Source organism: Archangium violaceum Cb vi76 (assembly GCF_000733295.1).
Taxonomy (GTDB): domain Bacteria; phylum Myxococcota; class Myxococcia; order Myxococcales; family Myxococcaceae; genus Archangium; species Archangium violaceum.
In genome coordinates, this window is sequence record NZ_JPMI01000154.1 from 1 (window position 1) to 56323 (window position 56323).

Annotated in this window: 52 protein-coding genes (1 of these 52 cut by a window edge); 39 read left to right on the plus strand and 13 right to left on the minus strand. The window is 69.3% G+C overall.

What is annotated here, in order from left to right; all coding sequences use genetic code 11:
• On the plus strand, positions 1-644 hold a 644-nt coding region (locus Q664_RS22430; RefSeq protein ID WP_043399187.1), incomplete at its 5' end, for a KUP/HAK/KT family potassium transporter.
• A gap of 97 nt (positions 645-741) precedes the next feature.
• On the opposite strand, the gene Q664_RS22435 is transcribed toward Q664_RS22430, so the two are convergent.
• Positions 742-1593 (minus strand): class I SAM-dependent methyltransferase, encoded by an 852-nt coding sequence (locus Q664_RS22435; RefSeq protein ID WP_200883748.1) that lies wholly within the window; start codon positions 1591-1593, stop codon positions 742-744.
• A gap of 152 nt (positions 1594-1745) precedes the next feature.
• Between Q664_RS22435 and Q664_RS22440 the strand changes: the two genes are divergently transcribed.
• From Q664_RS22440 to Q664_RS22450, 3 genes are all read left to right on the plus strand, one after another.
• Complete coding sequence (locus Q664_RS22440) at positions 1746-3113, plus strand: AAA family ATPase (RefSeq protein ID WP_043399311.1); 1368 nt, start codon at positions 1746-1748, stop codon at positions 3111-3113.
• 95 nt (positions 3114-3208) lie between these two features.
• Positions 3209-3835: an HNH endonuclease family protein gene (locus tag Q664_RS22445; protein WP_052518505.1), complete on the plus strand. Its 627-nt coding sequence runs from the start codon at positions 3209-3211 to the stop codon at positions 3833-3835.
• Positions 3836-4088: 253 nt separating this feature from the next.
• Positions 4089-6284, plus strand: coding sequence for an HYR domain-containing protein (locus Q664_RS22450; protein WP_043399189.1), 2196 nt, complete (start codon positions 4089-4091; stop codon positions 6282-6284).
• Between the two features lie 32 nt (positions 6285-6316).
• Here the strand turns inward: Q664_RS22450 and Q664_RS22455 are convergent, their stop codons facing one another.
• The gene (locus Q664_RS22455) at positions 6317-7051 is read right to left on the minus strand and encodes a metallophosphoesterase (protein WP_043399192.1); all 735 of its coding nucleotides are present in this window, start codon (positions 7049-7051) and stop codon (positions 6317-6319) included.
• Positions 7052-7265: 214 nt separating this feature from the next.
• On the opposite strand from Q664_RS22455, the gene Q664_RS22460 reads away from it, so the two are divergent.
• From Q664_RS22460 to Q664_RS22475, 4 genes are all read left to right on the plus strand, one after another.
• On the plus strand, positions 7266-8876 hold the full coding sequence (locus tag Q664_RS22460; RefSeq protein WP_043399194.1) for a golvesin C-terminal-like domain-containing protein: 1611 nt from the start codon (positions 7266-7268) through the stop codon (positions 8874-8876).
• 13 nt (positions 8877-8889) lie between these two features.
• Positions 8890-10041, plus strand: a complete 1152-nt coding sequence (locus Q664_RS22465; RefSeq protein ID WP_200883750.1) for an LpqB family beta-propeller domain-containing protein — start codon at positions 8890-8892, stop codon at positions 10039-10041.
• A gap of 281 nt (positions 10042-10322) precedes the next feature.
• Complete coding sequence (locus Q664_RS22470; RefSeq protein ID WP_052518506.1) at positions 10323-10838, plus strand: PDDEXK family nuclease; 516 nt, start codon at positions 10323-10325, stop codon at positions 10836-10838.
• Positions 10835-11461 (plus strand): hypothetical protein, encoded by a 627-nt coding sequence (locus tag Q664_RS22475; protein WP_043399197.1) that lies wholly within the window; start codon positions 10835-10837, stop codon positions 11459-11461. The genes Q664_RS22470 and Q664_RS22475 overlap by 4 nt, the downstream gene beginning before the upstream one ends.
• Positions 11462-11521: 60 nt before the next feature.
• Here Q664_RS22475 and Q664_RS22480 read toward each other — a convergent pair whose 3' ends face one another.
• The 4 genes from Q664_RS22480 to Q664_RS22495 form a co-directional block, all read right to left on the minus strand.
• Positions 11522-12379: a carboxypeptidase-like regulatory domain-containing protein gene (locus tag Q664_RS22480; RefSeq protein WP_043399200.1), complete on the minus strand. Its 858-nt coding sequence runs from the start codon at positions 12377-12379 to the stop codon at positions 11522-11524.
• 183 nt (positions 12380-12562) lie between these two features.
• A complete protein-coding gene (locus tag Q664_RS22485) occupies positions 12563-13816 on the minus strand; it encodes a hypothetical protein (RefSeq protein WP_043399202.1) in 1254 nt (417 codons plus the stop codon).
• A 131-nt stretch (positions 13817-13947) separates the two neighbouring features.
• Positions 13948-14619, minus strand: a complete 672-nt coding sequence (locus Q664_RS22490) for a DsbA family oxidoreductase (protein WP_043399325.1) — start codon at positions 14617-14619, stop codon at positions 13948-13950.
• Between the two features lie 137 nt (positions 14620-14756).
• On the minus strand, positions 14757-15797 hold the full coding sequence (locus tag Q664_RS22495) for an ATP-grasp domain-containing protein (protein ID WP_043399204.1): 1041 nt from the start codon (positions 15795-15797) through the stop codon (positions 14757-14759).
• A 69-nt stretch (positions 15798-15866) separates the two neighbouring features.
• On the opposite strand from Q664_RS22495, the gene Q664_RS22500 reads away from it, so the two are divergent.
• From Q664_RS22500 to lepB, 8 genes are all read left to right on the plus strand, one after another.
• Positions 15867-17315, plus strand: coding sequence for a sigma 54-interacting transcriptional regulator (locus tag Q664_RS22500; RefSeq protein WP_084610242.1), 1449 nt, complete (start codon positions 15867-15869; stop codon positions 17313-17315).
• Positions 17316-17472: 157 nt separating this feature from the next.
• Positions 17473-18234, plus strand: a complete 762-nt coding sequence (locus Q664_RS22505) for a TadE family protein (protein ID WP_235216828.1) — start codon at positions 17473-17475, stop codon at positions 18232-18234.
• A complete protein-coding gene (locus Q664_RS60060; protein ID WP_043399208.1) occupies positions 18234-19823 on the plus strand; it encodes a pilus assembly protein TadG-related protein in 1590 nt (529 codons plus the stop codon). Before Q664_RS22505 ends, Q664_RS60060 begins: the two co-directional genes overlap by 1 nt.
• A complete protein-coding gene (locus tag Q664_RS22515; protein WP_052518507.1) occupies positions 19817-20773 on the plus strand; it encodes a TadE/TadG family type IV pilus assembly protein in 957 nt (318 codons plus the stop codon). The genes Q664_RS60060 and Q664_RS22515 overlap by 7 nt, the downstream gene beginning before the upstream one ends.
• Positions 20770-21534 (plus strand): hypothetical protein, encoded by a 765-nt coding sequence (locus Q664_RS22520; protein ID WP_152622275.1) that lies wholly within the window; start codon positions 20770-20772, stop codon positions 21532-21534. The genes Q664_RS22515 and Q664_RS22520 overlap by 4 nt, the downstream gene beginning before the upstream one ends.
• Positions 21535-21626: 92 nt before the next feature.
• A complete protein-coding gene (gene ileS / locus Q664_RS22525; RefSeq protein ID WP_043399210.1) occupies positions 21627-24521 on the plus strand; it encodes an isoleucine--tRNA ligase in 2895 nt (964 codons plus the stop codon).
• A gap of 177 nt (positions 24522-24698) precedes the next feature.
• Entirely contained in the window at positions 24699-25487 is a 789-nt protein-coding gene (locus Q664_RS22530; protein WP_043399212.1) for an SDR family NAD(P)-dependent oxidoreductase, read from the plus strand.
• Positions 25488-25532: 45 nt separating this feature from the next.
• A complete protein-coding gene (gene lepB, locus Q664_RS22535; protein ID WP_152622276.1) occupies positions 25533-26480 on the plus strand; it encodes a signal peptidase I in 948 nt (315 codons plus the stop codon).
• 9 nt (positions 26481-26489) lie between these two features.
• On the opposite strand, the gene Q664_RS22540 is transcribed toward lepB, so the two are convergent.
• Both Q664_RS22540 and Q664_RS22545 read right to left on the minus strand, forming a co-directional pair.
• Positions 26490-27242 (minus strand): Mut7-C RNAse domain-containing protein, encoded by a 753-nt coding sequence (locus tag Q664_RS22540; RefSeq protein WP_043399218.1) that lies wholly within the window; start codon positions 27240-27242, stop codon positions 26490-26492.
• On the minus strand, positions 27239-27592 hold the full coding sequence (locus tag Q664_RS22545) for a hypothetical protein (RefSeq protein WP_235216829.1): 354 nt from the start codon (positions 27590-27592) through the stop codon (positions 27239-27241). The genes Q664_RS22540 and Q664_RS22545 overlap by 4 nt, the downstream gene beginning before the upstream one ends.
• A 134-nt stretch (positions 27593-27726) precedes the next feature.
• Here Q664_RS22545 and lspA (Q664_RS22550) point away from each other — a divergent pair, with 134 nt between their 5' ends.
• The 10 genes from lspA (Q664_RS22550) (at position 27727) to Q664_RS22595 (ending at position 34931) form a co-directional block, all read left to right on the plus strand.
• A complete protein-coding gene (gene lspA / locus Q664_RS22550; RefSeq protein WP_043399220.1) occupies positions 27727-28344 on the plus strand; it encodes a signal peptidase II in 618 nt (205 codons plus the stop codon).
• 9 nt (positions 28345-28353) lie between these two features.
• A complete protein-coding gene (lspA, locus tag Q664_RS22555) occupies positions 28354-28983 on the plus strand; it encodes a signal peptidase II (protein ID WP_043399223.1) in 630 nt (209 codons plus the stop codon).
• A gap of 111 nt (positions 28984-29094) precedes the next feature.
• Positions 29095-30411, plus strand: a complete 1317-nt coding sequence (locus Q664_RS22560; protein ID WP_043399226.1) for a prolipoprotein diacylglyceryl transferase — start codon at positions 29095-29097, stop codon at positions 30409-30411.
• A 41-nt stretch (positions 30412-30452) separates the two neighbouring features.
• Complete coding sequence (locus tag Q664_RS22565; protein ID WP_235216830.1) at positions 30453-31577, plus strand: MXAN_5187 C-terminal domain-containing protein; 1125 nt, start codon at positions 30453-30455, stop codon at positions 31575-31577.
• Between the two features lie 11 nt (positions 31578-31588).
• Entirely contained in the window at positions 31589-32098 is a 510-nt protein-coding gene (locus Q664_RS22570) for a KdsC family phosphatase (protein WP_043399229.1), read from the plus strand.
• Positions 32099-32270: 172 nt separating this feature from the next.
• Complete coding sequence (locus Q664_RS22575) at positions 32271-32639, plus strand: hypothetical protein (RefSeq protein ID WP_043399231.1); 369 nt, start codon at positions 32271-32273, stop codon at positions 32637-32639.
• A gap of 92 nt (positions 32640-32731) precedes the next feature.
• Positions 32732-32989 (plus strand): hypothetical protein, encoded by a 258-nt coding sequence (locus Q664_RS22580; RefSeq protein ID WP_235216831.1) that lies wholly within the window; start codon positions 32732-32734, stop codon positions 32987-32989.
• The gene (locus Q664_RS22585) at positions 32989-34032 is read left to right on the plus strand and encodes a tetratricopeptide repeat protein (RefSeq protein WP_235216832.1); all 1044 of its coding nucleotides are present in this window, start codon (positions 32989-32991) and stop codon (positions 34030-34032) included. Before Q664_RS22580 ends, Q664_RS22585 begins: the two co-directional genes overlap by 1 nt.
• Positions 34033-34044: 12 nt before the next feature.
• Positions 34045-34554, plus strand: a complete 510-nt coding sequence (locus Q664_RS22590) for a MarR family winged helix-turn-helix transcriptional regulator (protein ID WP_043399233.1) — start codon at positions 34045-34047, stop codon at positions 34552-34554.
• Between the two features lie 38 nt (positions 34555-34592).
• Complete coding sequence (locus tag Q664_RS22595; RefSeq protein WP_052518512.1) at positions 34593-34931, plus strand: antibiotic biosynthesis monooxygenase family protein; 339 nt, start codon at positions 34593-34595, stop codon at positions 34929-34931.
• Here Q664_RS22595 and Q664_RS22600 read toward each other — a convergent pair.
• The 3 genes from Q664_RS22600 to Q664_RS22610 all read right to left on the minus strand — a co-directional run bounded on the left by Q664_RS22600 (position 34928) and on the right by Q664_RS22610 (position 38126).
• Positions 34928-35857, minus strand: coding sequence for a DUF6929 family protein (locus Q664_RS22600; RefSeq protein ID WP_043399235.1), 930 nt, complete (start codon positions 35855-35857; stop codon positions 34928-34930). The two genes, Q664_RS22595 and Q664_RS22600, sit on opposite strands and share 4 nt — an antisense overlap.
• Positions 35858-36005: 148 nt before the next feature.
• Positions 36006-37079 (minus strand): HEAT repeat domain-containing protein, encoded by a 1074-nt coding sequence (locus tag Q664_RS22605; protein WP_052518513.1) that lies wholly within the window; start codon positions 37077-37079, stop codon positions 36006-36008.
• 3 nt (positions 37080-37082) lie between these two features.
• The gene (locus tag Q664_RS22610; protein ID WP_052518514.1) at positions 37083-38126 is read right to left on the minus strand and encodes a HEAT repeat domain-containing protein; all 1044 of its coding nucleotides are present in this window, start codon (positions 38124-38126) and stop codon (positions 37083-37085) included.
• 221 nt (positions 38127-38347) lie between these two features.
• Between Q664_RS22610 and hemL the strand changes: the two genes are divergently transcribed.
• From hemL to Q664_RS22660, 10 genes are all read left to right on the plus strand, one after another.
• On the plus strand, positions 38348-39643 hold the full coding sequence (gene hemL, locus Q664_RS22615) for a glutamate-1-semialdehyde 2,1-aminomutase (protein ID WP_043399238.1): 1296 nt from the start codon (positions 38348-38350) through the stop codon (positions 39641-39643).
• Positions 39627-41021 carry a serine/threonine protein kinase gene (locus tag Q664_RS22620; protein ID WP_235216833.1) on the plus strand — a complete coding sequence of 465 codons (1395 nt, stop codon included), beginning with the start codon at positions 39627-39629 and terminating at the stop codon, positions 41019-41021. The genes hemL and Q664_RS22620 overlap by 17 nt, the downstream gene beginning before the upstream one ends.
• Positions 41022-41215: 194 nt before the next feature.
• A complete protein-coding gene (locus Q664_RS22625) occupies positions 41216-42088 on the plus strand; it encodes an STAS domain-containing protein (RefSeq protein ID WP_043399241.1) in 873 nt (290 codons plus the stop codon).
• A gap of 13 nt (positions 42089-42101) precedes the next feature.
• A complete protein-coding gene (locus Q664_RS22630; protein WP_043399244.1) occupies positions 42102-42503 on the plus strand; it encodes an STAS domain-containing protein in 402 nt (133 codons plus the stop codon).
• Between the two features lie 4 nt (positions 42504-42507).
• Positions 42508-42888, plus strand: a complete 381-nt coding sequence (locus tag Q664_RS22635) for an anti-sigma regulatory factor (protein WP_200883749.1) — start codon at positions 42508-42510, stop codon at positions 42886-42888.
• On the plus strand, positions 42879-43892 hold the full coding sequence (locus Q664_RS22640) for an ATP-binding SpoIIE family protein phosphatase (RefSeq protein ID WP_043399250.1): 1014 nt from the start codon (positions 42879-42881) through the stop codon (positions 43890-43892). The genes Q664_RS22635 and Q664_RS22640 overlap by 10 nt, the downstream gene beginning before the upstream one ends.
• Positions 43889-45673: an ATP-binding protein gene (locus Q664_RS22645; protein WP_052518515.1), complete on the plus strand. Its 1785-nt coding sequence runs from the start codon at positions 43889-43891 to the stop codon at positions 45671-45673. The genes Q664_RS22640 and Q664_RS22645 overlap by 4 nt, the downstream gene beginning before the upstream one ends.
• A 36-nt stretch (positions 45674-45709) precedes the next feature.
• Positions 45710-47617, plus strand: coding sequence for a response regulator (locus Q664_RS22650; RefSeq protein WP_043399253.1), 1908 nt, complete (start codon positions 45710-45712; stop codon positions 47615-47617).
• A 91-nt stretch (positions 47618-47708) separates the two neighbouring features.
• Positions 47709-48845: a peptidoglycan recognition protein family protein gene (locus Q664_RS22655; RefSeq protein ID WP_075207483.1), complete on the plus strand. Its 1137-nt coding sequence runs from the start codon at positions 47709-47711 to the stop codon at positions 48843-48845.
• A 255-nt stretch (positions 48846-49100) separates the two neighbouring features.
• A complete protein-coding gene (locus Q664_RS22660; protein WP_043399256.1) occupies positions 49101-49988 on the plus strand; it encodes an aldo/keto reductase in 888 nt (295 codons plus the stop codon).
• 68 nt (positions 49989-50056) lie between these two features.
• On the opposite strand, the gene Q664_RS22665 is transcribed toward Q664_RS22660, so the two are convergent.
• The gene (locus tag Q664_RS22665; protein ID WP_043399258.1) at positions 50057-51649 is read right to left on the minus strand and encodes a Kelch repeat-containing protein; all 1593 of its coding nucleotides are present in this window, start codon (positions 51647-51649) and stop codon (positions 50057-50059) included.
• A gap of 156 nt (positions 51650-51805) precedes the next feature.
• On the opposite strand from Q664_RS22665, the gene Q664_RS22670 reads away from it, so the two are divergent.
• Entirely contained in the window at positions 51806-52198 is a 393-nt protein-coding gene (locus Q664_RS22670; RefSeq protein ID WP_043399261.1) for a hypothetical protein, read from the plus strand.
• A 7-nt stretch (positions 52199-52205) separates the two neighbouring features.
• On the opposite strand, the gene Q664_RS22675 is transcribed toward Q664_RS22670, so the two are convergent.
• Complete coding sequence (locus Q664_RS22675; protein WP_043399265.1) at positions 52206-53837, minus strand: fumarate hydratase; 1632 nt, start codon at positions 53835-53837, stop codon at positions 52206-52208.
• Positions 53838-54051: 214 nt separating this feature from the next.
• On the opposite strand from Q664_RS22675, the gene Q664_RS22680 reads away from it, so the two are divergent.
• Both Q664_RS22680 and Q664_RS22685 read left to right on the plus strand, forming a co-directional pair.
• Positions 54052-54513: a hypothetical protein gene (locus Q664_RS22680; RefSeq protein WP_043399267.1), complete on the plus strand. Its 462-nt coding sequence runs from the start codon at positions 54052-54054 to the stop codon at positions 54511-54513.
• A 195-nt stretch (positions 54514-54708) separates the two neighbouring features.
• Positions 54709-56323, plus strand: the 5' portion of a protein-coding gene (locus Q664_RS22685) for a dipeptidase (protein WP_043399270.1). It continues 83 nt past the right edge of the window; the window shows 1615 of its 1698 coding nt (coding positions 1-1615); the start codon lies at positions 54709-54711; the stop codon falls past the right edge of the window.

Here is a 56323-nt window from a genome sequence, read left to right on the forward strand (position 1 = left end):
TGTCCTTCTGGGGGGCCAACGCGGTGAAGATCGCCGCGGGAGGGTGGTTCCCGCTCACCATGGCGCTGTGCGTGTTCACGCTGATGACGACGTGGAAGAAGGGGAGGGACATCCTGGCCAGCCGGCTGCGGGGCAGCAGCCTCCCGTTGAAGCAGTTGCTGGACAGCTTCGGGGACCATCCGCCGGTGCGGGTGCCTGGGACGGCCATCTTCATGACGGGCAATCCGGAGGGCACGCCGCCGGCGCTGCTGCACAACCTCAAGCACAACAAGGTGCTGCACGAGCAGGTGATGCTGCTGACCATCGCGTCGGAGGAGGTGCCGCACGTGCCGCCGGAGGACCGGGTGGAGGTCATCAAGCTGGAGGAGGGCTTCGTGCGGGTGATTGCCCGGTACGGCTTCATGGAGAACCCGAGCATTCCGGACATCCTGAAGCGGGGGAGGGAGAAGGGGCTGCAGTTCAACCTGATGGGGACGTCGTTCTTCCTGGGCCGGGAGACGTTGATCCCGAGCAAGAAGCGGGGGATGGCGATGTGGAGGGAGGCGTTGTTCTCGTGGATGTCGCGCAACGCGAGGAGCGCGACGGCGTACTTCCGGATTCCGCCCAACCGGGTGGTGGAGCTGGGCGCCCAGGTGGAGCTGTAGCCACGCTCTCCTCTCTCTCCCTCTGGGAGAGGGTCGGGGTGAGGGTCAGGCCCCCGGGTTGAGCCCGTGCGAGAGGACCCGTGCCCCCAAACCGTGCTCACCCCGGCTTGCGGAAGGACAGTCCGAACATGAGGGGCAGCTCGGGGACGCCCTCGGGGAGCAGGAAGCGGTGGCCTGGGGCCTGGCGCATGCCCTCGATCAGCTGGCAGCCGTTGGCGTAGCAGTACTCCTCGAGCCGCTCGAGCAGGAGCCCGTGGCGCAGGAGGGGATTGATGACGTCCCCGAGCCCCCACTGGAAACCGTGGCTGGGGTGGGGATTCTTGAAGTCCTGTACGCCCTCCTCGTAGCCCCAGTGCACGAGTCCCTCGCCGGACTTCGCGACATAGTCCCCCACGCCGACGGCCTCGGGGACGTGGTGGCCGCCGCCGTAGGGGAAGGCGAGGCGGAGCTTCTCGTCGAACATCCAGAGGACGGGATGGAAATCGACGTAGACGAAGCGGCCGCCGGGCTCGAGGACGCGGGAGATGCCCGCGGCCCAGGGGTTCAGGTCGGACAGCCAGCCAATGACGCCGTAGGAGCAGAAGACGAAATCGAAGCGGGCGGGGGGGGAGGAGGCGAGCCAGTCGTAGACGTCGGAGCGCTCGAAGGTGCCGGGGATGCCGGAGTTGGCGGAGAGGGAGCGGGCGAAGTCGATGGCCTCGTCGCTGATGTCCACGCCGGTGACGGTGGCTCCGCGGGCGGCGAGGCTGAGGGTGTCCTGTCCGGAGTTGCACTGGAGGTGGAGGAGCGAGCGGCCGTGCAGCTCGCCGAGCAGCTCGAGCTCCTCGGGGAAGAGGGTGGAGCCGCCCTCGCGGAGGAAGCGGGCCTGGTCACCCTTGTGGCTGTTGTGGGCACGGGTGGCGGCGTTCCAGGAGAGGCGGTTGGCCTCGTGCAGGTCCTTCTTCAGCATGGGAGCGTCTCCGGTTGGAGGGGCGAGATTACGCCGGGAGACGCGGGAGCGCGCGGCGGGCTGACAGGGAGGTGCGAGGAGGCGGGGGACGGGGTATGGAGGGAGCCAGCCTCCTGTAGTCCGCGAGGCACGTGGGAGCGAGGTCGGACGCCATGTACATCAGCAAGATCCACCTGGAGAACATCCGGAACTTTCGCTCCGGGTTACAGACCGTGGATCTGGATCTGCGCAGGCCGGATGGACGCTTCGCGGGCTGGACTGTCCTCGCGGGGCGTAACGGGACTGGGAAGTCCACCTTTCTGAAGGCGATTGCACTCGTCATCGCGGGCCCAGAGAGTGCTCGTGTTTTACAGCAGAGTTTCCGTGGGTGGATTCACGCGGGGCAGGATCGTGGAACTGCCGCCACCGAGCTTGTTTTCGATGAGCGGTTCGACAAGCCCAAAGCAGATGCCTCTCTTGTGGCAGGTTCTTTTTGGAATGCGTTGGGATGGGGGAAGGATGACCCCTCCGCCCTGGAGCCGGTGCTCGCAGGCACCTCATCCCTGGATGAAGTGCTCCTTGCCCATGGCGATGGCCGGTCGCATGAAGGTGACCCGGATGGACCCTGGGCCAACAATCCAAAGGGGTGGTTCATTGCCGGATATGGACCTCACCGGCGGCTGACAGGGCATGCGCTCGATGCGCAACGCTTGATGAGTGGGCCTTCTCAAATCGCTCGGCTCGTCAGTCTCTTCCGTGAAGATGCATCGTTGGTCGGAAGCGTTCAGTGGCTCAGGGAACTGCATCTCCGACGCTTGGAGAAGAGGGAAGGGGCGGGGGAACTCCTTGATGGGGTTCTGAGTCTGCTCAACGATCGCTTGTTGCCGGATGGTGTTCGGATCGACAAGGTTGATTCCGATGGGCTTTGGGTCACTCAGGGTGGGGTGTCACTGCCCTTGTGGGATATGAGTGATGGTTACCGGACGGTGACCGCGCTCATCCTGGATCTCGCCTACCAACTCCATACTGCCTACCAGGAGTTCAAACTGGTCCAACAGGATGGCACATGGGTCGTGCCTTATCCTGGTGTCGTGCTGATCGATGAGGTCGAACTGCACCTGCACCTCTCCTGGCAACGACGTATCGGTTTTTGGCTCAAGGAGCATTTTCCGAACATTCAGTTCATCGTCACCACGCATAGTCCGTTCGTCTGCCAGGCTGCGGACCCGAAGGGACTCATCCGGCTTCCAGCCCCAGGCGAAGATAGGACCGCGGAGCACGTTTCCGACGAGCTGTACAAGACGGTGGTCAACGGCACCGTGGATGAAGCTGCGCTGACTGAGTTGTTCGGTCTGGATCACGTCCATTCCGACCAGTCGGAAGCCCTCCGCGAGCAAGTGGCGCGATTGGAAGCGCGCATCCTCAGGGGGGAGGCCACTCCCGAGGAGCGCGGGCAGCTGGACCAACTTGCCTCGCAACTTCCGGATACGGCGAGCACGCTCATGGAGAGGGCGCTGCGGAAATACGGGCTCGACAAATGAGGAGACTGCGTCGAGAACGGCTCAGCGAGGCAACGCAAACGGTCCTCCAGGATAGGACACGAAGGATTTTGGCTTCTGCTGATCCGAGCGCGGAGATGTATAAGCTGTGGGAGGCGCGGAACAATCAAGCATTCGACGAGATCCGCTCCACGCTGCGATCTATGGCCTCGGGATTGGAGCGCTGCATGTATTGCGAGGACAGCGCGGGCACAGATATCGAGCACTTCTGGCCCAAGTCCCTCTATCCCGAACGGGCGTTCTCCTGGGACAACTACCTGCTGGCGTGCAGTGGATGTAACAGCAACTACAAGCGCGAACAGTTTCCTTTGGATGAGGCAGGCCAGCCGTTGCTCATCGAGCCCACCTCCGAAGATCCTCGAGACCACTTGGTCTTGACCAGCAAGACTGGGAAGTTCGAGGCGAGAACACCGAAGGGCCAGAAGAGCATTGAGGTTTTCGGGTTGTTTCGCGACGCACTGGAGAAAGGCCGAAGGTCGGCTTGGCGCATCATCTCTTTGCTGTTGCTGCACTACGGCGATGCTTGCTCGCGCAGCGACTGGCGGACAGCGATCTCCATCCAGCAGGACCTTTGTCAGTACCCCTTTGCTGGGGTCTTCGTCTGGCTCATCGACACCGCTGCGCGTCCTGATGCGGCCATGTTCATCGACGAACGATGCCTCGCGGTGCTCGACAAGTACCCCGACATCAAGGACTGGCTCTGAGCTCGGCTGCTCGCTCCGTGCCGTGACTCGGATTGTCCACACGTGAGAAACGTTCGCACCTGACAATGCCACGGCCCCACGGGGAGGGGTGGATGTCCGTGGTGAACGGGAGCGCGGAGGTGTCCGTCACGGAGCGGACGTCGGGGGCGTGCTCGCTGGACATTGCACCGCGAGCACGCTCCTCGCGCGGGGCACGCCGTCACTACTGATTTGCCCAGCGTGGGTGCCGCATTGCCCTCGCTGGGGAATCTTCATGCACGATACGTGTCCGCCTGCTCGCTCGCCTGGCGTCTTCTCTGGCCTCGGTCTCTCGCTCCTGACGCTCGTCGGTCTCGTGTCCGGCTGCGGTGGCTACTCCGTGGAGTGGGATTCGGACTCCCTGACCGAGTCCGCGCCGCCCGTGGTGGAGACCCCGCGGGCGCCTCCCGGGATTCCCACCTCGCACGAGCCCCCACCGGGAGTCCCCACCGGCTCGCGGGGCGGCTTCGTCATCGTGACGGGCGATGACGCCGATGACCTGTGGCACTGCGAGGGCAGCCGCTGCGGTGGCCTCTATCCCTCGCTCTTCAAGGCCGCGCTCTCCAAGTCGCGCTCGGGTGGCAGGGGCATCCTCGCCATTGGCGTCAACGGCGGGCAGGCGCGGGACTCCTTCAACAGCTGGAACAGCCCCACCCACGGTGGCCCCAACGCGAGCGTCACCCACGTGCTCTCGGCCGGGGAGATTGCCCGGGTGGACTTCAACCGGTACGCCCTCGTCTACCTGCCCTCGTCGGAGCGGCACACGATCGGTGGCCTCACGGACCAGCAGATCTCCGCGCTCAACGCGCGCCAGCCGGACCTCGCGCGCTTCGTCAACGAGCGGGGGGGCTCGCTCATCGCGCTCACCCAGGCCGAGGTCCCCGGGGGCTGGGGATTCCTCCCCATGCCGCTGCGGACCCATGACATCCCCTTCGATGTCGCCGAGCCCACGCCGGCCCTGCGGGAGTTCTCGCCCTCGCTCACCGCCTTCGAGCTCAGCCACAAGTCCTTCCACAACGTCTTCACGGGGCCGAGCGGCTTCTCGGGTCTGCGCGTGCTCGCCTACAACGACGAGGCCCTCAACCCGTATACGGGCGCGCCCGTGATGCTCGGAGGCTCCTCCGTCATCCTCACCGCCGAGGACTGTGCCGACGGGCATGACAACGATGGAGATGGAGCGGTGGACGGCCAGGACACGGACTGCCACGTGTGTGGCAATGGCACCGTGGACCCCGGCGAGGCGTGTGATGACGGCAACGTGAGGGACGGGGATGGCTGTGGCGCCACGTGCCAGAAGGAGAACCGCGCGCCCGAGGTGACTTGCCGCGATGTCTCGGTGTGCACCGACGCGGGCGTGTGCGTGGCCAACGTGCCCGCCAGCGTGGCCACCGCCACGGACCTGGATGGGGATGCCGTGTCGTGGGACCTGCACCCGCGGGGCCCGTATTCCCCGGGGACGCATGGTGTCTGCGTCACCGCCTCGGATGGGCAGGCGCAGGACTCGTGCTGGTCCCAGGTGACGGTGCGCGACTGCGAGGCCCCCGCGCTCGTCTGCCCCGCGGACTTCCGCGTGGAGTGCTCCGGCCAGGGCGGGGCCGTCGTCTCGCCGCCTCCCGCCACCGCCACGGACAACTGTGGCTCGGCCTCCGTGACGCAGCCGGTGGCCCGCGCGCTGCCGCTGGGCTCGCACACGCTCGAGTACTCGGCGGTGGATGCGTCCGGCAATACCGCCACCTGCGCTCCCACGGTGACGGTGGTGGACACGCTCTCGCCCTACCTCGTGTGCCCCGAGCGCATCGTCGCCGAGTGCACCGGCCGCAACTCCGCCTACGTGGTGCCCGGCGTGGCCACCGCCGTCGATGCCTGCACTCCCGCCCAGGTCTCCGGCCCGGGGGCGGACTGGTATCCGCTCGGCTCCAACGCCGTGCGCTATACCGCCCGGGATGGCTCGGGCAACGAGTCCTCGTGCACCTCGGCCATCGACGTGGTGGACCAGACGCCTCCCGTGGTCACCCTGTCTCCGCCCGCGCCGCTGTGGCCCGTGGATCAGCAGTACCGCACCGTCCGCCTCGAGGACTGCATCGTCGTGCATGACGAGTGCGGCGGCGGGCTCACGCAGACGGGGGCCTCGGCCTCCATCTCCTGCGTCTCCTCCGACGAGCCGCGCACTGGCACCGAGCCGGATGTCGTCTTCGTGGACGCCACCACCGTGAAGGTCCGCGTGGACCGCGCGGCGAGCGGGAATGGCCGCGTGTACTCGCTCCACTTCGAGGTGCGTGACACGGCGGGCAATCTCACCCGCGGCATCTGCCCCGTGGGCGTGCCCCTGGAGCGCGGCGGTGCTCCCGTGGTCGACAGCGGCGAGGTCTGGCGCTCCTGCCGCACGGCGGGCGAGGGGCTCGCCTGGAAGCCGATTCCGGTGGCCGAGTAGGGAACCCTCTCCCGGGAGAGAGGGGCGGTGGGCTACTCGTCGAGCAGCATCGGCGAGAAGCCCGCCGCGTCACACGAGGCCAGCACGTAGCGGATGCCGGCCCGCTCTCCGGTGAAGCCCGCCGGGATGCCTCCCGCGTGCAGGTGCCCGTACACGCACACCTTCGGCTTGAAGGCCTCGATGGGGCCCAGGAACGCCGTCGTCTTCTCGTTGGCGTACAGCGGCGGGAAGTGCACCGCCACCACCCGCGTCAGCGGCTCGGCGCTCTCCTTCTCCTTCTTCTCCGCGTCCGCGATGGACGTCGCCAGCCGCCGCGTCTCCCGCTCCACGTACCCCGCGTCCCCCGACTCGTCCCCCATCTCCCCGCCCGGCATCGGTGGGGCCTCGGGCGCCGTCCACAGCCGCGTGCCGGCGATCACCCACCGCCCGATGACCACCGCGCTGTTCTGCAGGAAGCCCTCCAGCGTCTTGTACGGCTCCAGCAGCTTGCGCAGCTTCGACGCCGAGTCTCCCCACCAGTAGTCGTGGTTGCCGCGCACCAGCACCTTGCGCCCCGGCCGCTCGTCCAGCCACTTCAGGTCGTCCAGCACCTCCGTGGGCCGCGTCGCCCACGAGATGTCGCCCACCACCAGCACCACGTCCTCGGGCCGTACCTTCTCGTCCCAGGCGCGTTGCAGTGGCAGCGGATGCTCCGTCCACCCGAAGCGGTGCATGTCCTTGTTGCGCGTGGACGGCAGATGGGTGTCCCCGATGGCGAAGAGACGCATGCCCTTCTCCTAACCCAGCCCGCCTCCCGCGTCGCCCCTCCTGTCGCTCCGCGCCCGTCTGCTCCCCTGGCGCCCGGAGGCCAACCGCTCAACCTACCTGGGATACTTGGGACATCAAGTGGATTCCTGGAAAAACGTGCTTCCCTTGGGCTTTGAGAAAGTGCATCTTATCGTGCCAGTCCCCCCAGCCTCGTTTTTTCAAGGAGTGCTGTACATGCACCCGTTCCGTAAGCCGTTGGCCACCCTGGCCGCCGCCCTCGCCCTGGCTGCCTGTGGTCCCCAGGAGCCCGCCCCCACCGAGACCCCGGCCGTGACCGAGGACTCCCGCACGCCCGCCCAGCGCGAGGCCGAGCGCACCCCGTACGAGCTGGACGAGGCCTTCGCGAAGGCCGGCAAGGACTTCGGCGTTCCGGCGGACCTGCTCAAGGCCATCTCCTACACCGAGACCCGGTGGGAGATGGTGCGGGGCGAGGTGGAGTTCGAGGGCATGCCCGCGGCGTACGGACTGATGGCGCTGCGCGGTGAGAAGCTCTCCGAGGGCGCGCGCCTGGCCGGCGTGTCCGAGGAGGCGGCGCGCACCTGGCCCGAGGCCAACATCCGGGCCGCCGCGGCGCTGCTGTCCTCGTACGCCAACGAGCTGAAGGTGGACCGTACGGACGTGGGCGCGTGGGCCCCGGCCGCCGCGAAGCTCAGCGGCATCGACAACGCCGAGGCGCAGGCCCAGTACATCCACCAGAACGTCTACGACATCCTGCGCAAGGGCGCGGTGGCCCAGACGCCCGCGGGCGACCTGGCCGTGTCGCTGATGCCCACTCAGGCGCAGGCGAAGTTCCCCTCTCCCGGCGTGGTGCGCTCGATGAGCGCGGACTACGCCCCCGCCATCTGGCGGGCCTCGCCCAACTACAACGCGCGTCCGTCGGGCACGGACGTCTCCATGGTCGTCATCCACACCTGCGAGGGCAGCTACTCGAGCTGCTGGAGCTGGCTGGTCAACTCCGCCTCCGGTGTGAGCGCGCACTACGTGGTGAACGAGAGCGGCTCGGAGATCTCCCAGCTGGTGCTCGAGTCCAACCGCGGCTGGCACGTGGGCGCCACCTACAGCTGCAGCCTCAACGGCAGCGTGATGTGCGGCCTCAACGGCACGTCGGTGAACAACTTCTCGGTGGGCATCGAGCACGGCGGCTTCGCCAGCCAGTCGTCCTTCCCGGCCGGGCAGATCGACGCCTCGGCGAAGCTGACGTGCGACATCACCAAGGGCCAGGGCATCGTCCGCGACAGCTACCACATCGTGGCGCACGGCCGGCTGCAGCCCGCCAGCCGCACGGACCCGGGCCCCAACTGGCCGTGGAGCACGTACATCAGCAAGGTGCAGAGCTACTGCGGCACCTCCACGCCCAGCACCGGCATCATCATCGACAGCAACCAGGCCAACAACGACACCTCCAAGGGCTACGTCGAGGTGACGGGCTCCAGCTGGGCGTCCTCCACGAACGTGGGCGGCTACTACGGCTCGGGCTACTACGCCTCGCCCACCGCGGCGGTGTCGGAGCCGGTGACGTTCTGGTTCTACCTGCCCTCGGCGGCCACCAAGACGATCGACGCCTGGTGGACCTCGGCGACGGACCGCTCCACGACGGCGCCCTTCATCATGTACAACGCGAGCGGCACGAAGCTGGCCACGGTGAACGTGAATCAGCAGGCCAACGGCGGCCGGTGGAACACGCTGGGGACGTACAGCTTCACGGCCGGTTGGAACAAGGTGCAGCTGAGCCGCTGGACCACGTCGGGCTACTACGTCATCGCCGACGCCGTGCAGGTGCGGTAGAAGTCGGGTCGTGATGACTCGGGACTTCGCGAAACAGGTGGGGTGGGGTGGAGCGGCGCGGCGGTTGGCGGTGCTCGCCCTGCTCGGGGCTGGATGCAAGGCGGGCTCGTGTGGCTCGGGCGCATCCGGCTCCGGGCCCCTCTCCGAGCAGGAGCGGAAGGGGCTGCCGGGAGTGATTGCCTTCGTGTCGGAGCGAGCGCCCCAGAAGGATGTCTGGCTGGTGCGGCCCGCCACGGGTGAGCAGACGCAGCTGACGCGAGGTCCCGAGGATGAGTATCCCGGCGCGCCGTCTCCGGATGGCGCGTCGTTGGTGGTGGTGGCGGCGGCGGAGGTGCAGGGGATTCACGTGGAGCAGCTGAGGCTGGCGCCGTTGGACGGTGGAGCGGTGGTGATGTTGGCGCCGCCGCGGGGCCGTGCGCGCAACCCGAGCTGGGCGCCGGACGGCAGCTGGTTCGTGGCCGAGTCGGACGCGGAGAGCTTCAGCGACGTGGTGAAGCAGGCGCCGCGCGAGAACGCGGAGGTGACGCGGCTGACGCAGGCGCCGGAGGGCAACTTCGAGCCGAGCGTGTCACCGGACGGGACGCAGGTGGCGTTCGTGTCGAGCCGGACGGGAGATCCGGAAATCTACGTGATGAAGGCGGACGGGACGGACGTGCGGCGGTTGACGTCGTTCCACAAGGAGGACATGGCGCCGAAGTGGAGCCCGGACGGGAAGTGGATTTCGTTCCTGAGTGACCGGGAGGGGCGGGTGAGGGTGTTCGTGGTGAAGCCGGACGGGACGGGCTTGAGGGCGGTGTCGGGGAGCCAGCAGACGGGGGAGGAGCGGGAGCCGGTGTGGAGTCCGGACGGGAAGAAGCTGGCGTTCGTGGGGAGGGCGAAGGACCAGAAGTCGCGCATCTGGGTGGCGGACATGGGGGGAGGGGAGCCGGTGGCGCTGACGGATGGGAAGAGCACGGATGACCAGCCGGAGTGGAGTCCGGATGGGAAGTACCTGGCGTTCGCGTCGGAGCGCACGGGAGACGTGGAGTTGTTCCTGATGAGGGCGAACGGGAGCGGCCAGACGCAGTTGACGAGCACGAAGGGCGCGGACTGGCTGCCGCGCTGGTTCGTGCCGAAGACGCTTCCGCCCGCGGGGCAGGGAACTGGGCGGGCCGAGGGCACCTGAGCCCGGGCCGCGCCGCACCCGCACCATCACCCCAGCTTCCCCCCATATCCCCTCTCCCCTCGGGAGAGGGACGGGGTGAGGGTATCGGTCCCCCGGGTTCCCACCTGGGAGAAGACCCCCGGGTCCTGAGCTCCGTCCGTGGAGTTCCCCGGGGGCACCTTGCCATTCCCGAGAGCGGAGCGCAGACTGCCTGACCTGAGACGTCAGGGGCCTCCGCTATACTGAGCAGGTTCAGTGAGGGGCAGGCCAGGGGGCCTGTCCTGGAGGGGAGGCGCGTGGGGATGGGACGAGGGAAGGCGGCCCTGAGGAGGGAGTACGAGGCGCTGAAGAAGGGCGGGATGGAGGCACAGGAGCGGGGCCGAAGGCTCGAAGGACTCGTGTACGAGTTGCTCGAGTCCGAGTCCTTGCATCCGCGGCGCAACACCCGGCCACCCGGGGAGGAGATCGACCTGTCCTTCACGGATGGATACCGGCACTTCCTGTTGGAGGCCCGGTGGAGGTCGCGGGTGTCGGTGGGGGATGTGTTCGCCTTTCGGGGAAAGCTCGAGGGCAAGCTGGCGGGGACGCTCGGTGTGTTCCTCTACCTCGGAGCGGAGTTCAGCAAGGGGGCCATCCAGGCGATGACCTGGGGCAAGGGCATCAACACGTTGCTGTTCAGCGAGCATGACCTCGATGACGCCTTGTCCCCCGAGCATTCATTCCGCGAGGTGCTCGAACTGAAGCTCCGGTACGCGGTGAGTTACGGACAGTGCCACGCGACCTATAGGTCAATCAGGGACCTCTGGAGGAAGTCATGAGAAAACCGGTCGAGCACCCGGCGCAGCGGAAGATTGCCTTCCTCGTTGATGGAGACAAAGAGAAGCTGCTCGTGGAAGCACTGGCGCGAAAGGTGATTGAGCGGCATCGCCCTGCCTCACAACCTGGCCTCGTGACCATCCGACTCGCGGGCACTCCGCGCGAAGGCGTCTTTTCCCTGGTCGAGGTGTTGCTGACTCAGGACTACCAGCGCTTTCTCATCCTTTTCAACACGGGCTCCACCAGCCGACGGCGCATCGCCTACATGGCCAGTGAGATTCACGAGCCGCTCGTCCGGGTGAGATTGGAGGACAAGGTGTCCATCATTCCCCTGGTGCCTTCAATCGAGAGCTGGGTGCTCGCGGACGAGGAGGCTCTCGCGCGGGCCGCGGGGAGGCGCTGGACCGGAGACGTGCCGCACGAGCAGGGCCGGCCCGAGGACGTCCTGCGAGAACTGCTGGGAGGGTGGGGACCCAGGGAGCAGAAGCGCGTGGCGCGCTACCTGGACCCCGAGCGGATGCGCGGGAAGGACAAGAGCTTCGACGCCTTCGTCCGGGCGCTCCAACTGGCGCTCGGTGCGCGACACCTGCCCGTGTCCGAGGAGCGGGAACCCGCGGTCACGTGAGGACGCGCGGAGGGCTACCGGGCGGACGAGCCGCTCTCCGGCCGCCTGCCCTCCCTGAAACTACGGAGGGTAGCTCCCCGGATACAGGGTGAGGACGAGCCCCATGCCCGCGGCGGCCCCCGCGTTGCGGGCCTGGTAGTCCCTGGCGCCCTGGATGGCGAGGCCGAAGGTCTCCGCTGCCGCGCCGGAGTGGACGTAGATGAAGAGGCCGGTGGCGCTGGTGCCGTCCTGGGTGGCGCTCTGGAAGTCCGGGGCGGGGTAGTAGATGCGGTGGGCGAGGTCGCCGCGGTCGAGCGCCACGTGGGCGCCGGCGATGGGCGCGCCCGAGGCATCCACGACGCGGCCGAGGATGAAGCCGGCCTCGCGCAGCGTGCGGGCCCGGTCATCGGTATGGGCGCGGATCCACGGCTCGCCGACGGCGCGGGTGAGGGCGTCGTGGAAGGAGGTGGGCAGCGCCCAGACGCGGGCGCCGATGATGTCGGTGCGCGGCCGGGTGCGGGTGAAGACGGTGTCGAAGACGACGGTGGAGCTGCGCACGAACCCTTCGTGCTCGAAGCTGGCGGCGAGGCTCAGGTGGATGTCGCGCACGGGCACATCGGACACGGAGAACGCACCCGTGGAGCCGATGTCACCCCGGCCCAGCACGGAGTTCGCGTCGCTCACGCCCACGCGCAGGGGCTCCTCGATGATGAGGGGGAGTCCCTCGAGCGAGGGCACCGCCTGGCCCTGGGATTCGAGCAGGCGCGCGGCCTCGGGGAAGAGCTCGGCCTGACCGGTGACGCCGATGGTCAGGTGGTCGAGATCCACCATCGAGCTGTCGCCGCGGTCCACACCAGGATCCGGGTCCACGGCGTCGCCACAGGCGGCCGGGGCGAGCCCGAGAAGAGCACAGCAGATGACGAGACTCGGACGCTTCATGACTGGGCGCCAAGATCTCCACGCTCCCGCGTATCGGCAATCCACCCCGGAGCCCCAGACGTCTCGTGGAAGACGGAACACTTCGTTCCCCGTTGCTTACGGGCGGAAAAGGCGGAGGGCCGCCCCTGCCTCGCGAGAGGAAGGGAGCGGCCCTCGAAGTCACGGACTGCGGGAAGTCAGGACCTACCGGTTGCGGCCCCAGCCACCGCTGCTGCCGCCGCTGTTGCCATTCCCGCCGCCGCTGTTACGCGGAGGAGGAGGGGAGCTGTTGCCACCGCCGCTGCTGCCGCCACTGTTGCCCCAGCCGCCGCCGCCGCTGCTGCCGCCATTGTTACGGGGAGGAGGCGGAGAGCTGTTGCCACCGCCGCTGCTGCCGCCACTGTTGCCCCAGCCGCCGCCGCTGCTGCCACCGTTGTCACGGGGAGGAGGCGGGGGAGGGCTGCTGTTGCCGCCACCACGGGGACGGTCATCATTGTCCCGGCCGCCGTTGCTCCAGCCACCGCCGCGAGGAGGAGGCGGCGCGTCGTCATTGCGGCCCTGGCCCGGGCTGTTGCCCCAGCCGCCCTGTCCCGGCGGAGTCCCGCCCTGTCCCGGAGGCGTGCCACCGTGGCCCGGCGGAGTCCCGCCCTGGCCCGGAGGCGTGCCACCGTGGCCCGGGGGCGGGTTGTTGTTGCCGCCGCCCTGCGAGGGCGGATTCGGACCCTGGTTGCCCCAACCCCCGCTGCTCTGGGGCGGGCGCGTGCCGACGCCGGTGCCCGGAGGAGGCGGAGGCTGCTGGCCCCAGCCGCCGCCCTGCGAGGGCGGATTCGGATTCTGGTTGCCCCAGCCACCGCTGCTGGTGGGCGGGCGCGAGCCGACGCCGGTGCCCGGAGGAGGCGGAGGCCGCTGCGAGTTGCCCCAGCCGCCGTTGGAGGGCGGAGGATTCGGGTTGCCCCAGCCGCCGTTGGAGGGAGGAGGCCGGTTGCCGCCGCCATTCACGGGCGAGGCGTCGTGGTGGTTGTCCCAGTCACGCGGCTTCGGAGGCGGGCGGTAGTTGCTGTAGACGTACACCGAGCGGTCGCGGTCCCAGCGGTACGAGCTGCCCGAGTACGTGTACGGGAAGTAGTCGTGGCTGTGGCGGCCGTGCATGTAGCAGTGATGGCCACCCTCGATCGGGTGGTAGTCCATGTACCAGATGACCCGCGGCGCCCGGTAGACGTACACGTCATTCGAGTAGGTGTAGTCGTTGACTTCCGAGGGCGCGTAGCCGTGGACGTGGTTGTACGACTCGGTGCACCAGCCGCCGTACGCGTCGGGGTGGGCTCCCGAGTAGTGGTACTGGTAGACGGTGGCCGGGGGGGTGTTGTCCGAGTAGTAGCCGGGCTGGTGGTAGTGAGCGACACAGCCGGAGCCCATCATCAGGGCAGTGGGGACTGTGAGGAGCAGAAGGCGACGCATGGCGGTTCTCCGGGGCCGGTCGTGGGCCAGCCCGCCCAGTTCATCAACGACAGGGAAGCAGACGGGCGGGCGCCGAGGATATTCAACACCCGTTTTCCGTCATTTCCGAGGGGGGCTGGTGCACCCTCGGGCTAGTGCACCATGCGCTCGGACGAGCCGGAGCGCGGGGCGTGCAGCTTGCCCAGGCAGGTGAGGATGTGCTCGCGGTACTCGGCCACGTCGCGCAGGCCGCACACCATCCACCGGCCGGCGATGACCAGGGTGGGCACGCCGCGCACGCCGCGGCTGGAGGCCAGCTGGTGCTCGTCCAGGATGAGCTTGCGCGTGTTGTCCGAGTGGAACGCCGCCGAGAAGGGGCTCATGTCCAGGCCCACGCGGCTGGCCAGCTCGAAGATGACGTCCGTGCGCGTGACGTTGACGCCCTGCTGCAGCGCCGTCTGCTGCATGGAGCGCGCGAGGTGGTTCCTCGCCGCGGGGCTCTGCAGCCGCGCCGCCTCCAGGGCCGCCAGCGCGGGGATGCTGGTGCGCGGCGCGTCTCCGCCCCGCCACAGCTCCGTGGACAGCAGCTTCGCGGCCGGCTCCGGCTCCTGCTGGGCCCGGCGCACCTCCTCCGTCAACCCGCGCAGTTCCTTCTCCGTGGGCCTCTTGTCGTGGACGCGCAGCGGGTACGGCCTCACGCGCCAGCGAATGAGGTCGCCGAACTCCTGTTTCAGGGTTTCCAGCCGCAGGTCGGCCAGGTAGCACCAGGAGCACAGCACATCCTGGTAGACGGTGATCTGCAGCGGCTTGGGCAGGGGCTTCATGTGCGAGCGCCGCGAGATTACGAAGGTCGCGCTCCCACTGCCAATCCCCTCCGACATTTTGCGGAAGTGCCCATTCCCAGGAGGGCCGAGCAAGAGGCTCGTCCGTCCGCCTGCCCCACGGGCGTCACGGCCGCGCTTCACACTGCCTGTAGCGGCTCTCCCGCCGCCGCGTGCGTCCGCGCCAGGGTGAGCGCATGGTCGACGATCGCCCCGGCGATGTCCTGCTTCGTCGCCCGCTCCAGGCCCTCGAAGCCCGGGCTGGAGTTGAGCTCCATCAACCGCGGCCCCTCCCGGCCCTCGAGCATGTCCACGCCGGCGAGCTCCAGCCCCAGCAGGTGCGCGGCCTTCACCGCCACCTCCACATAGGAGGCGGGCAGCTCCACCGGGTGGCCCTCGCCGCCGCGGTGGATGTTGGAGCGGAACTCGCCCTTCTTGGCGCGCCGCTGCATGGCACCCACCACCTTGTCGCCCACCACCAGGGCGCGCACGTCCCGGCCCTTGCTCTCGGCGACGAACTCCTGGAGCACCACCTCCTGCCCCAGGTCCCAGAAGGTGTTGACGATGGTCTGCACCTCCTGGAGCGAATGGGCGATCATCACCCCCACGCCCTGGGTGCCGCGCAGCAGCTTGATGATGACGGGCAGTCCGCCCACCTCCTCCACGAGCTTGCGCACGTTGCTGCGATCATGCGCCATCACCGTCCGGGGCACGTCCAGCCCGCCCGCGCACAAGAGCTGGAGCGCCCGGAGCTTGTCGCGGCTCTGGGAGATGGCCCCGGCGCCGTTGAGCACGGCTATCCCCATCATCTCGAAGTGCTTCACCACCGCCAGGCCGTAGCCGGTGATGGAGGCGCCGATGCGGGGGATGACGACATCCACGCCCTTGATGTCCACGCCGCGGTAGAGCATTCGCGGCTGACCCGGGGCGAGCACCATGGTGCAGCGCAGGGTGTCCAGCACCAGGGGCCGGTGGCCGTGCTGCTTGACGGCCTCCACCAGCCGCCGGGTGGAGTACAGGGAGCGCTTCCGCGAGAGGATGACCACCGTCTTCTTGGCCCCGGGCTTGCGGGGAGCCGAGGGGGCCGGGGCGTCGGACGGCGATGGCTCGACGGGGCGAGCGGGGGCCTTCGGGCGGGCCCGGGCGGGCGCCTTCTTGGACGAGACCTTCTTGGCGGGCATGGAAGGAGGGCGAGCCTACCACGGGCGGAGGCGGGTGGCGTCGCCCGTGTTTGCTATCATCGAAAAGTGATGAATCCAAAGGAAGCGCACCCGGACGACGTTCTCACCAACCCCGGAGAGAACGGTCTCGACTCCATCATCGCCCCGGCCGATGGGGGCGTGGGCTCCGGCACCGAGGTCCTGGTGCTCGAGTCGCGTGCCACGCTCAAGCTGCGCAAGTGCCGCATCCAGGTGTCCGCCGGGCCGGACGAGGGCAAGTCCCTCGTCTCCGACAAGGAGCGTCTGCGCTGTGGGGCCCACCCCACCAACGACCTGGTGCTCGCCGAGGACCGGACGGCCAGCCGCCATCACTTCGAAATCATCAACACCGAGCGGGGCTGGCTGCTGGTGGACCTCAACTCCACCAACGGCACCTTCCTGGATGGGCGGCGGATTGAGCGCGCCTACCTCTCGGCCGGCGCCCAGATTCGCGCCGGCTCCTCCACCCTCACCTTCGCCCCCATCGACGAGGAGGTGACGGTGGAGCCGGACCGCGAGGGCGAGCTGTGCGGGCTGGTGGGGCAGAGCGTGAAGATGAGGCAGGTGTTCGCGCTCATCAAGAAGATCGCCCCCATGGACGTGTCCGTCATCATCGGAGGCGAGACGGGGACGGGCAAGGAGCTGGTGGCACAGGCCATCCACGAGCTGAGCGGGCGCAAGAAGGGGCCCATGGTGGTGCTGGACTGCGGCGCCATTCCGCCCAACCTCATCGAGAGCGAGCTGTTCGGCCACGAGAAGGGCTCCTTCACGGGGGCCATGGCGGCGCGGCCGGGCGCCTTCGAGCGGGCGCACGGGGGCACCATCTTCCTGGACGAGCTGGGCGAGCTGCGGCTGGACCTGCAGCCCAAGCTGTTGCGCGTGCTGGAGAACCGCGAGGTGCGGCGCGTGGGCGGCAACGACACCCTGGAGGTGGACTGCCGGGTGATCGCCGCCACCAACCGCGACCTGCCCAAGGAGATAGCGGCGGGCAACTTCCGCGAGGACCTCTTCTTCCGCCTGTCCGTCATCAACCTCCAGCTGCCGCCCTTGCGCGAGCGCCGCGAGGACATTCCGCTGATCCTCAAGCGGGGGCTGGCGGACCCGGAGGTGGTGGCGCGGCACGGGCGCAAGCGGATCTCCCCCGAGGCCCTGTCACTGCTGATGGCCTACGGGTGGCCGGGCAACGTGCGCGAGCTGATGAACGTGCTCTCCCACGTGCTGGCCTTCAGCGACGGCGAGGAGGTGTTGCCCGAGCACCTGCCGCCCCGCGTGCGCGGCCAGCAGCGCGAGGGGCCGCTGCCCTTCAACGAGCACCTCACCTTCAAGGACGCCAAGGAGCAGCTGCTGGAGAACTTCGAGCGCGAGTACGTCACCAGCGTCCTCACCCGCTGCGAGGGCAACCTCTCCCGCGCTGCCCGTGAAAGTGGCCTGCACCGCAAGTCCATCGAGCGCCTGGTGAAGAAGTACCAGCTCGACGCCAAGGGCATGAAACCGCGTTGATGCGGTGCGTCAGGACAAATGTCGCAAGCAGGCGTCCGGGCCCTTCCACCGGTCCAGTTGACCGATGGGAAAGTCAGCGGTGGAGTGTGACAAAGGCCCTGATATGAGCACCGTGGAGTCCCGATCCCCCCAGGGACATGAATCCGGTCAGGCGGCTGTGGAAGCCGCGCTGACGCTGCCGCTCGTCATCTTCCTCGTGCTGGGGACGCTGCAGCTCTTCATGATGCTGCAGGGCCGCATCATGGCGGAGTACGCGGCGTTCCAGGCGGTGCGTGCGGGCAGCCGCAACCACGGTGACTGCGTGCCCATGGTGCACGCGGCGCTGGCGGGGTTGCTGCCCAGCGTGACGCCCTACCTGGGTGGCTCGGGGGGTGGCTCGGCGGCGGAGAAGCTGGCCTCGGCGTGGCAGGACCGCATCGGCCCCAGCACCGACAATCCGGACCCCAAGTACCAGCGGGGCCGCGGGAAGGATGGCCGGCACGACGGTCCCATCTTCTGGCTGGTGCGCGAGTCGCCCCGGCCGGCCGACATCGGCGGCGCGGAAGATCCCGACTTCGACCTGCCCAGGGGAGATGGCTCGAACGCCATGCGCCTGGAGGTCCGGCTCATCTATTGGTACCGGCTGCGCATCCCCTTCGCGGACTGGGTCATCAGCCGCATGATGCTGGCCCACCTGGGGTTGAAGAAGTACGACGCCGCCAACCCGCTCAATCCGGCGGACGCCCAGGCGGGCTGGGAGAAGAGCTCCGCGACCGTCATCAACCTGGATCCGCAGATCCGTGACGAGCTGCGCTCCCGGGTCGACTCCAAGCAGTACGTCATCCCCATCCAGGCCACCTACGGCATGCGGATGATGACTCCCGCGCGCGCGGTGCACTTCGAGCAGCAGAACTGCGCTTCCACTCCGGAGGGGCTGTGATGAGACGCCGTGGACAGACGCTGGTGGTCTTCGCGCTCAGCCTGCTGTTGCTGGTGCTGATGGTGACGATGACGCTCTCCATCGGCATGAAGACCAAGGAGAAGATGGAGCTGCAGACGATGGCGGATGCCGCCGCCTACTCCAACGCGGTGGCCACCGCGCGTGCCTTCAACTCCATCTCGCTGATGAACCGGGCGCTGATGGGGCACATGGTGGCCATGACGGGCGTGGAGAGCCTCATCTCCTGGAGCAGCTACTACCGGGGCACCATCCACGCGACCAAGAAGGCCTACGATCTCCCCAAGGCGGAGTACGCGCTCCTCGTCGCGGCCTGTACCTCCAACCCCTCCACGTGCGCGTGCGCCACCAAGGCCGTCCTGGACATCGAACAGACGCAGAACGACCTGGAGCAGGCGGACAAGAAGCTCGACGGCGAGTGGGATGGCCTGGACACGGCCGCGGGCCAGGAGGCGGCTGCCTTGCAGCTCTCCTCCATCTGGGAAGAGCAGAAGGACGTCTACCAAAGGGATCTCACCCAGCGCGTGCTCGAGGCGCGGATCGCCCAGCGCATCGTCGACGAGGCCAAGAAGGGCATGCCTTTCGGGGGCAACGATCTCTCGGTGGTGACGGCGTCCATCAACAGCCGGGAGGTCAATGGCGGCAACGGTTGCGGGGGCAAGGGGGCCGCCTGCCTCCGCCGCGACGCGGGCAGGAAGCTGCACTTCGTGGACGCGGCCATGGGCAGCCGTGGCTTCGCCTTCGTGACCGGACGTGGGGCGGCCGGCCCCATCCGGCGCAAGCTGAAGGATCTCATCCCCAACCGGGACACCCTCGTGAGCGTCACCAACGAGGGCAGCGGCTACTTCCCCAACCAGAGCAAGACCCACTCCGGGCACACCATCGACGCCACCGAGGTCTGGGGGGATGATCACGGCTCGGTGAGCATCATCTTCAACCGGGCCGATTCACCGTGCCCGAACGGGTTGCCCGGCTCGGCCGACGCCATGGCGCACGTGCGCAGCAACCACAGGGGGGATACCAGCGACGAGCACCGGTGGACCGGCGGCGGCGGCGATCCCGACTCCCAGACGCGGCACACCATGGGGACGTGCACGGCGTGCCCGGGCATCTGGCCCTCGCACATGGACTACAACTACAACCTGGTGGCGCAGGCGGGGGACAACTTCGGCCAGCCCAAGAACTACGCCGTCATCCAGCGCGACTACAGGCAGCGCAAGGGCGGGAAGGCGGACCCGTGGAACCTCCTGTTCCGCTTCCGCTTCTCCAAGGCCCGGGGCGGCACCGAGTTCGACAACCGCGGCATCGAGCTGTCCGATGCCAATGGTGGCACGGACATCTCCAAGGCCACGGCGCTCTCCACGGGCATCGCCTACTACCGGCGCGCGGGCCCCTACTGGCGCGAGCCTCCCAACTTCCTCAACCCCTTCTGGCGGGCCACGCTCGTGTCGGCCCACGTGGATGATCAGGGCGTCCAGGACGTGGGCTCGACGCTGAGGGCCGACGCGGATGTGGAGTTCGCCGCCGACGTGTACGAGGCGCTCAGGAAGAAGGGGTACAAGGGATGGTAAGGCTCCGCGGAACCAGGGCGTCGCAGCGCGGCCAGGGCACCACGGAGCTGGCGCTCGGGCTGCTGCTCTTCGTCACCGTGCTCATCTTCGGCATCCACTTCGCCGAGGTGGGCTACCTGTCGCTCAAGGTGCAGGAGGCGGCCACCAGCGCGTTGTGGGACACCACCAGCGCGAAGACGCACGAGCTGCCCAGGGACTTCAGCGATCTCACCGAGCTCATCAGCTCGAACAAGCCGGGCAAGCTCGCCACCGAGCGCTACGCGGACTTCGACGGGCGCGCTTCCAAGCGCGGGCGGTCGAGGGTGGTCCAGGTCTTCACCTCCGCCGAGGGCCTGGAGGTCACCTGCCGCGAGGCCGGGGAAATCAGCTTCCCGACCAGCTCCTCCACCGGCAACGTCTACCAGGACGTGGGAGGCATGAGCTGCACCTCCCGGGCGGTGCTCTCCCCCGTGGCGAAGTTCACCCGCCGCTTCCTGGACCGGGGACGGGGGGGCTTCTTCGACGTGCCCCACTACACCGTGGGGTCCATCCCCGTGTGTGGCCTGGGCCGCGTGAAGGGCGGCACGTGCGCTGGCGGCTTCGGCATCCTCCTGGATGACTGGGGCCTGTCCAGCCGGGCCGAGGCCAGGGAGTGCCGGGTGCTGAATGGCTCGAACTGCGCCAACGAGGCCTATTTCGAGTCCGCGCGGCGGGTCTACAGCGCCCACAACGCGGTGAATGGCGCCTCGGAGAAGCTGGCCAACAACATCGTGGGTGAGGCGCCCATCAGTCCGGGCACGTTCTGGATGAGCTTCCGGGGCATGGACAGCAACTTCCAGGAGCGGGAGAACGGCGGCGACAGCGACCCCAACGACTGGAAGACGACGCCGGGCGCCGGCAGCCGCAGCCCCGAGTACAACACCTCCTACTCCCGGCGGCAGAACTGCTTCCTGGGGAAGCCGTGCCCGTGAGCACCCGGCTGGGGCTGGTGCTGGTGGGAGTGCTGTGGGGCGCGGGAATCGCCTCCGCGCGGCCCAAGGCCTCCGAGCAACCGAAGGCCTCCGAGCAGCCGGTGCCCTTCGCCTGGGACGTGCCCCGGGTGCTGGAGTCGGTGGAGATGCCGGGGTTCATGCGGGCCGATGGCATCCCGGTGCGGCTGCGCTCGGTGAAGAGCGCGGAGAAGCCCCAGGTCATCCTCCAGCACCTGGTGGACCGCTTCGAGGCGGCGGGCTTCTACATTCCGCCGGACCACCACCGCACCCAGTGGTTCCAGGAGCCGCAGCTCACCGCGCTGGATACGGACCGGCTCATCTCCTACACCTTCCTGCTGCAGCCCAACGCGGATGGCTCCACCACGGTGATATTGGGCGAGGCCAACCTGGGCATGGCCCGGCGTGAGCGCGCCGCCTTCGCCCCCGTCTTCCCCGGCGGCAAGGACGTGATGCAGAGCGAGATGGAAGGCGCTCGCACCATGACGTACCTGGCCCAGACCGAGCCGGAGAAGGTGCGGGACTTCTACCAGAAGGAACTGAGCGGGGCGGGGTTCTCCGAGACGTCCACGGGGACGTGGCGCCGCGGCGGCGAGGAGCTGCGGGTGTCGGTGCGCCCCGTCAAGGAGGGCCAGGTGGCGGTCATCGTCCTGCGCCGCAACGCCCTCGAGGCCGCGATGGAGCCGGACGTCCAGGAAGGCCCACAGCCCGGCCGCTCGCAGCCCGAACCGGGCAAGCGCTGAGCCCCAGGCGTTCCGCCCGGCACTGTCGCTGGGAGGCGCCCGGTACGCTTGCGGATTGAAGCGCCTGCGGGCCCGTGTTACGGCCCGAGGTCATGAGCGACACCGGCACCCCCCCGAAGGACTACAAGGACTCGGTCAACCTCCCGAAGACGGACTTCCCCATGAAGGGGAACCTGGCCCAGCTGGAGCCGAAGATGCTCGGCTGGTGGGCGGAGAAGGGGATTTGGGGGAAGATTCTCGAGCGGCGCGCGGCCGCCGAGCCCTTCGTGCTGACGGATGGGCCCCCGTACGCCAACGGCCACATCCACGCGGGCCACGCGCTCAACAAGATCCTCAAGGACATCGTCGTCAAGTACCGCAACCTCGCCGGCCGCCGGTGCGACTACATCCCCGGCTGGGACACCCACGGTCTGCCGATTGAACAGGCGGTGGAGAAGCGGCTGAAGGACAAGAAGATCGACAAGCGCACGCTGGACCGGGAGGCCTTCCTGGAGCAGTGCCGCACGTACGCGATGGAGTTCATCGACATCCAGCGCACCGAGTTCAAGCGCCTGGGCGTGCTCGGGGATTGGGACCATCCGTACCGCACGCTCGACTTCTCCTACGAGGCGCAGGAGATCCGCGAGCTGGCCACGTTCGCGAAGCGGGACATGCTCTACCGGCGCAAGAAGCCGGTGTACTTCTGCGTGACGGACCAGACGGCGCTGGCCGAGGCCGAGGTGGAGTACGAGGACCACGCGAGCCCCTCCGTGTACGTGGCCTTCCCGGCGGGCCCCGAGGTGGCCGAGAAGGTGCCGAAGCTGAGGGGGAAGAACGTCTCCTTCGTCATCTGGACCACCACGCCCTGGACGCTGCCGGCCAACCTCGCCATCGCGATGAACGGCGAGTACGAGTACGTGTTCTACACGCTCGGCGAGCGCGTCATCTGCGTGGCGAAGGATCTGTTGCCCAAGGTGCTGGCCGAGGTGAAGGCGGACGAGCTGGCGGTGAAGAACGCGAAGCTGCCGGGTGGCGAGGAGGTCGCCGCGGCGTCGCTGGTGGACCCCGAGCGGATCGTGGCCTACGCGCGCGGAGACGAGCTGGAGGGCTGCACCTACCAGCACGTCTTCTACGAGCGGCAGGGGAAGATCCTCCTGGGCGAGCACGTGACGCTGGAGGCCGGTACGGGCCTGGTGCACACGGCGCCGGGACACGGCCAGGAGGACTACGAGGTGGGCCTGAAGTACGGGCTCGACATCTACAACCCGGTGCGCCTGGACGGCCGCTACGACGAGAGCGTGGGCGAGCGGCTGACGGGCAAGAAGGTCTTCGAGGCCAACCCCATCGTCATCGACATGCTGGCCGAGAAGGGCGTGCTGCTCAACGACAAGTCGGACAAGGTCGAGCACAGCTACCCGCACTGCTGGCGCTGCCACAACCCGGTCATCCTCAGCGCGACGTACCAGTGGTTCATCCCGCTGGACAAGCCGCTGAAGGGGGACAAGTCGTACCGGCAGCAGGTGCTGGACGAGGTGGACAAGGTGCAGTGGGTGCCCTCGTGGGGGCACAGCCGCATCCGGGGCATGCTGGAGACGCGGCCGGACTGGTGCATCAGCCGCCAGCGCACGTGGGGCGTGCCCATCCCCATCGCCTACTGCGAGGGGTGCGACGAGTCCGTCATCTCCGCGGAGTTGATGGAGAAGGTGGCGGACGCGGTGGAGAAGGAGGGCGCGGGCGTGTGGTACCGCACGCCGGTGAAGGAGTTCCTCCCCGCGGGCTACCCGTGCAAGAAGTGCGGCAAGACGGAGTTCCGCCGCGAGACGGACATCCTGGATGTGTGGTTCGACTCGGCGTGCGCGTTCAGCGCGGTGTCCGAGCGGCGGCAGCGGGTGCCGGCGGACCTGTTCCTCGAGGGCAGCGATCAGCACCGGGGCTGGTTCCACTCGTCCATCCTGGTGGCGGTGGGCACGCGCGACATGTCGCCCTACAAGGCGTGCCTGACGCACGGCTTCGTGGTGGACGGCCAGGGCCAGAAGATGAGCAAGAGCCTCGGCAACACCGTGGCGCCGGAGAAGCTCATCCAGCAGTACGGCGCGGAGGTGCTGCGGCTGTGGGTGGCGAGCAGCGACTACCGCAACGACGTGCGCCTGTCGGATCAGATCATGAAGGGTCTGAGCGAGGGCTACCGGAAGATTCGCAACACCATCCGCTACGCGCTGAGCAACCTGTACGACTTCGAGCCGGAGAAGGACGCGGTGCCCGCGGACAAGCTGTTGCCGCTGGACACGTGGGCGCGGGGCCGGCTGGCGGAGGTGGTGGCGCGGGTGCGCAAGGCGTACGACGCGTACGAGTTCCACCTGGTGTACGCGACGGTGGTGGACTTCTGCGCGAGTGACCTGTCGGCGGTGTACTTCGACATCCTGAAGGACCGGCTGTACACGTCGAAGGCGGCGGGGCCCGCGCGGCGCAGCGCGCAGACGGTGCTGCACGAGGTGGCCACGGTGCTGCTGCAGCTGTTGGCGCCGGTGATGAGCTTCACCTCGGAGGAGGCGTGGCAGTACCTGCCGGGGAAGAAGGCGGAGAGCGTGTACCTGACGGACTTCCCGGAGCCGGCGGTGAAGCCGGACGCGGCGCTGTCCGAGCGGTACGAGAAGCTCTTCGCGGTGCGCGGCGCGGTGCAGGGCCTGCTGGAGGCGGCGCGCCGGGACAAGATGATCGGCGCATCGCTGGAGGCGCGGGTGGTGCTGAGCGCGAGCGGCAAGGCGCTGGAGTTCCTGAAGGCGAACGCGGCGGAGCTGCCGGGGCTGTTCATCGTGAGCCAGGTGGAGCTGGCGGACGCGGCGGGCGAGAAGGCGCAGGCATTGAACGTGGCGCAGGCGCTGGGCGAGGACGTGAAGGCGGAGGTGCTGACGGCGAAGGGCGAGAAGTGCCCGCGCTGCTGGACGTACTCCGAGAAGATGGCCTCGGGAGCGCCCGTCTGCGAGAAGTGCCAGGACGCGCTGAGCTGAGGGAGGCCCGGAGCCGGGTCCTGCGGCCCGGTGCCCTGCTCCGCCCACAACCCCTCTCCCACCGGGAGAGGGACGGGGTGAGGGTGTCGAGCCCCTGTGAGCGCGCTCCCCTGGCGAGCCCTTGACCCGCGGTGGCTTGCGCGGAGTGGTGCCCGGAGTGACAGTGAGACCACCACGATGGGACACGTGGCACTCAAGGGGCAGCACATGCGCTTCGCGGGAAAGTCAGCGGTCATCACGGGTGGGAGTGAGGGAATCGGCTTCGCGATCGCGGCCGGGCTCGTCGAGGAGGGCGCGCGGGTGGTGCTGGTCGCCCGGCGCGAGGACAAGCTCGAGGAGGCCGTGCGGAAGCTGGGGTCCCATGCCTCGTACGTGGTGGGAGACGTCGCGAGCGAGGAGACGGCCGGGCGCGCCGTGGAAGCGGCGGTGAGCCGCCACGGAGGGCTGGACCTGCTCGTGAACAACGCGGGAGTCCTCCGCGCCGGGGTGGTGGGGGCGTTCTCGATGGAGGACGTGGACGCGATGTTCGCGGTGAACGTGCGGGGGACGGTGGTGTTCACCGACGCGGCCGTGAAGGCGATGAGCGGGCGCAAGGGCGCGGCCATCCTGAACATCTCATCGGCGGCGGGCCGTCGCCCCCTGCCGAACATCGCCATCTACGGCGCGACGAAGGCGGCGGTGCAGCACCTGACGCAGACGTGGGCCATCGAGCTCGCCGCGCGTGGGATTCGCGTGAACGCCCTGTGCCCCGGCGCCATCGAGACTCCCGCCTTCCGCTCGGTGGCGAAGGTGATTCCGGGCTTCGAGCAGGCGGCGCTCGACGTGAGCCTCATCAAGCGCATCCTCCCCGCCGAGGAGCTCGCGAGGCATGCGCTGACGCTGCTCGACGAGAAGGAGGGGGGCTACGTGACGGGCGCCATCTGGGACGTGGATGGTGGCTACCAGCTCAACCGCTTCGTGGATTGAGTATCTTCGGGCAGGCCATTGCCCCCCATTGAGTCCAGGAACTCCATGTCGACTTCCTCCCCGAGAGTCTCCCGCTGGCGCCGCTTGTGGGCGGTGGTGCTGAGCATCAGCCCGGGCAGTGGCCACCTGTTGCTGGGGCGGTGGTGGCGGGGCACGGTGTGGATGGGGGCGCTGCTGCTGAGCCAGGCCGCGCTGCCGTTCACGGGCTTCCCGGGGTTCGTGCTCATGCTGGGGTGCTTCGTGGGCGCGGCGGTGGACGTCGCGAGACTCCCGCCGCGGGAGCAGGGCGTACCGAGGGTGGGCTGGGTGCTGCTGGGGCTGATGTGCTTCTGGACGGTGTCGTCCGTCGTGGGGCGCACGACGCGGCGGATGGTGGCCGAGCCTTTCAGGGTGTCCTCCGGCTCGATGCAGCCGACGCTGTACATGGGGGACCAGTTCTACACGGACAAGACCGTGGGGAGTCCGTTGCGGTGGCGGGCGGTGGAGCGGGGCGACGTCATCGTCTTCAAGGCTCCGCCGCAGCCCGAGCAGCATTTCGTCATGCGGGCGGTGGCGTTGGCCGGGGATGTGGTGATGATCCGGGCCGGCAGGCTGCACCTCGGTGGCGGACCGGTGGAGTGGGCGCCGCTCGGCGGCTGTGAGGGACTGGGGCTCGCCTCGGAGGGGATGGCCGCGTCCTGCCGGAGGTACGAGGAGACACTGGGCGAGCGCCCACATGAGGTGCTCCTCAACGAGGAGCCTGGCGGCTGGTCATTCAACTTCCCGTCCAAGAGCGTCAAGTGCCCTCGGGGCATGGAGGAGCGCGAGGACGGGTGCGTGGTGCCGGCGGGGCACGTCTTCGTGCTCGGGGACAATCGTGACAATGCCCTCGACTCGCGCGTCTGGGGACCGCTGCCGCTGGAGAACGTGGTGGCGGCGGCGCGCTTCATCCACTTCTCGTGGATGCCCGGGGGAGGCGTGCGCTGGGAGCGGCTCGGCGCGCGGGTGCGCTGAAGGCCGCGTCTACGGCTGTTGCTCCAGCTCGCGCAGCTTGTCGATGATGACCTGCATGCGGTCGTGGTGCGAGCCCGCCCAGAACACCCGCTTGCACTCGGGGCACTGCTGGAAGCGGGTGAACGTGGCGTGCACGTTCTCGGGCACGCGGCCCCGCACCTCCTCGGGCGAGGCCCCCGAGAGCACGCCATTGCACGGGATGCACCGCGAGAAGGGGCGCATGTGCGCGGTGAGCTGGAAGCGCCGCACCACCTCCACCAACTGCTGCGAGGGGTCCGTCTCGCGGGGGAAGTACCCGTGGATGACCTCGGAGCGCTTGAGCACGCCGAGGTCCCGCGTGAGCAGGATGCGCCGCTCCTCGCGTGACTGCCGGGCGAGCACGTCATCCGCGTAGTCGTTGCGCCACAGCGTGTCGAAGCCGAGCATGCGCAGCAGGCCCGCGAGCCGGCCGAGCCCCACGTCCAGCAGGAAGCGCGGCTCGGGCAGGGCAGGGGGCCCCACGCGCACCAGCGGTGTCACGTCGATGGAGGTGAAGGCGGGGTAGACGGCCAGCCGCTGCCCGTCCCCCACGCGGTGGGAGAAGTCCACCGCCTCTCCATCCACCAGCACCACGTCCACCTCGGGGTGGGGCGGGCCGAGCGACTCGATCAGGTCCTTCACCGCGGGCGTGCCCTGCACGGTGTGGACGAACTCCACCCCGCGCCGCTCGGGTGCGAGGAAATCGTTGAGCGCGCCGTGGAAGCGGACCTGGAGCCGCGTCATGGGCCGGCGGGCGGGTCGGCCGGGTTGGGACCCTTGTTGCGCAGGCGCCGGATGAGCCTGTCGAGCAGCGGCGTGAGCGCGAACGTGGCGGCGAAGCGCGGAATCTTGATGACCTGGCAGGCGAGGTACGCCCCGGTGAAGGTGCTCGCGGCGCCCACGGCGCCCTTCACCTGGAAGCCCGCGTCGATGAGCAGCATGAAGCCCGCCAGGCACAGGCCGAAGATGGCGTAGTGCACCACCAGGGCCAGCGGACCGTAGCGGACGATGAAGGCCTGCAGGCGCTCCATCAGCTTCGGCTTCGCCGGGGCCACGGCCGGGGCGTTGGGAGTCTCGTTCGGATTCGGCGTCACGGGTGGCTGAACAGTCTCCATCATCCCCACCATGCCCCACTTCGAGGCTTCCAGCGAGTCAACCCGACGCCTGCCCGGCTGCTTTCCCACTCCGGTTGTCAGGCCCCCAGCACCAGGGTAGACCTGAGGGTCTCATGATGCAGCGCTTTCGTGTCCTCATCCTCGTGGGCCTCGCCACCCTCGCCGCCGACCAGGTGACCAAATACCTGGCCGTGGCCCACCTCACGGAGGCGCTCGATGGGCGCACCGGCTTCTCCCGGGTGACGGGCTTCGTCTCCGAGCAGAACCTGGACAACAGCCCGCCGGTGGAGGGCAAGTACCGGCGCCTGACGCCCTACCGCTTCATCGAGAACTACTGGCACTTCCGCTACGTGGAGAACCCGGGTGCCGCCTGGGGCCTCTTCGGCAACCTGCCCGACTCCGTGCGCCGGCCCTTCTTCCACCTCGTCAGCCTGGTGGCGCTCGGCTTCATCGGCTTCATGTACGTGCGGCTCACCCCGGACCAGCGGCGGGTGCGCTGGGCGCTCGCGCTCGTGGCGGGTGGCGCGCTGGGCAACTTCGTGGACCGGCTCCTGCGCGGCTACGTCATCGACTTCATCGACTGGCACTGGCGCAACCAGCCGGGCATGCGCTGGCCCACCTTCAACGTGGCCGATGCCGCCATCTGCGTCGGTGTGGGTCTGCTCCTGCTGGACTCCTTCCTGGAGCGCAAGCCCGTGGAAACCGTGACGCCCGGGGGGCAGGTGGTATAAACACCTCTCGTGCCTCGCAAATACATCCTCCTGCTGGCGGTGGCGCTCGGCGTCATCGTCCTCGACCAGTGGACGAAGTACCTCGTCGTCCGCGAGCTGACCACGCGCTTCGATGACCGGCCCACGCTGGGCGAGCGGCTGTCGGCGATGTACGGCGAGCCCCCTCCCCAGGGCTTCGATGGGCTGCACTACCGCTCCAAGCGGTACATCGAGGTCTCCGATTCCTTCTTCCGCCTGCGCTACGCGGAGAACCCGGGCGCGGCCTGGGGCCTGTTCCGCACCCTTCCGCCCGCCACGCGCGGCCTGCTCTTCCACGTGGTGAGCATCGGCGCGGTGGTGCTCATCACCTGGTACTTCAGCAAGCTGAGCGGGAAGGACCCCCAGGAGCGCTGGGCCCTGTGGGGCCTGCCCCTGGTGCTGGGCGGCGCCATCGGCAACTACATCGACCGCATCGCCCGGGCCTTCGTCATCGATTTCCTCGAGGCCCATTGGTACGACAAGGCCGCCTGGCCGTCCTTCAACGTGGCGGACTCGGCCATCGTCGTGGGCGTGGGGCTGCTCATGGTGGACGCCTTCGTGCGCAAGGAGACGCCCGACGACAAGGAAACGCCCAAGCAGGACAAGTCGGCCACCGCCTGACGGCGGGCCGCTCCCCCTGCGGGCGGTCCCGAGCGAGGGCCGCCACTTCCCACCTCCGCGGCGCCGTGAACGGGTAACCTGCGCGGCCTCGCGTCTCCGAGGCTCCTGCCCATGCTTCCCGTTCTCGTCCACTTCACCTTCACCTCCCTCTGGTCCCAGCTCGTCCTGTACGCCCTGGCGCTCGGCGTCGTGGGCTACATCGCCTACAACGGCTGGAGCGGCGCCGTGGGCACTCCCAAGGCCCCCGGGGCGAAGCCCGAGGCCCCCACCTCCAGCGACCGGATGCAGCGCGCGCTCGGTTACGGGGCCTTCGCCGCGCTCCTGGCGTGGTTCGGCCTGCGCTATGCGCTGCCCGCGTCCGCCATCCCCGGTGGCAAGGGCGAGGGCATCCCCATCCACACCTATGGCGTGCTGCTGGCCACGGGCTTCATGACGGCCCTGACGGTGGCGGCGCGGCTGGCGCGCGAGGAGTGGCGCAAGCCCACGTGGGTGCCGGACGCCCAGGGCGGCGGTCAGTGGGTGGACACCGAGGGCCCTCGCAAGCAGGAGGCGATGATGGACTTCGGCTTCTACGCGCTGGTGGGCGGCCTGGTGGGCAGCCGCGTCCTCTTCATCCTCGTCAACTGGAAGGACTACGCGCGCGACTGGACGCAGGTGTTCTCCCTGGGCGGCGGGCTCGTGTTCTACGGCGGCCTCATCGGCGCCGCCCTGGCCTCGCTGCTCTTCGCGAAGCAGCACCACATGGAGTTCATGCGGCTGGCGGACCTGGCCATCCCCACCGTGTCGCTGGGCCAGTGCCTGGGCCGGCTCGGGTGCTTCTCCGCCGGCTGCTGCTGGGGGGACGTCACCGCGGCCGGCACGCGCTTCGCCGTCCACTTCCCCGGCTCGGGGCTGGCCAAGGACCTCTTCGGGCGGCTCGGGGGCACCTCCAGCCTCGCCTTCCAGTCGCAGGCGCAGGACTCGCGTTACGTGGTGGAGGCCACCGGGGAAATCCTGCATCACATGGCTCCCGGCGCCGTGCGCATCTCCGACTGGGTGGCGCAGCACGGCACCACGCTGCCCATCTACCCCACGCAGATCTTCGAGTCCGTGGGCCAGCTCGTCCTCTTCCTGGCGCTGCTCTTCGCGCGGCGCTACCGGCGCTTCCACGGCCAGATTTTCGCCATGTGGCTGATGTGCTACGCGGTGCTGCGCACCTCGGTGGAGCTGTTCCGCGGCGACACCGAGCGCGGCACCCTGCACGGCCTGCTCGAGTCCCTGGGCGCCTCTCGGCTGGCCGACTCGGTGCCCCTGGAGGCCTGGTACAACATCTCCACCAGCCAGTTCATCTCCCTGTGCATGTTCACCTTCGGTGCGACTTTGCTGTACCGGCGGATCCGCCGGGCAGGCGAGGCGGCTGGCGTCGGCCCGACACCGAGCCCTGCCTGAGGTTGATCCCCGGGCGCGTCTTGAGGACACTCTAGGAACCCATGGCGTACGAGTCCTCGAAGTCGTCCACGAAGAACCAGGCCTTGAAGGCCGGAACCTCGGCGAAGTCGTCCGCCAAGCTGGCCGCGGCCAGTGGCGACACCAAGTCCGGGATGCCCACGATGTCGGGCAGTGAGGTGGCGTTCCAGGAGTGTGACGCCATCGAGGCCGACATCGCCGCCCTCAAGGTGGCCTACGAGTTCTACTTCATGGGGAACGAGCGCCTGCCGCCGACGCGGGCGTACGAGGACCTCAAGAAGCGGCTGGAGCGGCTGAAGACGAGCTTCATCCGCAACACCGCGGCGAAGTTCCGCGTGCAGGCCATCGCCACCAAGTTCGCCACGTACGAGCGGCTCTGGCAGCGCACGCTGCAGGAAATCGAGAACGGCACCTACAAGCGGGACGTGGCCAAGGCGAAGCGCCGCTCGGTGAAGCAGACCGGCTCCGACAGGCCGAAGACCCTGGGGCCCATCGAGCTGCCGGACGAGGATTTCGAGGTCGAGGAGGTGAAGCCCTCGAAGGTGCCCTCCGTGGCGCCGCTCGTCCCGCCCGTGGAACCGGTGCCCTTCCGGGGTGGCGCGCCGTCCGTGGCTCCGTTGGTGCCGTCCGTGGCGCCGCTGGTGCCGTCCGTGGCACCCGTGGCGGGGACGCCGGCGCGGGGCACCGCGGTTCCGTCCATTCCCTCCGTGGCGCCGGTGGCGCCGCGCGTGGCCCCGTTGGTGCCGCCCGTGGCGCCCGCCGTGCCGCGCGTGGCTCCCGCCGTGCCGTCCGTTGCTCCGGCGGTGCCGCCGGTCGCGCCCGCCGTGCCGCGCGTGGCTCCCGCCGTGCCTCCGGTCGCGCCCGCGGCGGCCCGTCCTCCCGCCGCCAGGCCCGCCGCGGCGGCGCGTCCTCCCGTGGCGGCCGGCGGTGGAGGGCTCTCCGAGGACAAGCTCAAGTCCGTCTATGACGCCTACGTCACCGCCAAGCGTCAGAACAAGGAGGACACCTCCAAGATGAGCTACGACTCCGTCGCCGCCACGCTGCGCAAGCAGGTGCCCGAGCTGATGAAGCAGCACAACGCCAAGTCGGTGGAGTTCAAGGTCGTCATCAAGGACGGCAAGGCCGTCCTCAAGGCCGTTCCCAAGTAGGGCGAGCGCGGATGAACCAGAATCTCGAGTCGCTCAAGGAGCGGGTGAGCCGCCTGTCGGTGATGATCTTCGACATCGACGGCACGCTCACCGACGGACGCATCTTCTGGGTGCCCAACTCGGGCTGGACGCAGATGTACAGCGTGCGCGACGGCATGGGCATCAAGCGGCTGCAGGAGGCGGGGCTGGAGGTGGCGGCCATCTCCGGCGGCGACAGCCTGTCCGCGCAGATGCGGATGCAGTCGCTGGGCCTCAAGCACGTGCACTTCGGCAGCCAGGACAAGGTGGCCCACTTCGAGAAGCTGCTGGAGCTGTTGAAGGTGACAGCGGACCGGTGTGGGTACATGGGCGACGAGACGGTGGACCTGCCGCTGCTCAAGGCGGTGGGTTTCTCGGCGGCGCCGCCCGAGGCCCCGGACGAGGTGCGTTCGCAAGTGCACTATGTGGCGCAGCGGCCGGCGGGCTTCGGCGCGGCGCGCGAGGTGTGTGAGTTCATTCTTCGTCACCGGCAGGTGCCGTAGCGCCCTGGAGGACGGGGAAAGCGTCGGCTGCTGGAAGCCATTACACGCCGGGGAGATTCATCCGTCCTGGGGGGAGGTTGTCCCTGGGAGGGGGGCTCCCTAGTTTGCGCCACGCGAGAGGCCCAACCGGGTGCTCGCGGGATGACAAACGCACCGGACTTCGAGGTGGGCGATGGCGGGTCGGACACGGCGCTGGGGGCTCGGGTTGGCGGCGATGGCGCTGTGGCTGGCGAGCGGTTGCGTGGGGCCTCCCGAGGACGCGGAGGCGCGCCTGGCGCAGCTCGAGGCAGAGGACAAGCAGATGGACGCGGCGCTCGACGCCGTGGAGACGCGGCTGCTGGGCAATCAGTCCAAGCTGCACCTGTGGCAGGAGTTGGAGCGGCGGCACGAGCAGGTGTCGGCCATCCAGTGCCGCGTGGCGGATGAGCACCTGATGGCCATCGCCCGGCACTACGAGAAGCAGGAGGCCAAGGCGCGTCAGCTCAGCAAGCGCCGCCGCATGGCCGCCATGGACGCCGCGGTGATGACCGGGAGCCGTTGAGCGGCCACGCATTTCCGGGTAGCACGGAGGGCGGCCGGGCGGGCACCAGCTTCCGTGACGAGGGCGTTGAATCCGGGTAGAACTTCCGCCCTGTGAGAACCCGGATTGGAGCACTCGTCCTTGTTGTCGTGGCCGGGCTCGCCGGCTGCGGTATCCCTCCGCCCGAGGCGTGTGTCCAGGATCCGGAGCCGGTGTTGGATGCCCAGGGCGACGTCTACCGCTGCATCGCAGCGGAGGACTGTCCCCGCTCCTCCCGCATATCCCTGTGCGTCGACGACACCCGCGGCGATGTGGCCTGCATCCGCTGCCTCGAAACCCGGTGTGTCACCATTGCCCCGGAGACCTGCTGATGCGGCGTGTGATGCTCGCCCTCGCCCTCGCGCTTGCCCCGGCCTGCTCCCGGGATGGTGCCACCGATCACATGCAGCGCGCCCGCGACGCCATCTTCGAGAAGCGTCCCGAGGAGGCCCTCGTCGAGTACCGCAAGGCGCTCGACTCCCTGCGCATGGATGAGTCCGCCCCGGCCCAGGTGATCAAGGCCCGCGCCCTCAAGGGCGCCGCCGACGTCTACTGGCTCGAGCTGCGCAAGGTGAAGGAGGCCGTGAGCGTCTACAAGGAGCTCATCACCCAGTGCCCCGAGTCTCCCGAGGCCCTCGAGGGCCGCGTGGTGCTCGCCGAGCTGCTGCGCATGCACTTCCGCGACCTGCGCGGCGCCATCGATCAGCTCACCGCCGCCCTGGCCCGCAACCCGCCCCAGAGCGCCGAGCTGCACTACCAGGTGGCCAAGCTGTACTTCGAGCTGCAGGACTACCAGCAGTGCGTGCTCGAGTCGCGCAAGCTCGTCGAGCGCTTCGCCACCAGCGCCTTCGTGGACGATGCCATCTACCTGCAGGCCCAGGCGCTGCACATGCAGGCGCTCAAGGCCGAGCCCGGCTCGCCCGAGATTCCGCGCTTCCGCCAGGAGGCCTCGCGCACGTACGCGGACCTCATCACCCGCTTCCCGGACTCGGAGCTCACCCCCCACGCCGTCTTCGAGACGGGCAAGCTCAAGGCCGAGTCCGGTGACAACGAGAAGGCCATCGAGACGTGGGTGCAGGCCCTGAAGACCCACCCGGAGCCGGCCACGGTGCAGGACGCCATCGCCCGCGCCCGGCGCCGCATCGCCGCGACGACCCCGGAAGAGGTCGGCTCGCGCGCCTCCGCCTTCGCGCGTCCTCCCCCGCCCCCCCCCGCAACTCCATCGAGGCCGTGGGCGGCTCGGCCGAGGAAGCCAGGCGCGATCACGGCGACTGACGCGTGCCCTCCCTTCCTCCCTCCCTCTCCCCTGGGAGAGGGCCGGGGTGAGGGTCTGCCTACCCGCATTCCCATTGCGCCCGTGTGCCCAGGTCGTTAGGCTCCTAACGAGATGGCGCTCGAACTGAAGAACGTCCCGGAGCACGAGCTCCTCCATCAGGATGCGAGGCGCTACCCGGAGTCGGATGCGTCGGCCGTGGAGACGTGTCTGACGCTGCTGCGGATTTCGGATGACGTGGAGGCGGCCTATGGGGCGCACTTCGCGCGGCATGGGTTGTCGCAGGCGCGCTTCATCGTCCTCATGCAGTTGCAGCGAGAGGAAGAGGGCCTGCGTCCCGCCGAGCTGGCCGAGCGCACGGGCGTCACCCGCGCGACGATGACGGGACTGCTGGACGGGCTGGAGAAGGAGGGGCTCGTCCTGCGACGGGCGCACGCCGAGGATGGGCGCATGTCGGTGGTGCGCTTGTCGGCCAGGGGGCGCCAGCGGTTGGAGGGCATCCTCCCGGACCACTACCGCCGCACCGCCGCCCTGATGAGTGGCCTGTCCGCCGAGGAGCGCCAACAACTCAAGGCCCTGCTCACGAAGGTCGCCGCCGGCATCCCTCATGTCCGGGACCCCTGAGTCTCTTTTTTTGTCCAGGTAGTTAGGAGGCTAATCACATGGAAGCAGCCACGACGCGCATCGTTCCGGGCAGTGGGGTGTGCACCCTCATCAACGTCTTCACCGTGGCGCCCGAGCGGCAGGCGGAGCTGGTGAGGCTGTTGGAGGAGGCGACGGAGGAGGTGATGCGGCACCAGCCGGGGTTCATCTCGGCGAATCTCCACCGGAGCCTGGATGGCACCCGGGTGGCCAACTACGCGCAGTGGGCGAGCCGCGAGCACTTCGAGGCCATGCTGCGCGATCCGAAGGCCCAGGTGCACATGCGGGCCGCGGCGGCCCTGGTGGAGAAGTTCGAGCCGCACCTGTACGAGGTGGTCTCCACGCACGCGCGCGGCTAGGCGCGCACGCCCTCCAGTACCGTTTCGAAGAGAGGCGCGGCCTGGGTGGGGTCGTCCGCGTCTGCTACGAGCAGCAGGTGGATGCGGCCGCCCTCCACCCGCGCGTCCACGCCCTCCAGCTTCACCTTCGCGTCCACGCCGTCGAGGAACATCGGCGTGCCATCCGGCGCCAGCACGCCCACCGCCGAGCCCATCACCGCGCCATCCGCATAGGCGTCCCGCGTGTCCTCGGCGGCGGCGGTGAAGACGATGCGGCCGTCCGGCAGCGGCGCCGCGTCCGTGAAGGACAGGCGTACCGTGCCCGCCCGGCCCAGCTCCCAGCGGCGCACGATGCGCACCGCATCCGGCTCCAGCGGCGCGCCCGCCTCCAGTGCGCGCACCACCCGGCCCGTGTCCAGGTCCACCACCGCGTCCTTGCCCTCGTCTCCGTTGCCCCGGTTGAGCAGGCGCAGGCGCGCGCCCGACACCGCCGCTCCCTCCACGTTGAGCGGACCCAGCTCTCGCGCGAGCTGCGCGTACAGGTTGGTGAAGTCCACCTCGCGCACCGGGCCGCTCGTGCTGCCGTCCGCCGCCAGCGGTATCAGCGCTCCCTTCTGCCTCACCGCCGTGCTCCCCGAGGGCACCGCGAGCAGCGCTCCGTGTGGCGCGCCCGACAGGCCCTGCACGAGGCAGAGCGCCTCCATGTCGGGCTTGTGGGCCTTGCGGCTTTTGGGCTCCAGCGGCAGCTCGCCCGGCAACAGACGCTGGAACGCGCCCGGGGCCTCTCCTTCCAGCGGGAAGCTGGCCAGGAACAGCGAGTCGTCCGCGACGACGTGCAGCCACTGGCCCGCGCGCACCAGGCCACTCGCGGCCGAGACGTGGGCGTGGCCCCCGGCCGTCTCGGGAGCCTGCAGGGTCAGTTTCCGGCGCTGGGTCAGGCGGAGCATGCGGATCCTCGGGTGGTGTCCTCACCCTCACCCTAACCCTCTCCCAGGGGGAGAGGGGACTTCTCCGGAGCCGGGTTCACCCGAGGTGCGGATGATTGGCAACGAGCCCGAGTACGCCGGGTGAGCGGCTCGCGGCCTGGCACGGGGCTCAGCCCTTCTGGCCCCGGCCGTGCTCCAGCGCCTGCTTGTCGCGCAGCAGCAGGTTCCACGTCTGTGGCCGCGAGGCCAGCAGGTCGAGCCAGGTGTCGATCTCCCCGTCCATCGACGGGTCCACGCCCTCGAGCTTCTGAAGCACCGGCACCGCGCTCGACAGGCCCAGGTGCGCGATGCCCTCCAGGATGGCGCCGCGCACCTCGCGCGAGCTCTCCGTGGCGAAGCGCTCCGTCAGCGCCTTCATCGTCCGCTCGGCCTCGCCCACCCGCACCGTGCCCAGCGCCTTCGCCGCCGCGGCCCGCACCTCGGGATGCGCGGACTTCTCGAGCATCCGCCGCACGGAGTCCACCGCCGGTGCCCGCGCCGCCTCGAGGGAGGATGCGCCCAGGAGTGCCGCCGCCGTCTTCGGGTCGCTCGTCTCCGCCGCGAGCGCCACCGCCTGCTCCGCCACGCCCTGGATGCGCCCGAAGCCACGCGCGGCCTCGTTCGTCAGGTTGCCCACCACCGCCTCGCGCACCTCGGGCGCCGGGTCCTTCACCCACCGCCGATACGCCCGCCGCGTGGACTCCGCCCTGGCCAGCACCTCGCTCGCCGGCTCGTTCGAGGCCCTCAGCGCTCGCACCATCGCCGCCTTGCGCCCCGGGTCCGGCTCGCGCTCCGCCTCGTCCAGCACCCGCACCAGCACTGCCCTGTCGCCCGTCAGGTTGAAGCGCATCACCCACAGGGACGCCAGCGCCTCCAGCACCTCCGGGTCCTGCTCCGTCTCCACCTTCGTCCACAGCTGCTCGGGGGGCAGGTTCTCCAGGATGCCGCGCAGCTGCTCCATCACGTAGCGGCGCCACGCCGGCGAGTCCTTGCCCTGGCGGTACTCCTCCACCAGCGAGTCCAGCTCGCACGGCACCGGCCGCAGCATGTCCTGGGGCGGAGGACCCTTCGCCACGGGGGCCGATACCGGAGCCGGCGTCTCACGCGAGGGCTTCTCCCCTCCGCCCGCGAGCCACACCATCGAGCCCGCGAGCACGGCGATCAGCCCCGCGCCCACCCACGTCTTCTTCGCTCCCGTGCTCATCGCCTACCCCTCGCAGCGGTGGTGGTGGGCCTTGCTGGAGAACACCCGGTTGAAGTCGACGTGGCCCGCGTCATACAGCGCCTTGAAGTCGGCATGGTCCTGACGGAAGCGCGTGTCCTGCCGCGCGAAGTCCTTCAGCAGTGGCAGGGCCCGTGCCCCCGCGGCCCGCACCGCGTAGCGGACGATGGCCCAGCGCACGCACTCGTTCTTCTCCTGGGGGAACGACTGGCGGAAGGCCTCGAGCACCGCCTGCGTGTCACGCCCCGAGGACATCGCCAGCGCGGCCATCTCGCGCACGTCCGGGTCCGGGTCCTCGTGCTGGAGCTTCACCAGTGACTGGAGCAACGGTCCCTCGATGCGGGCGTCCGGGTACGTGCCCATCTCGATGGCCAGGCCGCGCACGCCGGGCTCGGTGGAGTCGAGCGCCACCTCCAGCAGCCTCTCCATGTACGGGTCGAAGCGGCCGGTGCGCTGGAAGTCGTTGTCCATCACCCGGCCGAGGGTACGCACCGTGTGCAGGGTCACGCCGGTGGTGAGCGTGTCCTTCCTGGCCAGCGTGGTGAGGCGCTCCAGCATGGCCGGCTCGAAGCGGTGCTGCGTCTCCAGGGCGAGGAGGGCGCTGGCCTGGTGGCCGGGGTCCGGGTGGCTCTCGGCCAGGGTGGCCAGCCTGTCCACCACCGCGGGCGAGCGCACCGCCTCCGTCTCCCGCACCGCGCGCAGGTAGAGCGACATCTCGGGCTCCGGCGTGGTGTCCGCCCACCCGACCACCTGGAGCGCCGCCCGGGGGTCCTTCCCGATGACCTCGGCGAGCCGCTGCTCCAGGAAGAGCAGCGCGCCCTGCTCATTCCGGGCGATGGCCTGCCGGATGGCGGCGCGCACGCCCTCGAGCCCGTGTGGGGCCTCGAGCTTCAGGTAGCCCGCGTAGCACGTGAGCCGGGGGAGGCGCGGCCCGGAGAGGGGCCGCTCGTCCACGGCCGGGGCCGGGGTGGTACCGAGCAGGGCGAGCAGTGCGCCCAGGCGCCAGCACCGGCGGTGGGTTGGGTCCATGCGAGAGGCCTTCAATCCGACTCCTGACTCCCGGGCATATGCATCCGGGCCCGAGACCATATAAAACCGCTGCCGGGGTTTTTTCTCCCACCCCAAAATAATTTGAAAAACCTGAATTCCATGGCGCCATGTGGGGGGGAATGCATGGCGGAAATCAAGCGGCGGACTGGCGGCGAAGGAGTGACGCCGGTGGTGCACAGGCCGCGTGTTATGGAGCCCTCATGAACCACTCGCAGAGCAAGGCCCTCTTCTCCCGAGCGCAGGAGCGCATCCCGGGCGGTGTGAACTCCCCGGTGCGTGCCTTCCGGGGTGTCGGCGGTGAGCCCGTCTTCTTCAAGGAAGGCGCGGGCGCGTGGCTGACGGACGTGGACGACAACCGGTACGTGGACCTGGTGGGCAGTTGGGGCCCGCTCATCCTGGGTCATGCCTATCCGCCCGTGCTGGCGGCCATCACCGAGGCGGCGCGGCGGGGCACCACCTTCGGGGCGCCTACGGACCTGGAGGTGCAGTTCGCCGAGCTCCTCTGCGCCACGGTGCCGAGCGTGGAGAAGGTGCGCCTGGTTTCCAGCGGCACGGAGGCCACGGTGGCGGCCATCCGGCTGGCGCGCGGCTACACGGGCCGCGACCACATCCTCAAGTTCGAGGGCTGCTTCCACGGCGCGGGTGACCCCTTCCTGGTGAAGGCGGGCAGCGGCGTGGAGACGCTGGGGCTGCCGGACTCGCCGGGCGTGCCCAAGGAGGTGGCGGCCCTCACGCTCACGGCGCCGTACAACGACCTGGGCGCGGTGGAGAAGCTCTTCTCCGAGCGGGCCAAGGACATCGCCTGCGCCATCATCGAGCCGGTGGTGGGCAACATGGGCGTGCTCATCCCCGAGGAGGGCTACCTGCAGGGCCTCCAGGCGCTGTGCCGCGCGCACGGCGTGCTCTTCATCCTGGACGAGGTGATGACGGGCTTCCGGCTGGCCCGCGGCGGCGCGCAGGAGGTGTACGGCCTGCGTCCGGACCTGAGCACCTTCGGCAAGGTGGTGGGCGGCGGCATGCCGCTGGCGGCCTACGGCGGCCGGCGCGACATCATGTCGAAGATTGCTCCCGAGGGCCCGGTGTACCAGTCGGGCACGCTGTCGGGGAACCCGGTGGCGGTGGCCGCGGGCATCGCGAGCCTCCAGGCGCTGCGCGCGCCGGGCGTCTACGAGCGCCTGGACTTCGTCGCCCGGGAAATCGAGGCCGGCCTGCGCGCCGAGGCGGAGGAGAGCAAGGTCCCCGTCACCATCAACCGCGTGGGCAGCATGTTCACCGTCTTCTTCACCGAGGGGCCGGTGTTCGACTACACGAGCGCGAAGAAGAGCGACGCGGCCCGCTACGGCCGCTTCTTCCACCTCATGCTGGAGGAGGGCGTGTACCTGCCGCCCAGCCAGTTCGAGGCGGCCTTCCTGTCGCTGGCCATCAACGAGCCCGAGGTGGCGCACATCCTCCGGGCCGCTCGCAAGGCGTTCCGCGCGCTTGGACAGGGCGCCTGAGACAGAGGCGGCCTCGAGTCCGGGGCCCATCCCCTTCGGTCCCTATACCCTGGTGCGGCGCATCGGGTATGGGGGCATGGGAGAGGTGTTCCTCGCGCGCGAGGAGCTTCAGGGCGAGTCGCCCGGCCGCGCCTGCGTGGTGAAGAAGGTGCTGCCGGGCCTGGCGGGCAACGCGAACTTCCTCGCCCGCTTCCGGGACGAGGCGCGCGTGGTGCTGCGTCTGTCCCACCCCAACATCGCCCGCGTGTGGGCCATGGGCGAGGTGTCCGGCGCCCTCTACCTCGCCATGGAGTACGTGGCGGGCAAGACGCTCAACCGGCTCGCCTGGCGCCTGCGCAACCGCGGGAAGTCCCTCTCCGTGGGGCTGGTGCTGCTCATCGGCGAGCGCATGTGCGAGGGGCTCGCGTACGCGCATGACGCCACGGACGAGCAGGGCCTGCCGCTGCACCTGGTGCACCGCGACCTCTCTCCCGCCAACGTGTGCATCTCCTACGCGGGCGAGGTGAAAATCATCGACTTCGGCGCGGCGCAGTCCACGCTGAAGCAGGCGCAGACGGCGCCGAGCGTGGTGATGGGCAGCATCTCGTACATGGCGCCGGAGCAGGCCCGTAAGCGGCGCGTGGACCGGCGGGCGGACGTGTACGCGACGGGCGTGGTGCTCTGGGAGCTGCTCGCCTGGCGCCCCCTGGCGCAGAAGGGGGATGTCACCGAGCGGTGGAAGCGCGCGGCCTACCCCCAGTGGGAGCCGCCGGGCCAGCACCGGCCCCTGCCGCCCGAGGTGGACGAGGTGGTGATGAAGGCGCTGGCCGTGGAGCCCGAGGCCCGCTTCCCGGATGCCGCGGCGTTCGGGGCCGCGCTGCGCCAGTTGCGCGAGAAGTACGCGCCCGGCGTGGGCGAGGCGGACCTGGCGCGGGTGATGGGCGAGGCCTTCGCCAAGGAGAAGGTGGTGGAGGACGGCGTGCTCGCGGAGCTGCTGCGGCGCGGGCCCCCGCCCCAGCGGCCCATTCCCGAGCGGGACATGCCCGCCTTCGCGCCGCCCACCGCGCTGGCCTTCGAGCACCGGGCCCTCGACGCTCCCGCCGGCTTCGTCCCCTCCGGCGAGGTGGTCGTCATCGATGAGTCCAGGCCCCAGGCGCGGCCGGAGGCCACCGGGGCTCCCCCTGTCCCGACGCCGCACTCGCGCGAGGTGCGTGTGGCCTTCGACGTGGAGCAGCCGGGGGAGGAGTCCGGGCTGGTGCGCGCCATTGAAGAAGGGGAAGAAGCCGAGGTTTCCTCCCCCACGGCAACGCCGCCGCCTTCCGCCCGGGGGTGGCTCGCCGTCGGGCTGTTCCTCGCCGCGCTCGCGGTGGGCTTCCTCCTGGTGTGGCTGCTGGGGTGAGCCCCAGGTTTTCTTCTCGCCTCCGTCAGCCCGGGACCTTCACTTCTCGTGCCAGGAACTCGTACGGGAATTCCACTCCCGCCCCGGGGGCTATCGAGGAGTGAACATTCGTCACAATCGTGTACCGGGGACGGATGGCGACCCGAGAGTGCTCGGGCCGCGTGTGGTAGAGGCCGGACCCCAGGAGGCGTTCGTTGACCACCCGAATCCACGCGATTCTCAAGAAATATCCGTCCGAGCTGCTCACAGAGTGGCTCAACGTCATGACGACTGGCGGGATGCGCCGTGACGCACTGATGAAGGAGGCCGAGCTGCGCGAGCAGTGCGCCGAGTTCCTCCGGCTGCTGACGCAGGCCACCGAGCAGGGCAACCTGACGGACATCACCGGCGCCTCCTTCACGCAGGCCCGGGAGATGCTGGAGCGGTTGTCGCGCTCGCGCAGCCTGCAGGGCTTCTCCCCCGCGGAGACGGCCACCTTCATCTTCAGCCTCAAACAGCCCCTGTTCGATCGGCTGCGGGGGGAGTACGCCAGCCAGCCGCAGGTGGTGGCCGAGGAGATGTGGACCGCCACGCTCCTGCTGGACAGGTTGGGCCTGTACACCACCGAGGTGCACCAGCGGGCGCGCGAGGAGGTCATCATGCGCCAGCAGCAGGAGATGCTGGAGCTGTCCACTCCCGTGGTGCAGTTGTGGGACCGCATCGTCTGCCTGCCGCTCATCGGCACGCTGGACAGCGGGCGCACCCAGACGGTGATGGAGACGCTGCTGCAGCGGATCGTCGAGACGGGGGCGGAGATCGCCATCATCGACATCACCGGCGTGCCCACCGTGGACACCCTCACCGCCCAGCACCTCATCAAGACGGTGACGGCCACCCGGCTGATGGGCGCCGAGTGCGTCATCAGCGGCATCCGTCCCCAGATTGCCCAGACCATCGTCCACCTGGGCGTGGACCTGGCCGGCGTGGTGACGAAGTCCAGCGTGGCCGGGGCCTTCAACTGGGCCCTCAAGCGTCTCAACCAAACCATCAGCGCCCAGCAGAGCCTGCGCGCATCGGGCAAGGCCTAGCTGGAGTCATCGCATGGAGCGCATTCCCATCCTCCGTATGGGCCGGGTCCTGCTGGTCACCATCCAGGTGGACATGCATGACCAGCTCGCGGTGACCCTGCAGGACGACCTGACCGCGAAAATCGTAGAGACCGGTGCGGGAGGCGTACTCATCGATATCTCCTCCCTGGAGGTGGTGGACTCCTTCATCGGACGCATCCTCGGCAACATCGCCACCATGTCGCGTGTTCTGGATGCACAGACGGTGGTGGTGGGCATGCAACCAGCCGTGGCCATCACCCTGGTGGAATTGGGCATGTCGTTGCCAGGCATCCGCACCGCACTCAACGTCGAGAAAGGCATGACGCTGCTACAGGCCTCCATGGACGCCGACGAGGTCGTGCTCGAGGTCGCGGATGCAAGTCTTGAGGACTGAGGTGATGCCCATCCGCTCGGCGCAGGACCTGGTGCTCGTGCGTCAGGCCGTGCGCACGTGGTCGGCCGAGCTGAAGTTCAGCCTCGTGGAGCAGACCAAGATGGTGACCGCCGCCAGTGAACTGGCGCGCAACACCCTGGACTACGGCAGGGGTGGACACGTCACCCTCGAGATGCTTCAGGAGGGCCTGCGCAAGGGGCTGCGGCTGTCCTTCGAGGACAAGGGGCCGGGTATTCCCGACATCGACCTGGCCTTGCGAGACGGGTACACCTCGGGTGGCGGCATGGGGCTCGGGCTGGGGGGCGCCCGGCGGCTCGTGAACGAGTTCGACATCGTCTCCAAGGTAGGGGAGGGAACGCGGGTCACGGTGACACGATGGAAGTGAGCTCCACGGCGATTCCGGTGACGGAGAGCAGTCAGGCGGGCCATGCGCGCCGGATGGCGGCGGCGCTGGCCGCCCGCCTGGGGTTCAGCGAGGAGGCCCAGGGCAAGGTGGCCATCGTGGTGAGCGAGGCGGCCAAGAACCTCGTCGCCCACGCGCGCGATGGTTTCATCCTCCTGCGCGCGCTCCATTCGGGCCCGAAGGTGGGGGTGGAGGTGCTCGCGCTGGACAGGGGGCCGGGCATCCTGGACGTGGAGCGCTGCCTGCGCGATGGCTTCTCCACCGCGGGCACCAGCGGCGTGGGACTCGGCGCCATGCGGCGGATGTCCACCCTCTTCGACATCCACTCCGTGCCGGGGGCGGGGACGGCGGTGGTGGCCCAGCTGTGGGCCGACCAGCCGCCTTCCGGCTCCCGGGTGGAGTTGGGGGTGGTGTGTGTGCCCATGCCGGGCGAGGAGGTATGCGGGGACTCCTGGGCGGTGGACACCAAGGCGGACCGCTGCGTCTTCCTCGTCGCGGATGGGCTCGGCCATGGGCCCGAGGCGGCCCGGGCTTCGCGCGCGGCGGTGGTGTCCTTCCTGGAGCAGGGTTCTCTCGGGCCGGTGGAGCTGCTGCGGGGTGCGCACCAGGAGCTGCGCAGCACCCGGGGCGCGGCGGTGTCCTTCGCCTCGCTGGACGGCGCGCGGCTGCACTACGCGGGGGTGGGCAACATCTCCGCGGCCGTGGTGTCGCCCGAGGGCGTCATCCAGCGGCTGGTCTCCATGAATGGCACCCTGGGGCACCAGGCGCCCCGCATGCAGCAGTTCAGCTACCCGTGGAGCGCCGGGGCCACCCTGGTCATGTGCTCGGACGGGCTGGCCTCTCAGTGGCGGTTGGACGCCTACCCCGGGCTGCTTGCTCGCCACCCCAGTCTGGTGGCCGGGGTGTTGTATCGGGACTTCGTCCGGGGCCGGGACGACGCAACGGTGCTCGTGGCACGCGAGCTGCCCCGCGGAGAATCACGGTGAGCTCCTCTCTCTTCCAGTCCGAGCTGCGCACCGGACAGGACGTGGTCAACACCCGCCAGCGGGGGCGCCACATCGCCCAGTCCCTGGGCTTCGACGGGCAGGATCAGGTGCGCATCGCCACCGCCATCTCCGAGGTGGCGCGGCTGGCCGCCACCCAGGCCAACGGCCACATCGAGTTCCTCCTGGAGGAGCGGCCCGTGCCTGCCCTGCTCGTGCGGGTGCGGGCCTCGGCCTTCAACGAGGGGCTCGTCGTGGGCAACACGCCGGAGACGCTCCGGCCGGGGCCCGCGCTCGCTCCGGCGCAGCGGCTGATGGACCGGGTGGTCCTGCGCAGGGAGGGCGATGGCTGGCTCCTGCTGGAGATGGCCCAGCGCCTCCCTCATCTCACTCCGCTGCCCCAGGCACTGGCCTCGCTGCGGGACGAGCTGGAACGGCAGCGGCGCTCCAACGCCGCGGACGAGCTGCAGAAGCAGAACGCGGACCTGCTGCGCATCCTCGACGAGCTGCAGGCGCGCAAGGCCGAGGTGGACCGGCTCAACCGCGAGCTGGAGGAGACCAACCGCGGCGTGGTGGCCCTCTACGCCGAGCTCGAGGAGAAGGCCGAGGCCCTGCGCCGTGCCTCGGACATGAAGACGCGCTTCATCTCCAATGTCAGCCACGAGCTGCGCACGCCCATCAGCTCCGTGCTCAACCTCTCGCGGCTGCTCCTGGACCGCATCGACGGGCCGCTCACCACCGAGCAGGAGAAGCAGGTCCTCTTCATCCGCAAGTCCGGCGAGGCCCTCCAGGAGCTCATCGACGATCTGCTGGACCTGGCCAAGATTGAATCCGGCCGCTCCGAGGTGCTGTGCACGCGCTTCTCCGTGGCGGAGCTGTTCGGCGCGCTGCGCGGGATGCTCCGGCCGCTGCGCGTGAACGAGGGCGTGCTGCTCGTCTTCGATGAGCCCGTGGGCCTGCCAGAGCTGCACACGGACGAGCGCAAGGTGTCCCAGATTCTTCGCAACCTCGTCTCCAACGCGCTCAAGTTCACCACCCGGGGCGAGGTGCGGGTCTCGGCGAAGCCGGGCCCCCGGGACACGGTGGTGTTCTCGGTGCGGGACAACGGCGTGGGCATCGCCCCCGAGGACCAGGAGCGCATCTTCGAGGAGTTCGTCCAGGTGGAGGGCCCCCACCAGCAAGGGGTCAAGGGCACGGGCCTCGGGCTGCCCCTGTCCCGGCGGCTGTCGGAGTTGCTGGGCGGCTCGCTCCTCGTGGAGAGCCAGCCGGGCCAGGGCAGCACCTTCCATGCGGCGGTGTCCCGCGACTACACCCAGCGTCCGGGGGCGGCGGGGGAAGAAGGCGGGGACCCCCAGGAGTTGGAGCGGGATGCGCCCCATACCCGGACCGTGCTCATCATCGACGACGACGAGGTCGCCCGCTATCTGCTCCAGCGGTTGTTGTCCGATGCCTCGCTCCAATTCCGCGAGGCCGCGACGGGTTTCGAGGGGCTGCGGCTGGCGCGTGAGGTGCGGCCCGCCGCCATCCTGTTGGACCTGTCGCTGCCCGGCATGGACGGTTTCGAGGTGCTGGAGGCGCTCCGGCGCGAGCCCTCCACCCGCGACATCCCCGTCATCATCCACACCAGCCGCTCGCTGACCGAGCAGGAGCGCGGGCGCCTCCTCGCTCATGCGGTGGGCATCCTCTCCAAGAGCGGGCTCACCCGGGATGTGGCGTTCGACCTCCTTCAGCGAGCACTCTCCGGCCCGGGCCAGACGCCTGGTGGCGGTGCCGCCCAGACCTGATCTCCGCCCACCGCGAGTCTTCTTGAGGAGACCGACGTGCCGCACAGGGAAACCATCCTCCTCAACATCAACGACAACGAGGCCAACCGCTATGCCGTCACGCGCATGATGCGGGCGGCGGGCTTCCAGGTGCGCGAGGGGGGGACCGGGGCCGAGGCGCTGAAGCTCGCCGCCGAGCTGCTGCCGGACCTCATCATCCTCGACGTGAAGTTGCCGGACCTCAATGGCATCGAGGTGTGCCGGCGGCTGAAGGCCGAGCCGCGCACCGCGGGCATCGCCGTGCTGCACCTGTCGGCCAACTACATCCGCCCCGAGAACAAGGTGGAGGGGCTGGACAGCGGCGCGGATGGCTACCTGGCGCAGCCGGTGGACGCCTCGGAGCTGCTGGCCACGGTGCGCGCGCTGCTGCGCATGCGTCAGGCGGAGGAGGATGCCCGCGCGGCGGCGGTGCAGTGGAAGAGCACCTTCGACTCGCTGGGAGACGGGGTGTGCCTGCTGGATGGGCACGGGCGGGTGATGCGCGCCAACCAGTCCCTGTTGCAGCTGCTCGGGCTCTCCGAGGAGCGGGTGTTGGGGCGGCCCTTCGATGAGCTGATGCGGGCGGCGGCGGACTCGGAGGCCGAGCTGCCCCCGAGCTGCGGCGCGGTGCTGTCCTGCCAGGAGGAGACCGAGGTGAGCCTGGGCGGGCGCTGGTACCGCGTGGCGGCCAACCCCGTGGAGGGCCAGGAGGGCACGGCGGTGGGGGCGGTGCGCATCCTCACGGACATCACCCCCCGGCGCGAGCTGGAGGACGCGCTGCGGCAGCGGGCGGCGGACCTGGCCGAGGCGGACCGGCGCAAGGACGAGTTCCTGGCCATGCTGGCGCACGAGCTGCGCAACCCCCTGGCGGCCATCGTCAACGCGCTGCACCTGGAGGCGGCCACGCAGCCGGAGGGCGGGGAGTCCAGGTCCATGCGGGTGATGATGCGGCAGAGCCAGCACCTGGCGCGGATGGTGGATGATCTGCTGGACGTGTCGCGCTTCAACCGCGGCCACATCGAGCTGCGGCGGGCGCCGGTGGACCTGCGGCAGGTGGTGCAGCACAGCGTGGAGGCGCGCCGGCGGGCGCTCGAGGAGAAGGGGCTGCGCCTGGAGGTGTCGCTGCCCGCTTCGGAGGGCCTGTGGCTGGACGGGGATGCCACGCGGCTGGAGCAGGTGGTGTCCAACCTGCTGGACAACGCGCGCAAGTACACCGGGCCCGGAGGCCACGTCTTCGTCGGGGTGACGGTGGAGCGCGTCGGCCAGGAGCGCCAGGCGGTGCTGCGCGTGAGGGATACGGGCATCGGCATGAGCCCGGAGCTGCAAGCGCGGGTGTTCGAGCTCTTCGTGCAGGCGCAGCAGCAGCTGGCACGTTCCTCGGGAGGACTGGGCATCGGGCTGACGCTGGTGCGGCGCCTGGTGGAGCTGCACGGTGGCGAGGTGACGGCGCACAGCGGGGGCGAGGGCGAGGGCAGCGAGCTGGTGGTGCGGCTGCCCCTGGCGGCGGTGCAGCCCGTCGTCACCGCGCCCGCGCCGGAGACGCCGCCGCCGGGCACCGAGGCACCCATGGGGCGCCGGGTGCTGCTGGTGGAGGACAACGAGGACACGCGCGAGGTGCTGCGCGAGCTGCTGGAGATGTGGGGGCACCGGGTGGAGGTGGCGGAGGATGGCTTCAAGGGGGTGCAGCTCTTCCCCGCGTTGAAGCCGCACGTGGCGCTGGTGGACCTGGGGCTGCCGGGGATGGATGGCTTCCAGGTGGCGCGCCGGATTCGCGAGTCCGAGGGCGGCCGGGACGTCTTCCTGGTGGCGCTGACGGGCTACAGCGGCGAGCACCGGACGCAGGCGGTGGAGGCGGGCTTCAACCTGCACATGGTCAAGCCCGTCAAACCGGACGAGCTGGAGCGGCTGCTGGAACAGCTCCCGTGAAATCCGGTGGGGACGCAACTTCCGTGACGCTCGTGCGATAATTCCATCGCCGTCACTGATTTTCAGCGCTTACTCCCCCCCGGAGCCGCCCGTGAGCACCATCTCCTCCACGTCCCGCAACAACGCCGCCCTGGCCACGGCCGCCGCCTCGTCCACCCCCTCGCTGCCCACGGCGACCCTGTCCAAGGGGGCCAAGGGCCCGGCGGTGAAGCAGCTCCAGTCGGCCCTGGTGAAGCTGGGCCACATGACGCAGGCGCAGATGAACACCGGCCCGGGCATCTTCGGCCCCCAGACGGAGGCCTCGCTCAAGAAGTACCAGGCCGCCAACAAGCTGACGGCGGACGGCGTGTTCGGCCCGAAGACGCGCGCCGAGATGCTCAAGGATCTCACCCCGGCGAAGCCTGCCCCCACGCCGGGCAAGCCCTCCGGCGTCACCGCGCCCCCCGCGGGCCTGGAGCGCGGCAGCACCGGCGCCGCGGTGAAGCAGCTGCAGACGGCCCTGGTGAAGCTGGGCCACATGACGCAGGCGCAGATGAACACCGGCCCGGGCATCTACGGCCCGGCCACCGAGGCGGCGGTGAAGAAGTTCCAGTCCCAGTGGAAGCTGGGCGTGGACGGGGAGTACGGCCCGAAGACGAAGGCCGCCATGGACAAGGCGCTCGCCGGCCAGAAGCCGCCGACGTCCACTCCGACGACGCCGACCACCCCGACGACGCCGGGTACCCCCACGGGCGGTGTGAAGAAGCCGGACATGAAGTGGGTGCCCTCGGCCAACTTCAGCTCGCGCGGCGGGGCGGACATCGACGCCATCGTCCTGCACCACACCGCCTCCAACAACGAGGCCGGCGACCTGGCCACGCTCACCAAGAAGGGCACGGACGTGAGCGCGCACTACCTGATCGGCCAGGACGGCACCATCTACCACCTGGTGGATGACAAGATGGCGGCGTGGCACGCGGGCGTGTCGTCGCTGCACGGGGACAAGAGCCCCAGCGTGAACGCGCGCTCCCTCGGCATCGAGATCACCAACGACGGCAGCGGCAAGACGCCCTTCACCGAGGCCCAGTACAAGGCGCTGGAGAAGCTCGTGCCGTACCTGGCCAAGACGTATGACATCCCGATGAAGAACATCGTGGGCCACAAGGACGTGGCCCCGGGCCGCAAGGTGGACCCGGCGAGCAACTTCAACTGGGATCGCATCCGCCGCGCCACCGACGCCGTCATCTGAGCCAGTACCCCGTCAACACACGGCCAATATCCCCTCAATATCCCCTCTCCCTCCGGGAGAGGGTCAGGGTGAGGGTATCCGCGTCCGTTCTCCAACCCGTGGCCCACAAGAGGGACACGGGTTTGAACCCGTTTGTACCCGATACCCTCACCCCGTCCCTCTCCCGAGGGGAGAGGGGAAATTCGCGAACCCCCTGCACGCGGTCCGTGCCCCGGTTAGGTTGTCCGCCCTGTCCTGTTGGCACGAGGAGAGCGGATGACGACGAGCAACGCGGCGGCGAGCGGTACCTTCCGGATTGGCGGCGACCTCGAGGTGAATCGCCTCGGGTTCGGCGCGATGCGCATCACGGGCAATGGCATCTGGGGAGACCCCGAGGACCCCCAGGAGGCGCGCCGCACCGTGGCGCGCGTTCCCGAGCTCGGCATCAACTTCATCGACACCGCCGACAGCTACGGCCCCTTCGTCAGTGAGGACATCCTCGCGGAGGTGCTCTCGCCGTACAAACGCGGCCTGGTGATCGCCACCAAGGGCGGGCTCACCCGGCACGGGCCCAACATCTGGCCCGTCCTCGGCCGGCCCGAGTACCTCAAGCAGTGCGTGCTGATGAGCCTCCGGCGCCTGAAGCTGGAGCGCATCGACCTGTGGCAGCTGCACCGCATCGACCCGAAGGTGCCCCGCGACGAGCAGTTCGGCGCCATCGCGGAGATGCAGCGCGAGGGGCTCATCCGCCACGTCGGCCTGAGCGAGGTCTCCGTCGAGGACATCCAGGCCGCGAGCCGCTTCTTCAAGGTCGCGACGGTGCAGAACCTCTACAACCTCGCCAACCGCCAGAGCGAGGCGGTGCTCGACCACTGCGAGAAGAACGGCATCGGCTTCATTCCCTGGTACCCGCTCGCCGGCGGGCCGCTGGCGAAGGAGGGCGGGGCGCTCGACACGCTCGCGAAGAAGCTCGGGGCCTCGCCGTCGCAGATCGCGCTCGCGTGGGTGCTCCAGCGCTCGCCCGTCATGCTGCCGATTCCGGGCACCGGCAAGGTGAAGCACCTGGAGGAGAACACCGCGGCGGCCACCTTGAAGCTCAGTGACGAGGATTTCCGCGCGCTCGACGCCCAGGGGCAGGAGGCGTGGCGCGCGCAGAAGCGCTGAGGACATCTCGTGCGGCGCGGGTGCCCCCGGCAATGGCGAGGGCACCCGGCCTTCACATCCGCTCCGGCTCAGCGCGTGTAGCGCTGCGCGGTGCTGACGGTGGTGCTGTTGTTGAAGCCGCCCGTCACGAGCACCTGGCCCGAGTGCAGGAGCGTCGTGGTGTGGCCGTAGAGCTCCGACGTCATCATGCCCGCGGACATCCACGCGTCCGCGCCCGGGTCATACAGCGAGGCCACCCCGTTGGAGTGGGTGACGAGCACCTCGCCCGAGTAGAGCAGCGTCGCGCTGACGGCCAGGGTACCGGAGGGGAGGACGGCTCCCAGGGTCCAGGGGATGTAGCTGTACGGATCGTAGAGCTCCACCTGGTTCTCCTGGCCACCGACGACGAGCACCTTGCCCGAGTAGAGCCGGACGGCGGCGTGGTGGGTGCGGGCCTTGTTCATCGGCGGGAGGGACGTCCAGGTGTTGGTGGCCGGGTCGTACTCCTGCGCGCTCTGGAGCATACCGAGCGTGGCGCCCGTGCCGCCCGTCACCAGCACCTTGCCCGAGTAGAGCAGGGTGGCGGTGTGGTCGTAGCGGCCCGTGGGGGCGGAAGCCGCCGGGCTCCACGCGTTGGTGGCCGGGTCATACAGCTCGGCGGTGTTCGTGTCCCCGCCGGTGGACTGGCCACCCACCACCAGCACCTTGCCCGAGTCGAGCAGGGTCGCCGTGTGGTGGCTGCGCGGCGTGCCCAGGGAGCCCGTGGCCGTCCACGTGCCGGTGGTCTGGTCGAACACCTCCGCGCTCTGGCGATAGGTGGCCGGCGACGTGCCGATCCACCCGCCCGCCACCAGCACCCGGCTCGAGGAGATCGGCGTCGCGGTGTGCGCCAGGCGCTCGGCGAGGGGCGCGGCCGTGGGCGTGGACACGTTGCTGTAGGGGTTGAACACCTCGGCCGTGGTGCCCCCCACCACCAGCACATCCCCGGTGCCATTGAGCAGGGTGGCGGTGTGGTTGGAGCGGGGAGACGCCAGGTTGCCGGTGACGCTCCAGGAGCCCACGCTCGGCGTGTCGAGCCCCGACGTGGCCACGATGATGGGGGCCGTGGTGCTGGTGAAGAAGTCCGGGAACGTCGCGGTGTAGTATTGGCCGCTCCCGCTCTCTCCGGGGAGGACGCCGCCCTTCTGGCCCCGCACCTTCAGCGTGGTGCCATCGGTGAGGATGGACAGCTCGCCGTTGAGGGTGGTGGGGCGGTAGTTGTTATGCGCCGCGAGCGTCACGGAGCGCACCACCGACAAGGTGTCCGGGGCCACGTGCCGGAGTTCCAGCCAGGTGCCGGAGGAGCCGCTCGGCGAGTACCGATTGGTGTAGCCGACAGCGACTCCGAGGTCATTGGCGGCCAGCGACAACTCGGGGCCCGAGTAGGAGCCCGGGAGATCCACGCTCCCCGCGCCCCACGGGCACGTGGCGGAGGCCTGCCGGGTGACGACGGGCACGTACGTGGGCGGGAAGGGCGGCATGACCTCCTTGTACGTGAGGGTGAAGGTGCACCCGCGCGACACGGCGGTGGTCAGCGCGGCGGTGCTCGTGACGAGCTGCGACGGCTCTTCCGGGGCGGGCCCTCCACAGGCCTGCGCCAGGAGGGCGGCGGTGAGGGATGCTGCGAGCTTCAGGGTGCGCATGTGTTGGCTCCTTGTGCGCCACCATATTCCGGCTCGGACGCCGCTCCGTCTATCCGTATTTTTCCTGGCTTCCTCTTCTCCGTTTCCGAGACACCCAGAAGAGAAGTCCTCGGCTCACCGCCCCCACGAGCCCCCGACCTGGGTTATGTGGAGGGCATGGCGATTGAGACAGAATCGGGAGCGACGCTCCCCTTCGACCGCTTCTGGGATTGGATCCTGGATCACACCAACTGCATCCTCAGCATCGGCACGGAGGAGTCCTGGCTGTATGACGCCGAGGCGCTCCACTGGGTGCTCTTCTCGGAGGAGAACGGCTCGCCCGTGGTGCAGCTCATCCTGGGCAAGCGGCTGGTGGGAGAGATGGTGCTCGACACCACGGACCTGCACCAGGTGCAGGTGATGGTGGATCCGGACAACGTGGAGCGCGGCTACTTCCTCTTCAAGGTGGTGGGGGGCCTGAAGTCGGCCCCCCGGGTGCGCTACACCTTCCAGCTCGCCCACGGGCTGGAGAACCTGCCCACCCCGCACGTGGCGGGGTTGAAGCACTGAGGGCGGCTCACGACTTCTTCGTGGGCTTGTTGATGTCCGCGAAGAAGTCGTTGCCCTTGTCGTCCACGACGATGAAGGCCGGGAAGTCCACCACTTCGATCTTCCAGACGGCCTCCATGCCCAGCTCGGGGTACTCGAGCACTTCCACCTTCTTGATGCAGTCCTTGGCGAGCCGTGCCGCCGGGCCGCCGATGGAGCCGAGGTAGAAGCCGCCGTGCTGCTTGCAGGCCGCGGTGACGGCCGGCGAGCGGTTGCCCTTGGCCAGCATCACGAAGCTGCCGCCCTGCGCCTGGAACTGGTCCACGTAGGCGTCCATGCGGCCCGCCGTCGTCGGACCGAACGAGCCGGAGGCGTAGCCCTCGGGCGTCTTGGCCGGGCCGGCGTAGTAGACCATGTAGTCCTTGAGGTACTGCGGCATGCCCTCGCCGCGATCCAGGCGCTCCTTGATGGTGGCGTGGGCGATGTCGCGCGCCACCACCATGGGGCCCGACAGCGACAGGCGCGTCTTGATGGGGTAGCGCGAGAGCTCGGCGCGGATGTCCGCCATGGGGCGGTTCAGGTCGATCTTCACCACGTCGCCCGACAGGTCCGAGTCCTTCGTCTCGGGCAGGTACTTCGCCGGGTCCATCTCCAGCTGCTCCAGGAAGACGCCGTCCTTCGTAATCTTGCCGAGCGCCTGGCGGTCCGCGGAGCAGGACACGGCGATGGCCACCGGGCAGGAGGCGCCGTGGCGGGGCAGGCGGATGACGCGCACGTCATGGCAGAAGTACTTGCCGCCGAACTGGGCGCCGATGCCGGTGCGCTGGGTGAGCTTGAGGACCTCCTGCTCCAGGGCCACGTCGCGGAAGCCGCGGCCGAGCTTGTTGCCCTCGGTGGGCAGCGAGTCCAGGTAGCGCGCCGAGGCGTACTTGGCCGTCTTGAGCGCGAACTCGGCCGAGGTGCCGCCCACCACGATGGCCAGGTGGTACGGCGGGCAGGCCGCGGTGCCCAGCGAGCGGATTTTCGACTCGAGGAACGTCAGGAGGCTCTGCGGATTGAGGACCGCCTTGGTCTCCTGGAAGAGGTAGCTCTTGTTGGCCGAGCCGCCGCCCTTGGCCATGAAGAGGAATTTGTAGGCGTCGCCGTCGGTGGCGTAGAGCTCGATCTGCGCGGGGAGGTTGTTGTGGGTGTTGACCTCCTTGTACATGTCGAGCGGCGCCATCTGCGAGTAGCGCAGGTTGGCGGTGCGGTAGGTGTCGAAGACGCCGCGCGAGATGGCCGCCTCGTCCCCGCCGCCGGTGATGACGTACTGGCCCTTCTTGCCCATGACGATGGCGGTGCCGGTGTCCTGGCAGGAGGGGAGCACGCCGCCGGCGGCGATGTTGGCGTTCTTGAGCAGCTCGAGCGCCACGAAGCGATCGTTGGACGAGGCCTCGGGGTCCTGGAGGATGTGGGCGAGCTGCTGGAGGTGGCCGGGCCGCAGGAGGTGGGAGATGTCCCGCATGGCCTCGCGGGTGAGGAGCGTGAGCGCCTCGGGGGCGACCTGGAGGAAGGTCTTCCCGCCGGCCTCGAAGGTGGAGACGTGGTCCTTCGTGAGCAGCCGGTAGGGCGTCTCGTCCTTGCCGAGCGGCAGCATGTCCTGGAACTGGAAGTCGTTCATCGTGGCCTTCTCCAACGGGTGGCTCCGCCGATTGTCGGCGCAGAGGGGCCTACCCGGGGAGTCTTCCGGGAACAAATCGAAAACCTTCCCTCATGCGAGCGACGAGCCATTGTGGGGGAGCCGCCCGCCGGCCCTGGGGCGGCTGAGCGGCACCCAGGCGGGCGGAGGGGGGTCGCTTGCTCGTCCTGGGCTTTCCCTGTCACGCTGAGGGGGGATGGCGACCCCCAGCCACATCACCTTCGATGACTCCTTGTGGCCGCTGCTCGTCGTGCGGTTCACCGGTATGCCGACGAATCAGCAGTTCGAGGAGTACATGGCCAGGCGGGGGAGCTATCTGGCACGCAACCAGAAGCACACGCTCATCTACGACACGGTGAGCTTCACCGTGCTCTCCTCCGAGCAGCGCCAGCGGCAGATAAACTGGCTCAAGGAGCACAAGGAGCCGCTGCGGACGCTCTCGTTGGGCAGTGCCCTCATCATCACCTCGCCCGTCGTGCGGCTGCTGCTGAGCGGCGTGCTGCACTTCTCCCAGGCGAGCGCGCCGTACCATGCCGCCCGCTCGATGCCCGATGCCGCGAGCTGGTGCGCCGGACGCCTCGCGGGCGCAGGTCTGCTCGTGGAGGCCCAGCGTGTCCGGACACACTTCGGGTTGACTCCACGACAGGGCACGGGCTGAGCCGGTCCGGGCGCGAGGTCGGGCAACTGGTCCGACTGTTGGACCAGTTGGTTCCGCGCGCGCCCGGAAGGGGGCCTCTCCTTTTCGAGCACGTCGTGCTGGGCACCTGACGCCCGGCTCCCTGCCCGGTGGGCGAGGGGCATGTGGCAATCGGAAAGGGGTGCACGCGGGAGAGCCCTGGTAGCATCCGCCGCCATGATCCGACCCCTTACGAAGTTCCTCCCGGCCCTGGCTGTCTCGGTGGGACTGGCCGCGCCCGCCGCGCTCGCCTGCACCAGCCTGCTGGTCAACAAGGGCGCCACGGCCGACGGCTCCTCCTTCATCACCTACGCCGCGGACTCGCACGAGCTGTACGGCGAGCTGTATTACACCCCGGCGCGCCGCAACGCGCCCGGCGCCATGCGCGACATCGTCGAGTGGGACACGGGCAAGTTCCTCGGCCGCATCAAGGAAGCCCCCGTCACCTACACGGTGGTGGGCAACATGAACGAGCACCAGCTCTCCATCAGTGAGTCCACCTTCACGGGCCGCAAGGAGCTGGAGGGCCCGGCCGGTATCGTCGACTACGGCTCGCTCATCTACACCGCCCTGGAGCGCTCGAAGACGGCCCGCGAGGCCATCAAGGTCATGACGGACCTGGTCGCCGAGTACGGCTACGCCTCCACCGGCGAGTCCTTCTCCATCGCGGATCCGAAGGAGGTGTGGATTCTGGAGATGATCGGCAAGGGCACGGGCCAGAAGGGCGCGGTGTGGGTGGCCCGCCGGCTGCCCGAGGGCTACCTGTCGGCGCACGCCAACCAGGCCCGCATCCGCCAGTTCCCACTGAATGACGCGGAGAACGCGGTGTACTCGCCGGACGTCGTCTCCTTCGCGCGCGCGAAGGGCTGGTACACGGGGGCGGACAAGGACTTCAGCTTCGCGGACACCTACCACCCGCTGGACTTCGAGAGCGTGCGCTTCGCCGAGGCGCGCGTGTGGAGCATCTTCCGCCGCGCGGCGCCGTCGGCTGGACTGGGCGCGGACTACGTGGATGGCTCGGCCCCCACCAAGCGCCTGCCGCTGTGGGTGAAGCCGGACAAGAAGCTCACCGTGCAGGACGTCATGGGGCTGATGCGGGACCACTTCGATGGCACGCCGCTGGACATGACGAAGGACGTGGGCGCCGGGCCGTACGCCGCGCCCTACCGCTGGCGCCCGATGACGTGGGAGGTGGACGGGAAGAAATACCTCCACGAGCGCGCCATCTCCACGCAGCAGACGGGCTTCTCCTTCGTGGCGCAGATGCGCTCGTGGATGCCGGGTCCCATCGGCGGCGTGCTCTGGTTCGGCGTGGATGACACCTCCACCACCGTGTACACGCCCATGTACGCGGGCATCCGCACCACGCCGAGGAACTTCGCCACGGGCGTGGCCAACCGCGGGCAGTTCTCCTGGGACTCGTCCTTCTGGGTGTTCAACTGGGTGTCCAACCAGGCCTACGCACGCTGGAGCGACATGAGCGTCGACGTCCACAAGGTGCAGGGCGAGCTGGAGGGCCAGTTCCTCGCCGACCAGGCCGACATCGAGAAGGCCGCGCTGGAGCTGTACAAGAGCTCGCCCGAGCAGGCGCGCACCTACCTCACCGAGTACTCGACGCGGCAGGGCGACAAGGTCCACACGCGCTGGCGCAAGCTGGGCGAGCAGCTGCTCGTGAAGTACATCGACGGCAACGTGCGCGACGAGCAGGGCCGGGTGAACCACCCGAAGTACCCGGAGTCCTGGTACCGGCACATCGTGCGCGACACGGGCGCGCGGCTGGCGCTTCCCGAGG

Excerpts from the sequence above, each read along its gene's own strand:
- Q664_RS22560 (WP_043399226.1), top strand. The coding sequence starts at position 29,095 with ATGCTTCCCGTTCTCGTCCACTTCACCTTCACCTCCCTCTGGTCCCAG.
- Q664_RS22575 (WP_043399231.1), top strand. The coding sequence starts at position 32,271 with ATGGCGGGTCGGACACGGCGCTGGGGGCTCGGGTTGGCGGCGATGGCG.
- Q664_RS22490 (WP_043399325.1), bottom strand. The coding sequence starts at position 14,619 with ATGAAGCCCCTGCCCAAGCCGCTGCAGATCACCGTCTACCAGGATGTG.
- Q664_RS22680 (WP_043399267.1), top strand. The coding sequence starts at position 54,052 with ATGGCGACCCCCAGCCACATCACCTTCGATGACTCCTTGTGGCCGCTG.
- Q664_RS22665 (WP_043399258.1), bottom strand. The coding sequence starts at position 51,649 with ATGCGCACCCTGAAGCTCGCAGCATCCCTCACCGCCGCCCTCCTGGCG.
- Q664_RS22595 (WP_052518512.1), top strand. The coding sequence starts at position 34,593 with ATGGAAGCAGCCACGACGCGCATCGTTCCGGGCAGTGGGGTGTGCACC.
- Q664_RS22605 (WP_052518513.1), bottom strand. The coding sequence starts at position 37,079 with ATGAGCACGGGAGCGAAGAAGACGTGGGTGGGCGCGGGGCTGATCGCC.
- Q664_RS22660 (WP_043399256.1), top strand. The coding sequence starts at position 49,101 with ATGACGACGAGCAACGCGGCGGCGAGCGGTACCTTCCGGATTGGCGGC.
- Q664_RS22440 (WP_043399311.1), top strand. The coding sequence starts at position 1,746 with ATGTACATCAGCAAGATCCACCTGGAGAACATCCGGAACTTTCGCTCC.
- Q664_RS22570 (WP_043399229.1), top strand. The coding sequence starts at position 31,589 with ATGAACCAGAATCTCGAGTCGCTCAAGGAGCGGGTGAGCCGCCTGTCG.
- lspA (WP_043399220.1), top strand. The coding sequence starts at position 27,727 with ATGATGCAGCGCTTTCGTGTCCTCATCCTCGTGGGCCTCGCCACCCTC.
- Q664_RS22435 (WP_200883748.1), bottom strand. The coding sequence starts at position 1,593 with ATGCTGAAGAAGGACCTGCACGAGGCCAACCGCCTCTCCTGGAACGCC.
- Q664_RS22600 (WP_043399235.1), bottom strand. The coding sequence starts at position 35,857 with ATGCTCCGCCTGACCCAGCGCCGGAAACTGACCCTGCAGGCTCCCGAG.
- Q664_RS22495 (WP_043399204.1), bottom strand. The coding sequence starts at position 15,797 with ATGCCCGCCAAGAAGGTCTCGTCCAAGAAGGCGCCCGCCCGGGCCCGC.
- Q664_RS22485 (WP_043399202.1), bottom strand. The coding sequence starts at position 13,816 with ATGCGTCGCCTTCTGCTCCTCACAGTCCCCACTGCCCTGATGATGGGC.
- Q664_RS22460 (WP_043399194.1), top strand. The coding sequence starts at position 7,266 with ATGCACCCGTTCCGTAAGCCGTTGGCCACCCTGGCCGCCGCCCTCGCC.
- Q664_RS22675 (WP_043399265.1), bottom strand. The coding sequence starts at position 53,837 with ATGAACGACTTCCAGTTCCAGGACATGCTGCCGCTCGGCAAGGACGAG.
- ileS (WP_043399210.1), top strand. The coding sequence starts at position 21,627 with ATGAGCGACACCGGCACCCCCCCGAAGGACTACAAGGACTCGGTCAAC.
- Q664_RS22445 (WP_052518505.1), top strand. The coding sequence starts at position 3,209 with ATGTATAAGCTGTGGGAGGCGCGGAACAATCAAGCATTCGACGAGATC.
- Q664_RS22515 (WP_052518507.1), top strand. The coding sequence starts at position 19,817 with ATGGTAAGGCTCCGCGGAACCAGGGCGTCGCAGCGCGGCCAGGGCACC.
- Q664_RS22475 (WP_043399197.1), top strand. The coding sequence starts at position 10,835 with ATGAGAAAACCGGTCGAGCACCCGGCGCAGCGGAAGATTGCCTTCCTC.
- lepB (WP_152622276.1), top strand. The coding sequence starts at position 25,533 with ATGTCGACTTCCTCCCCGAGAGTCTCCCGCTGGCGCCGCTTGTGGGCG.
- Q664_RS22500 (WP_084610242.1), top strand. The coding sequence starts at position 15,867 with ATGAATCCAAAGGAAGCGCACCCGGACGACGTTCTCACCAACCCCGGA.
- Q664_RS22465 (WP_200883750.1), top strand. The coding sequence starts at position 8,890 with ATGACTCGGGACTTCGCGAAACAGGTGGGGTGGGGTGGAGCGGCGCGG.
- Q664_RS22565 (WP_235216830.1), top strand. The coding sequence starts at position 30,453 with ATGGCGTACGAGTCCTCGAAGTCGTCCACGAAGAACCAGGCCTTGAAG.
- Q664_RS60060 (WP_043399208.1), top strand. The coding sequence starts at position 18,234 with ATGAGACGCCGTGGACAGACGCTGGTGGTCTTCGCGCTCAGCCTGCTG.
- Q664_RS22480 (WP_043399200.1), bottom strand. The coding sequence starts at position 12,379 with ATGAAGCGTCCGAGTCTCGTCATCTGCTGTGCTCTTCTCGGGCTCGCC.
- Q664_RS22640 (WP_043399250.1), top strand. The coding sequence starts at position 42,879 with ATGGAAGTGAGCTCCACGGCGATTCCGGTGACGGAGAGCAGTCAGGCG.
- Q664_RS22635 (WP_200883749.1), top strand. The coding sequence starts at position 42,508 with ATGCCCATCCGCTCGGCGCAGGACCTGGTGCTCGTGCGTCAGGCCGTG.
- Q664_RS22450 (WP_043399189.1), top strand. The coding sequence starts at position 4,089 with ATGCACGATACGTGTCCGCCTGCTCGCTCGCCTGGCGTCTTCTCTGGC.
- Q664_RS22455 (WP_043399192.1), bottom strand. The coding sequence starts at position 7,051 with ATGCGTCTCTTCGCCATCGGGGACACCCATCTGCCGTCCACGCGCAAC.
- Q664_RS22540 (WP_043399218.1), bottom strand. The coding sequence starts at position 27,242 with ATGACGCGGCTCCAGGTCCGCTTCCACGGCGCGCTCAACGATTTCCTC.
- Q664_RS22470 (WP_052518506.1), top strand. The coding sequence starts at position 10,323 with ATGGGACGAGGGAAGGCGGCCCTGAGGAGGGAGTACGAGGCGCTGAAG.
- hemL (WP_043399238.1), top strand. The coding sequence starts at position 38,348 with ATGAACCACTCGCAGAGCAAGGCCCTCTTCTCCCGAGCGCAGGAGCGC.
- Q664_RS22590 (WP_043399233.1), top strand. The coding sequence starts at position 34,045 with ATGGCGCTCGAACTGAAGAACGTCCCGGAGCACGAGCTCCTCCATCAG.
- Q664_RS22630 (WP_043399244.1), top strand. The coding sequence starts at position 42,102 with ATGGAGCGCATTCCCATCCTCCGTATGGGCCGGGTCCTGCTGGTCACC.
- Q664_RS22670 (WP_043399261.1), top strand. The coding sequence starts at position 51,806 with ATGGCGATTGAGACAGAATCGGGAGCGACGCTCCCCTTCGACCGCTTC.
- Q664_RS22610 (WP_052518514.1), bottom strand. The coding sequence starts at position 38,126 with ATGGACCCAACCCACCGCCGGTGCTGGCGCCTGGGCGCACTGCTCGCC.
- Q664_RS22530 (WP_043399212.1), top strand. The coding sequence starts at position 24,699 with ATGGGACACGTGGCACTCAAGGGGCAGCACATGCGCTTCGCGGGAAAG.
- Q664_RS22585 (WP_235216832.1), top strand. The coding sequence starts at position 32,989 with ATGCGGCGTGTGATGCTCGCCCTCGCCCTCGCGCTTGCCCCGGCCTGC.